Origin of the sequence: Nonomuraea sp. NPDC050153 (assembly GCF_044460125.1) — a bacterium.
Lineage (GTDB): Bacteria > Actinomycetota > Actinomycetes > Streptosporangiales > Streptosporangiaceae > Nonomuraea.
The window spans coordinates 1-57671 of sequence record NZ_JBITJQ010000003.1; the positions used below are offsets into that span (position 1 = coordinate 1).

Genomic DNA, 57671 nt, shown 5'->3' on the forward strand with positions numbered 1-57671 from the left:
CTCCATGACGGGCCGGGGCCTGCTACCGGGCGCTCCGATGCTTACCCGGACGGGACTTTCACCCGCAGGCCTGGACCAGCTTCCAGGACGCAACATGCCGCCATTCTATAGTGATCGCTATGCTATGGTTCTGTATCGATCGCTAAAGAAAGGGGGATCCCAGGATGAAGACCGCGCTCGTGACGGGAGCCAGCAGAGGGATCGGCCGCGCCATCGCGTTGCGCCTGGCCAGGGACGGCTTCCGGATGGCAGTCAACTACGCGGAAGACCGGACGGCGGCCGAGGAGGTCGTCCGCCTGATCGAGAAGGACGGCGGCAGCGCGTTCGCCGTCCGGGCCGACCTGGGCCGGCAGGGCCACGTGCTCGTGGAGCGGCTGAAGGACGACGAGATCGCGAATGCGGTGGCCTTCGTCGCCTCGCCGGAGGCGAGCTTCATCACCGGCAGCACCATCGACGCCACCGGCGGCGGGAACCTCTAGGAGCCTCTGATGCCCACAGTCACCCACAGCTCGGGCGCCGTCCACTTCCAGCGGGCGGGCAGCGGTCCCGGCCTCGTCATGGTGCACGGCTCCGGCGGCGACGCCGCCACCAATTACGCCCACCTCGTGCCGGGGTTCGCCGACCTGCGCACGGTGATCGTCCCCGACTACGCGGGCAGCGGCCAGACCGCCGACCCGGGCGGCGACCTCACGCTCGACCTGCTCGCCGGCCAGGTCGCGGCCACGTTCGAGGGCCCGTCGGACCTCGTCGGCTTCTCGCTGGGCGCGGCCGTGGCCGTGGCGGTCGCCGCCGAGTACCCGGAGCTGGTCAGGCGGCTGGTGCTGATCGCCGGCTGGACGCACGTGGAGGACTCCCGGCTGGAGCTCGGCCTGCGCACGTGGGCCAGGCTGGCGGAGACGGACCCGGAGAGTTTCGCCGCGTACGGGCCGCTGGTGGGGTTCGGCCCCGAGTACGTGAGCGCGGTCGGCGCGGAGACCCTCATGGCCGGCGAGCCGCCGCACGGCGTCCGCCGCCAGATCGAGCTGGACCTGCGCCTCGACATCAGGGACCTGCTGCCGAAGATCACCGCGCCCACGCTGGTCGTCGGCAACACCCGGGACTACCTGATCCCGGTCGAGCACCACCGCGCGCTGCACGCCGCCCTGCCCGGCAGCGAGTACGCCGAGCTGGACAGCGGCCACGTCGTCCTGCACGAGCGCCCGGCCGAAGTGACGACCCTCATCCGGGAGTTCATCACCCGTCACAGGTAGGACGGTCCCGTGACCCGGTGCCGGAACGTCCACCACACCCAGCCCTGGGCGGCCACCAGCAGCGGGATCAGCGTCAGGATCACCGGCACCAGCACGGAGCCGGAGGTGCCGGGCTCCAGCGGCAGCCGAAGCCCGGCCAGCACCCCCACCGCCACCAGCGCGGCGGCCGTCACCAGGTAGGTGCGGGCCTCGCCCGCCCCGCCTGACAGCACGGCCGCCCGCTCCCGCAGCGTGCCGCGCAGCCGCAGGGCCGCGAACGCCAGCCCGTGCGTGGCGAACAGCGCGGCCACCACCAGCACGGCCACCACCAGGGCGGGAGGCAGGCCGACCAGCACGTGGCTCAGCAGCGTCCCCCAGCTCAGCGCCAGCCCCCAGCTCCCGGCCACGATCGCGCCGTCCCAGAACGCCTGCCAGCGCGGCCCCGGCATCCGCCCGCGCAGCCACAGCCCCATGTCACGCACGACCCACGACAGGACCAGCGTCACGACGATCGTGTAGTTGCCGCTCAGCAGCTCGCCCTCCAGCTCGGGGAACAGCCCGGCCAGCACGCCCGCCGTGGCCACCAGCCACACCTCGTTCCCCAGGAAGAACGGCGCGATGGCGGCGATCACCTCGCGCCGCTCGGCCGCCGACCTGCCCAGGTACGGCAGCACCATGCCGACCCCGATGTCGGCCCCGGCCAGCACGAGGTAGCCGAGCGCGAAGAAGGCCAGAATGAAGATCTCCACGACTGCTCCTCAGAAGCTCGGCACGGGGGCGGCCGGGGCGCCGAGCGACTCGCCGCCGGGTCCGCGGCGGGCGTGCCTGGCCAGCAGCCAGTAGTTGATCGCGATCAGCACCGCGAACACCGTGGTGAAGGCGGTGACGGAGAAGCGCATCTGGGCCGCGGTCACCGGGGACATCGCGTCCGCCGTCCGCAGCAGCCCGAACACGGCCCACGGCTGGCGCCCCAGCTCCCGGAAGACCCAGCCGGCCAGCATCGTCACGAACGGGACCGGGATCATCAGGGTCAGCAGCCAGTGCCACGGCCGGAACCCGCGCACCACGGGCCGGATGAGCATCAGCACGCAGCTCAGTGCCGCGACCACGGTCATCACGACCCAGAGCGTCATCATCGTGACGCCCGCCGCGTGCACGGGACCGACGGGCGGCAGGTAGTCGCCGGGGCCGTGCGCCGCCACCATCTCGGCCTGCGCCTCGGCCAGCCGGTCCGGCCTGCCCACCCACGCCGCCGCCTTGGTCGGCTGCAGGGTCTCGAACCCGAGCCCGCCGAAGATCACGGTGAAGAGCAGCGCGGGCAGCGCCACGCCGACCCCGATGCGCAGCGACTTGCGGAAGAAGTCCTGCTCGGCGGTGCGCTTACGCAGGTGGTACGCGCTCACCCCGGCCAGGAAGAACCCGCCGGTGATCATCGCCCCGCCCATCACGTGCCCGAACGCGATCAGCGCGGCCGGATTGCCCACCATGGCCCCGAGGTCCGCCAGCCGCAACACGCCGCCGTCCAGCACGTGCCCGGCCGGGTGCTGCAGGAAGCCGTTCGCGACCATGATCCAGAACGCCGACGCGTACGCGGTCAGCGTCACGACCCAGATCAGCGCCAGGTGCGCCCACCGGTTCAGCCGGTCCCAGCCGAAGATCCACAGGCCCAGGAACGTGGACTCGACGAAGAACGCCACCAGCGTCTCGATGGCCAGCGCCGACCCGAAGACGTTGCCCGCGTACTCCGTGAGCCCGCTCCACGACAGCCCGAGCTGGAACTCCATGACCAGCCCGGTGACGATGCCCATGGCGTAGTTGATGATGTAGAGCTGGCCCCAGAACCGCGTCATCCGCAGGTGCACGGGGTCGCGGCTGAAGGTGGCCCGGGTCTGGACGACGGCGACCAGCGTCGCCAGGCCGAGCGTCAGGGCCACGAAGAGGAAGTGCGCGCCCGCCGTGAGCGCGAACTGCAGGCGGGCCAGGTCCACGGTGTCCATGCCCAGAGCGTCCTGGTGCGGCTCCGCCCGCCGCGTCATGCCCGCGCGGCAACCTGGCGTACATCCCGGGTCGCACGAGGTCTGCCGGGCTACGACTCAGGGAGTAACCCAGCCCGGGACGATCATGCCGGCCTCGTACGCGATGACCACGAGCTGGGCCCTGTCGCGTACCGACAGCTTGGTCATGATGCGGCTGACGTGCGTCTTCGCGGTGGCGGGGCTGAGCACGAGCCGGGCCGCGATCTCGTCGTTCGACAGGCCGCCGGCCACCAGCGTCATGACCTCGCGCTCGCGTTCGGTGAGCGCGTTCAGCTCGGGGCCGGGCTCGGGACGCTTGACCCGGCCGGCGAACTCGGCGATCAGCCGGCGCGTGATCGACGGCGCGATCAACGCGTCGCCCCTGGCCACGACCCGGACCGCGTGGATCAGCTCGGCCGGCTCGGTGTCCTTGACCAGGAAGCCGCTCGCGCCGGCGCGCAGCGCGGCGTAGACGTAGTCGTCCAGGTCGAACGTCGTCAGGATGATCACCTTGACGTCCTCCAGCCGGGGGTCGCCGGTGATCCGGCGGGTGGCCTCCAGGCCGTCGAGCTCCGGCATGCGGATGTCCATGAGCACCACGTCGGGGCGGTGCTCGCGGGCTCCGGCCACGGCCGCCCCGCCGTTGGCGGCCTCGGCGACGACCTCGAAGTCGTCCTCGTCGCTGAGTATGGACCGGAACCCGGCCCGTACCAGGGTCTGGTCGTCGGCGAGCAGTACGCGGATCATCAAGCCTCATTCCCGAGTGGCAGCCGGGCGACGACGCGGAAGCCGCCCTCGGGACGCGGGCCCGCCTCCAGGGTGCCGCCGAGCGCGGTGGCGCGCTCGCGCATGCCCTGCAGGCCGAAGCCACTGCCCCCGTCGTACGTGGCGCCCGGCCCGTCATCCTCCACGCGGATCACGATATTTCCGGACGTGTTGTTGATTGCGAGGGTGGCTTGCTTCGTGCCGGAGTGGCGGGACACGTTGGTCAGCGCCTCCCGTACGATCCGGGCGGCGGCCAGGTCCACCTCGGTCGGCACGGCGTCGAGCGGACCCGACAGATCCGTGCGCACCTCCAGCCCCGACAGCTCGACCAGCGCGTTCACCCGGGCCAGACTGTCGGCGGGCGCGGTCGGCGCGTCCTCGTCCACCTGGCGCAGCACGCCCAGCGTGGTCCGCAGCTCGCGCAGCGTCTCCTTGCTGGTGTCCTTGATCGTCCGCAGCGCCGTCTCGGCGTCCTCCGGCCGTTTCTTGAGCCCGTGCAGCGCCGCCGCGGCCTGTACGTTGATCATGGAGACGTTGTGCCCGAGCACGTCGTGCAGCTCTCGCGCGATGCGCAGCCGCTCCTCGCTGGCCCGCCGCCTGGCCTCCTCTTCCTTGCTGTGCTCGGCTTCGAGCGCGCGCTGCTCGACCGCCCGCAGGTAGAGGCGACGGCTGCGGGTCACGCTGCCGAACGCGATCGCCGCCACCTCCCACCCGGTGATCATGAGGAACAGGCTGTTCTCGACGTGCCGGACGCCGCGGCTCTCGCCGAGGCCCATGCCCAGCAGCGACGCGGCCCCGATGGCGATGGCCGCCGTGAGGTGGCCCTTCTCGGCCGCGGTGTAGAGGTTGACGAACGGCAGGATGACGAGGGGTCCGTCGAGCCCCGCGTACGGGTAGTAGGTGGCGACGCAGACCATCACCAGGATCAGCGCCGCGACGGGATAGCGCTCCCGCAGCAGCAGCCCGCAGCAGGCGATGACCGGCAGCGCCACGTCGAGGGCGTTGATCCGCGCCTGGCCCTTGGTCACGTACGTGAGGGCCATGCCGCCCAGCAGGCCCGCGATCACCACGAGTGACACGATCGTGCTGGTCGACGGCTTGCGCATGCTCCCATTCTGAGGGGTAATCGCCGGGGCGCATCTGGGTAGAGCAGGTAAATGAGCACAAAGGACGACCTGCGGGAGGTCGAGGAGGACCTGGTCCGGTTGAGAGCCGAGAACCAGGACCTCCGCAACCACATCCGCGACGTGGGCGCGACCGACCAGGTGGAGATCTCGGCGATGATCAGCCAGGCGGACGAGCAGGAGGAGCTGATCGCTCAGCTCGAAGGCCGCCGCGACTCGCTGCTCAAGCGCCTTGCGGCGGAAGGGGGCGCCTGAGCGCGGCGCCGACCTCGTGCAGGTGGCGCAGCGCCTGCCCGTACGACTCGATCAGCCCGGTCTGGAGATAGTCGACGCCGATCTCCGCGCAGTAACGCTCGACGATCGGCTGTGCCCTGCGCAGGTTGGGAGCCGGCATGTTGGGGAACAGGTGGTGCTCGATCTGGTAGTTGAGCTGGCCGAGCGCCACGTCCGCGAACAGGCCGCCGCGCACGTTCCTGGAGGTCAGCACCTGCTTGCGGAGGAAGTCCAGCTTGTCCTCCGCGGTCAGGATCGGCATGCCCTTGTGGTTGGGCGCGAACGTGCACCCCAGGTAGATCCCGAACACTCCCTGGTGTATGACCAGGAACAGCAGCGCCTTGCCGACCGGCAGGACGGCGAAGACCAGGCCGAAGTAGAGCACGAAGTGCGTGACGAGCAGCGTCAGCTCCAGCCCGCGCCGCTTGGCCTCCGGTTTGAGCAGGGCCTTCACGCTGGCGATGTGCAGGTGCCAGGCCTCCAGCGTCAGCAGCGGGAAGAACCAGAAAGCCTGATATTTCGCGACAAGTCGCGGTAGGCCGATGCTCTTGGCGACCTGCTCCTCGGACCAGACGATCACGGCGGGGGAGACGTCGGGGTCGTGGTCCTCGTGGTTGGGGTTGGCGTGGTGACGGTTGTGCTTGGTGGTCCACCAGCCCCAGCCGAGCCCGATGGCGAGGTTGCCGATGATCAGGCCGGCGACCTCGCTCGGCCGCCGCGTCCTGAAGACCTGCCGATGGCCGAGATCGTGGGCGAGGAACCCCAGCTGCGCGAAGACGACCGCCAGCGCGACGGCCACGAGGAGCTGCGACCACGAGTCGCCGAGCCAGAGGAACAGCCCCCAGCCGCCGAAGTAGACGGCGGCCATGATGGTCATCCTGATCGCGTAATAAAAGGGACGCCGGTCAAGGAGGCCGGCGTCCGTGATCTGACGAGCTAGTCGGGCGAAATCGCTGCCTCTGGTGTCGAGCCTGCCGGGACTGGCCACGGGTCTCCTTACAAGTGCGAGGTAGGTGACCCTAACCCTCGCGCATCGGGGCCGGATCCGGAAGCGTAGGCTTTCCTGAGTGATCTATGCCGATACCCCGCTTACCCCCGAAATCCGGGCAGTCGCGGCCCTGACGTGGGGCATCACCGGGAACGGCGAACGATTGCACGGTGGCGAGGAGTCCGCCGCGTACCAGCTTGACGGCCATGTTATCCGTGTCGGCCCGGTGGGTCGGCCCGTCGCCGAAACCGAGTGGTGTCACGCGATCGCCCGCCACGCCGCTGCCACGCTCCCGGAGGCCGTCGCACCCGTGCCGACGCCCGGCGGGGCGACGGTCGTCGTGGTGGCGGGCCGCCCGATCTCGTGCTGGCCGTACGTCGAGGGCGGCTGGCCGGACTCCGACGTCCCCGCCCAGCGCGCGGCGGGCGCCCGCCTGCTGGCCCGGCTGCACGCGTCGCTGGCCACGTTCCGGCCGCCCCCGCGCCCGGTGCCCGCCTTCCAGGAGTCCGGCCTGTACGGCGACCCGCCCCAGGACGCCCTCGAACTCGACGACCCCGCCCTCGACCGCTGGCTGGCGGAGTTCCACGCCCGGCACCCGCTGCGCCACCCCCTCCACGGCGACTACTACACCGGCAACACCCTCGCCAGGGACGGCGGCATCGTGGCGGTGCTCGACTGGGACGAGACCTTCGTCGGCGCTCCGGAGGTGGAGCTGGCCGCCGCGTCGCTCGAATGGGGGGACGACGAGCTGGGGCCGAGCGGGGAGTTCGTGGCGGCCTACCACGAGGCCGGGGGCACCGCGGGAGAGCTGGACGAGGAGGCGCTGGCCCAGCTCGTCCGGCACAAGCTGCGCAGGGAGTACGCGTACTTCCGGAAGGCGGCGCGCGCGGGGGTGCGGCACGACGAGGACGACCTCGAATACCACCGCGCCCGCGTGGCGCTCTTTCACGAGCTGCGCCCGTGACAGGGCCCGGCAGCGGCTGACAGAGATCTGGCAGTGGCCCGGAGCATCGTTCTCGGCATGACACACGTGCTGATCGTCGGCTCCGGGCCGACCGGACTGACCCTGGCCATCGAGCTGGCGCGCAGAGGCGTCGCCCTCCGCATCGTGGAGAGGTCGCCGGAGCCGCCCACGGGCGTGCGGGGCAAGGGCCTGCAACCCCGCACGCTGGAGGTCTTCGACGACCTCGGCGTGGTGGACGAGATCCTCGCCACCGGCCGCGAGTACCCGAGCCTGCGCAGCTACCAGGGCGACCAGGTGGTCTGGGAGGGGCGGATGGACGAGATCAGGGAGCCGTCCGCGGACGTGCCGTACCCCAACCTGATCATGCAGCCGCAGTGGCGCACCGAGCAGATCCTGCGCGACCGGCTGGCCGAGCTGGGGCACGAGGTCGAGTTCGGCGCCGAGGTGACCGGCTTCGAGCAGGACGAGGACGGCGTGACCGTCACCCTGGGCACCGGCGAGCGGGTTCGCTGCGCGTACCTGGTGGGCGCGGACGGCGGTCGCAGCGCCGTGCGCAAGCAGCTCGGGGTCGGATTCGCCGGCGACACGTTCGAGAGCGAGCGCATGCTGCTGGCCGACATCAGGACCGGCGACCTGGACCGCGAGTACTGGCACGCGTGGGGCTCGATGGCCGAGCAGAAGCTCTACTTCACGATCTGCCCGCTGCCGAACACCGACGTCTTCCAGCTCGTCGCCCCGTACACCGGTGACGACGACCTGATCGCGCTCGTCGCCGAGCACGCGCCGCACGTGCGGATCGAGGAGATCCTGTGGCGCTCCGAGTACCGCGTCAACATCCGCATGGCCGATCAGTTCAGGGTCGGCCGGGTGTTCCTGGCCGGCGACGCGGCCCACGTGCACACGCCGGCGGGCGGCCAGGGGCTCAACACCGGCGTGCAGGACGCCTACAACCTGGGCTGGAAGCTGGCCGTCGGCACCGAGGCGCTGCTCAGGACGTACGAGTACGAGCGCATGGCCGTGGCCGAGCACGTGCTGGGCCTCAGCACCCGCCTGTACCGGGAGCAGGACAGCAAGCGCGGCGACGACACCAACCAGCTCGGCCTGGCCTACCTCGGCAGCCCGCTGTCCGTCGGCGAGCGCGGCGGCGAACGGCTCGGCGCGCTCTTCGCCGAGCAGCGCGGCACCGGCTTCCTGCTGCTGGCCGACACGGAGACGGAATACCCGTTCACGGTGCTCCCGCCGCTCGACGGCCAGGAGGGCGTCATCCTCGTCCGCCCCGACGGCTACATCGGCTATCACGGGGACGAGAGCGGCCTCAGCGCGTACCTCTCCGGGTTCGGCATCGCCGCGCCCCTGGCCGACGCCGAGCGGTAGCCGTGCTCGCCGAGTGCGGCCCGGCACCTGGCGGCCAGCTCGTTGACGTGGGGATCGGCGGACTCGTCGATCCCGCGTAGTGCCCGCGCCGCGCCGAGCAGCTCGGCCGCCGCCTCCGGCTCCAGGTGCTCGGCCACTCCTTCCAGCACGGTCGCCCGCGCGGTCCTGTCGGAGCACGTGGCCATCAGCTCCAGTGCCCGGCGCAGCGGCTCGCGGGGCTCGCGAACCCGGGCGAGCTCGACGTTCATGTACGCCCTGAACTGGGCCGACACCTCGACATCGAGCGCCAGCGCCGCCTCCAGCAGCCGGGCCGCCTCGTCCGGGTCGCCGGTGCGCCTGGCCAGCTCGGCCCTGGCGTGCATGACCCTGGCGATGGTCGCCCTGTCCTCGGACCGCACGGCCGACTCCCAGGCCCCTTCGAGTGCGCGGGCCGCTCCGGCGTGATCGCCCGCGCGCCCCTTGAGCTGGCCGACCCGGATCAGGAACGTCATCGGCCCGAGCGGCGTGCCGAGCCCGGAGAGCTCGGTGGCCAGCCGCTCCGGCTCCTCGGCCAGGGCGACCGCCGCGGCGAAGTCCCCGCGGTTCTCCGCGACCAGCGACAGCCAGAAGAGCCCGGTCCACTGCCCCCACCGGTCCCCGACGGCCCTGAAGCCTTCGACCGCCGGCTCCAGCAGATCCTCGGCCCCGGCCACCGCCCCGTACTCGAACCGCACGATGCCCGCACCGAGCAGCGCCGCCGACCTGGTCCACAGGTCAGGGTGGTCGCGCAGCCGCGCCGCCTGCCGCTCGGTGAGCCTCACCACGTCGGCGGGCGTGCCGACCCCGGCCAGCGCCCAGGAGTTCAGGGCGGCGGGGTGGTCGGACGTGAGCACCGCCTCGGTCGGCGGGGCTCCCGACAGCACCTGGCAGATCCCGTGCGCCAGCTCCCGCCCCGGCGGCGGCACGTCGCCCACCCTGCGCAGCACCGACACGGCCTGCTCGCTGATCTCGCGATGCCTGCCACGCATGATCCATGGCCAGAACCGCGGCAGGATCAGCCTGAGCGGGTCGTCGGAGTGGCGCAGCGCCGCGTCCAGGTTGCCCTGCTCGGCGTCCAGCACGGCCAGCCACTTGAGCTGGTCGCCGGTCCGCAGGCGGGGGTGGGCGATCTCGGCCAGCCCGGTGTAGTAGCGGGCGTGGGCCTGGACCAGCTCGGGGAGGTCGGCGGCGGCGTACTGCCTGATGGTCTCCAGCATCGTGTAGCGGTCGCCGACGACCGCGACGAGCGACTTGTCCACCAGCGAGGAGAGCAGGTCGAGGTCGCCGCCGCAGACCTGGGAGATCGCCTCGTACGTGGCGCCGCCCGAGAACACCGTCAGGCCCCGCAGCAGCTCCCGCTCGCGGTCGGAGAGCAGGTTCCAGCTCCAGTCGATGACCGCGCGCATGGTGCGGTGGCGCGGCTCCGACGTGCGCCCGCCGCGGAAGGTCAGCCGGTCGCCGAGCTGCTCCACCAGGACGGACAGCGGCATCGTACGCAGGCGCGCGGCGGTCAGCTCGATGGCCAGCGGGATGCCGTCCAGCTCGCGGCAGATCCGCGCCGCCGCCTCCCGCTCCACCCGCAGGTCGGGCCGGGCGGCCGCGGCGCGGTCCGCGAACAGCTCGGTCGCCTTCCCCTCGGGCAGCGGCAGCACGTGGTGCAGGGTCTCGCCGGGGATGTCGAGCGGCTCGCGGCTGGTGGCCAGGATCCGCAGGCCCGCCACCTCGGACAGCAGCGAGCGGGCCGTGGTGGCGGCCTCCTCGATCACGTGCTCGCAGTTGTCCAGCACGAGCAGGGGCGCGGTGCCGCGCAGGGTCCGGACCGCGTCGGTCGTCTTGAGCGCGCCCTCCAGAGCCGCTCGCACGTCGGTGGCGGTGGCCAGCTCGACCAGCCACACGCCGTCGGGCACGCGCAGGCTCGCGGCCACCTCGACGGCCAGCCGGGTCTTCCCCGCACCGCCCGGCCCGACGAGCGTGACCAGCCTGGCCTTGCCGAGCTGCCCCTTCAGCCGTGACATGTCCTCCGATCGGCCCACGAAGCTCGTGAGGCGGGCTGGCAGGTTGCTCTTGGGCTCGGCGTCCCGCAGCGCCTTCAGGTGGGCTTCCCGCAGCTCGGGGCCGGGGTCGACGCCCAGCTCGTCGGCCAGGGCCTCCTTGATCCGCTCGAAGAGCGCGAGCGCCTCGGCCCGCCGGCCCCGGGCGGTGAGGGCGCGCATGAGCAGGGCGTGGAACGGCTCCCGCAAAGGGTGGGCGGCGACCAGCTCCTCCAGCTCGGCCACCAGACCGGCGAGGAGGTCAGGGTCCTCGGCGGCGAGATCGGCGGCGATCCTGGCGGCCAGCGCGGTCAGGCGCAGCTCCTCCAGCCGGGCCGCGGGGGCCGTGGCGAAGGGCAGGCCGGACGCGTCCGCCAGCGCCGGGCCCCGCCACAGCGCCAGCGCCCGGTGCGCGTCACCCGCCCGTACGAGCTGCTCGAACGCCCACGCGTCCACCTCGGCCGACGGCACGTCCAGCGTGTATCCGGCGGGATGCGACGAGATCACGCCCGGCGCCTCCCTGCGCGCCCTGGACACCAGCGACTGCAGCGCCGCCATCGGATGCGCCGGCGCCTCGTCCGGCCACAGGTCGTCGATCAGCCTGTCCGTGGTCACGACCCGTCCGGGGTCGAGCGCCAGCCGCACCAGCAGCGCGCGCACCCGGGCGCCACCGATCTCGCATCCCGCCACCTGAAGCGGCCCCAGAATCCCGACCCGCATCCACCCTCCCGGCCCGACTCCACAGTACGCACCCCACACGCTCCCACCGCACGCCGGTTCCATCCGCTTGCGGACATCCCGCGCCGGCCGCGCGCCCGTTGTCGCCGGCACTTCGGCCGAGGTCTCCTGAGGAAGGGGGAAGGGGGCGGCTGGGCGTGCTTGGGCCGGGGTGTGCCGCTCCCACACAACAGGCCGGGTCAGGCGAACGCCTTGGCCTTCAGGGTGGGGAAGCGCTGGACCACCCGGAGGAAGGTCTTGAACCCCATCCGCCCCACCCGGCCGCCGCCGACGAACTGCTCGGCCGCGCGCAGCGAGTCGCGCACGGCGGCGAAGCCGTACTCGCGCATCCGGGCCTCGTAGCCCGCGATGGCCTCGATCGGGTCGCCGCCGCCGGTGAGGGCGCCGGTGAGGGCGGCGCAGAGCAGGCGCGCGTCGCGCAGCGCGGTGTTCGCGCCGATGCCGCGCATCGGCGTCATGCTGTGGATGGCGTCGCCGAGCAGGGTGATGTTCGTGGCGGGCCAGGCGTCGATCGGGATCGAGGTACGGATCGGCAGCAGCGTGACCGTGTCGGGGTCGGACATGCCGACCACCCTGCGCAGGTCGGGATGCCACGACTCGATGCTCCGCGCCACCGTGGTCTTGAGTTGCTCGCCCGACATTTCGGAAATGTCGGCGGGGAAGTGGGCGCCGGACGCGCCGAACGCCCACAGTACGTAGCTGCTGCTGTTGTCCATCAGCGCGCCCTCCTGCTCCGTCACCCCGAACCCGCCGTGCGCCACCCCGTCACCCAGGTCGTGCGGCGCGGTGAAGAACCCCATGCCGCTGGGCGGGATGACGCTGTTCGGCCCGTCGAGCAGCCGCCGCGCCACGAGCTTCCTGGTCTCGCCGGTGATCGGGAACTTGCCGGCCACCGTCGTGATCCCGGTGTCCACCCGCTCGGCGTGCGGCAGGTACTGCTTGCGCACCCGGGAGTTCCCGCCGTCGGCGGCGACCACGATGTCCGCGGTCGCGCTCGTGCCGTCCGCGAAGAACAGCTTGACCCGCCCCTCGGGGAGCCGCTCGTACCTCTCGTACGTCTTCCCGAACCGTACGACGTCGTCGAGCCCCGACAGCAGCACCTGCCTGAGCGTGATGCGGCTGGCCGAGTGGTGGTCGTCGGCCGGGTCGGCCGCCTCGGGCGCCTCGATCAGCGCGAGCTGCCTCAGTTGCTCGGTGAGGAAGCCGAAGTCCTGCCCGCTGTGCCGCCCGGTCGTGTCGAGGAACGCCTGCCACAGGGGCGCGGGCAGGCAGTCGTGCAGCGCGCGGGCGCCGTTCGGGTCGATGTGCACGCGGTAGCCCTGCAGCCGGTCGGCCGGGGTCCTGTCCCGCTCGTAGACGGTCACGTCGAGCCCCGCCCTGCGCAGCCCCTGGGCCAGGCAGAGCCCGCCGATCCCGCCACCGATGATCGCGATGTTCCGTGTCATGACCCCGACTATCATCCATATGGATGATTCTGTCAACCATCCGGATGGATGATAAACTGCGGATCATGAGACGAGCACCCGAGGAGAGGCAGCGCGACCCCGAGCGCACGAAGGCCCGCATCCTGCAGGCGGCGCTGGAGGAGTTCGCGGCGAAGGGGTTCGCGGGGGCGCGGGTCAGTGAGATCGCCACGAGGGCCGGGGTCAACAAGCAGCTGATCTCCTACTATTTCGGCGGAAAGGAGGGCCTCTACCAGGCCCTCACCGCGCGCTGGCAGGTCGAGGAGAGCGGGTTCGCCGACCGCTCGGCCTCGCTGGGCGCGCTCGCCGCCGAATACGTGCGGGCCAACGCCTCGCGCCGCGACTACGGGCGGCTGATGCTCTGGCAGAGCCTCACCGACGACGGGCCGCCCGACCCGGCGTTCGTCGAGGACGTACGCCGGGATCTGGAGCTCCTGCGCGAGCGCCAGCGGGACGGGGAGCTCCCCGCGGACCTCGACCCGGCGGCGGTGCTGGTGGCGCTGTTCTCGATGGCGGCGGCCGGCATCGCGTTCCCGCAGCTCGTCCGGGCGGTCTGGGACCAGGACCCGGCGTCGCCGGAGTTCGCCGAGCACTACGCGCGGGAGGTCGCCAAGCTCATGGGCCACCTGCGGGGTTCGTGACGATCAAGGGCCCGGACGGTGGTTTCCTTGTACGTATGCCTGATCTCGTGGTGGACGGCGGCGACAAGCTCTGCGTTCAACTGCTCATCGAACTACGCGGTCACGTGCGCGAAGCCGGTCCAGGAGCGGTGATCCACCTCATCGCCACCGATCCCGCCGCGCCCGTCGACCTGCCCGCCTGGTGTCACCTGACCGGGCACGCGTACCTGGGGCCGGTGCCGGGGGCGGAGCGGCCGACGTACGCGCTGCGCGTGGCAGGCGCCGCCAAGGAGACCGAGGACGCCAAACCCTGGCACGTGGCTTAAGCGGTTAATTCCCTTACCGAATGGGGTGGCCTAGAGTATGAGGGTTATCCGGTTCAGAGAGGGAGCCCGTGAAGCGACCCACGATCGCCGACATCGCCGGCCGGGCGGGAGTGTCCAAAGTGGCGGTCTCCTACGCGCTCAACGGGCAGCCGGGCGTGTCGGACGCGACGCGGGCCAGGATCGTCGCCATCGCCGAGGAGATCGGCTGGCGGCCCAACAGCGCGGCGCGGGCGCTCAACGGCGCCAGGGCCAACTGCGTGGGCCTCGCGCTCTGCCGTCCCGCGCGCATCCTGGGCGTCGAGCCGTTCTTCATGGAGCTGATCAGCGGCATCGAGGGCGTGCTCGCCGACCGCTCGTACGCGCTGCTGCTCCAGGTCGTCACCAGCCATGAGCAGGAGAGCGAGGTCTACCGGCGCTGGTGGGGCGAGAGCCGCATCGACGGCGTGTTCCTCGTGGACCTGCACTATTCGGACTCCAGGGTGGTCGAGCTGGAGCGGCTGGGGATGCCGGTCGTCGTCATCGGTCACCCCACCGAGTCGGGCTCGTTGTCGGCCGTCTGGTCCGACGACGGCGAGGCCGTGCGCGAGACCGTCGGCTACCTGGTGGCGCTGGGCCACCGCCGCGTCGCGCGGGTGGCGGGGCTGCCGGAGCTGGTCCACACGACCGTTCGCGACCAGGCGTTCGAGCAGGCGTGCGAGGGCGTGGCCGAGCACGTCACCGTGCACACCGACTACACCGGCGAGCAGGGCGCCAGAGCCACCAGGCGGCTGCTCAGCTCGCCCGACCGGCCCACGGCGATCATCTACGACAACGACATCATGGCCGTGGCGGGCATGTCGGCGGCCCAGGAGATGCGGGTCGAGGTGCCGCGCGACCTGTCCATCGTGGCCTGGGACGACTCGCCGCTGTCACAGGTCGTCCGGCCGCCGCTGACCGCGCTCACCCGCGACATCCCCGCGTACGGGGCACATGCCGCCCAGCGGCTGCTGGCGCTGATCGCGGGCGAGACCGTGCCCCCGTACGAGGACCAGGCGGCGGTGCTCACGCCGCGCGGCAGCACCGGCCCCGCTCACTCCCCGTAGCGGCGCTCTCGGCGCGTGCCGCGGGCAGGGCGGGCGGCTGGCAGACCGCGCGTCCCGACCCGCGGCACGTGCCGTCCCCTCCTTCGCGGCACGTCCCCGAGTCGTCTTCGCGTCCCCTCGCTGGGACGGCTCCATCATGAAGGAGTCAGGAGAAGGGCGCCTGAGTACCCCTATACCTAAACGAGACGAGAAATCAGACGAACCGTGACCAGAGTCCCGATCGGGGCGGTCTGCGACCGCCGCTTGGGCGTAATGACTGGCCGGACGGGTAGGCGACCCGCTGAGGGGGTACATATGGTCGAGCCGGGCCCATGGATCGAGGGGTACGTACGAGCCTGGAACTCCAACGATCCCGACGACATCTCCGCGCTGTTCACGGACGACGCCGTCTACTACACCGAGCCCTACAGCCCGCCCTGGCACGGGCGTGACGACATCGTCGCGCAATGGCTCGGGCGGCAGGACAAGCCTGGTGAGGCCACGTTCGAGTGGCATCCGGTGAGCGTGGCCGACGACGTGAGCGTTATCCAGGGGGTCACGACATATCCCGACAAAACGTACAGTAATCTGTGGGTGATCAGGTTTGTGCCCGACGGCCGGTGTCGTGAATTCACCGAATGGTGGATGCGACATGATGCCAAATGATGCAATGGGCCGAGCCGTCTTCATCCGAGGAGATCCGTTGAGAGACAACCTCGACCTCGCCGCAAGCGCCCAGGAACTGGCGGACGCCGCACCGACGGGATCGATCGACCACGCCGCAGCCTCGTCCGTGGCGATCACGCTCGCCACGACGCGCGACATCACCGACGCCAGGAAGACGCTGGACGGGGTGTCCCCGCAGGAGGTACGCGACGCGGCCGTGGCGCTCTTCGAGCGGCTGTCGACCGGCAACTGACGCCTGGACATCGGGCTCGGGCGCCGCACCGCCGCGCCCGAGCTTTCGCATGCCCACCCGCCTGGTGATCGGCGGGGAGGGTGACACCCGAGCGGGCGTGGGCGGCCCGAGCCGGGTGGTGGCCGAGCTGCGCGAGGCCCGAGGCCCGAGGTGGCCGGGTCAGGCGTCGAGGCGGGTCCGGACGGCGTGGCGGGCTCTGGACGGGGCCTCGGGGTCGAGGTGGAGCTGGAGGGCGTGGTTCAGCGCCATGACCGCGCCGAGCAGCTCGAACGCGAGCTGGTCCGGATCGGTCCCCGAGGCCAGCTCGCCGGCGTCCACCGCGCGCCGGGCCTCCTTGCACAGCCGTCCGCGCCAGGCGTCGAACCTGGCCTCGACCACGTCCCGCACCGGCCCCGGCCGCCCGTCGAACTCGTGTGCCGCGGCGACGAAGAAGCATCCGCCCGGGAAGACGCCGCGCTCCAGGTACGAGACCCACGCCTCGCACAGCGCGCGCAGGCGGGTCAGGCCGGGGGCGGCGGGCCGGGCGGGCTCCCAGACCTCGGCGCGGAAGATCTCGCCGGCCCGGTCGAGGACGGCGAGCTGCAGCGCCTCCTTGCAGCCGAAGTGCCCGAGCACGCCTGACTTGCTCATGCCCAGCTCAAGGGCGAGACGGCCGATGGTCAGCCCTTCGAGCCCCTCCGTGGAGGAGATGGCGACCGAGCGCTCCAGGATGGCCGCACGCGTGCCGAGGGCTTCGGCGGCGGATCTGCGGGGACTCATGCGGGTACTTTAGCGTCCGAACGTTCGGTTGCTATAGTCCGTCCTCATGACGGGATCACGACTTGTCGCCACAGGTCACTATCAACCGGCAAAAATCCTGACTAATGATGAGCTGGCGACCATGGTGGACACCAGCGACGAGTGGATTACCAGGCGGGTCGGCATCCGTACCCGGCACGTCGCCGAGCCGGACGAGAGCGTGGCCGACCTGGCCCGGCACGCCGCCGCGAAGGCCCTGGCGGCGAGCGGCCTGGACGCCGCCGACATCGACCTCCTCCTGATCGCCACCTGCACGCAGACCGAGCGCGCCCCGAACATCGCCTCCCGGGTCGCCGCCCGGCTCGGAGTGCCGAGCGCGGCCCTGATGGACGTCGGCGTGTCGTGCTCCGGCTTCACCCACGCCCTGGCCCTGGCCGACCACGCCATCCGCGCCGGCGCGGCCACGAACGCCCTGGTCGTCGGGGCGGACATGATGACGGCCGTCACCGACTGGACCGACCGGACCACGTGCGTGCTGACCGGCGACGGGGCGGGCGCGGCCGTGATCAGCGCGGCGCCGGAGGCGGAGATCGGCCCGGTGGTGTGGGGCTCCGCACCGGAGCTGGGCGCCGCCGTACGCATCGAGGGCACCCCGACCCGCTTCTCCCAGGACGGCCAGACCGTCTACCGCTGGGCCACCACCCAGCTCCCCGACATCGCCAGGAGGGCGTGCGAGCGCGGCGGCGTACGTCCCGAGGACCTGGCGGCGGTGGTCTTCCACCAGGCGAACCTGCGCATCATCGAACCCCTCGCGGCCAAGCTCGGCGCGGTCAACGCGATCGTGGCGCGCGACGTGGTCGAGTCGGGGAACACCTCGGCCGCGAGCGTGCCGCTGGCGCTGTCCAAGCTGCTGGAGCGGGGCGAGGTCCGGCGCGGGGCGCCGATGCTGCTGTTCGGGTTCGGGGGGAACCTGTCGTACGCGGGCATGATCGTGCGCTGCCCCTGACGCGCCCGGCTCAGGACAGGCCCGGCGGGGAGGTGGAGTCGCGGATCACGAGCTGGCAGGGCATCTTGTGCACCCCTGGCGTCGCCTTCCCGTCGATGGCCGCGAACAGGTGCTGGGCCGCGGTGCGCCCCAGCAGCTCCAGGTTCATGTCCACGGTGGTCAGGGTGGGCCGGGTCTCCGTGGACAGCACCTCCCAGTTGTCGTAGCCGACCACCGCGATGTCCTCGGGCACCCGCCGCCCGCGTTCCCTGGCCGTCTCCATGAAACCGGCCGCGATCTGGTCGCTGCCGCAGAACACCGCGTCGATCTCCGGCTCGGACATCAGCAGCATCTCGGCCGCGTGCCGCCCCCAGCGCTGCGACCACGGGCCCGACAGCGTCTGCCCGGCCTGCGGCAGCCCCGCCTCCTCAAGCGCCTGGCGCAGGCCCTCCTCGCGGTCGCGCGACGCCTTGTAGTGCGTGGGCCCCGTGATGTGCGCGATCCTGCGCCGGCCCAGCGCCAGCAGGTGCTTGACGGCCATGGTGGCGGCGCCGACGTCGTCCGGCACGAACGACACGTCCGAAGGGTCCTCCGAGGGGCCGTAGGCGTACACGACCGGCACCGGCAGGTCCTTGCTCACCGACGGCCGCGGGCTCGTGCTCTCGCCCACCACGATCAGCCCGTCCACCCGGCGCGACAGCAGCGCCCGTACGTGATGCTGCTCCCTGATCGCGTCGCCGCGCGCGTCGCAGAGCAGCACGGCCATCTCGCCGGCCCCGAACGCGTCCTCCGCCCCGAGCAGCACCGGGATGCCGAACCGGCCGACGCTGTCGGAGGTCAGCAGGCCGACCGTGCGCGTCTGTCCGGAGATCAGCCCCCTGGCCAGGGCGTTCGGCTGGAAGGAGAGCTCCGCCGCGGCGGCGAGCACGCGCTCGCGCGTCGCCGCCCGCACGTCCTGGCGCCCGTTGAGTGCTTTGGACGCCGTGGCGATCGAGACCCCCGCCAGCGAGGCCACATCGGAGATGGTCGCTCGCTTACTCGCCATGTTTCGAAACCCTTTTCGTCACCTGTGAACTGCATAGAACCCTAGCACCCATTGACATGGACTCTTGTTTCTTCTACGTTTCCGAAAACCTTTAAGTCCAGGAGCACAACATGAGACGAAGGCTGGCCGGGATCTCCCTCCTCGGTGTGTTAGCGCTCACAGCGGCGGCCTGCGGCAGCGGCGGCGGTGGTGGCGGGGGCAGCACGCCGTCGGCGGAGAGTCCCGTGACGATCACCATGTGGACCCGTGCGGCCACCCAGACGCAGAGCGAGCGGCTGGTCAAGGCCTACAACGACAGTCACAAGAACATCCAGGTCAAGCTCACCGTCATCCCGACCGACAACTACCAGCCGCGCATCGCCGCGGCGGCGGGCGCCAAGCAGCTCCCCGACGTTTTCGCCGCCGACGTCATCTTCGTCCCGAACTACACCTCCCAGGGCCTGTTCATGGACATCACGGACAGGATCGCGAAGCTGCCGTTCAAGGACGGCCTGGCCCCCTCGCACATGAAGCTCGGCACGCTCGACGGGAAGCAGTACACGCTCCCGCACACGCTGGACCTGTCGGTCTGGTTCTGGAACAAGGACCTCTACCAGAAGGCCGGGCTCGACCCGGAGCAGGGGCCGAAGTCGCTGAAGGAGTTCGCCCAGCAGGCGACCACGATCCAGGACAAGCTCGGCAAGGACGGCAAGGTCCACGGCACCTTCTTCGGCGGCAACTGCGGCGGCTGCTATGTCTTCACGTTCTGGCCCTCCGTCTGGGCCGCCGGCGGACAGGTCATGAACGCCGAGGGCACCCAGTCGCTCAACGAGCAGCCCGCGATGACCGACGTGTTCAAGATCTGGCGCGACCTGTACGAGAAGAAGGTCACCGGGCCGACCGCCAAGGAGGAGCAGGGCCCGACCTGGACCGGCTTCTTCCCCAAGGGCGAGATCGGCGTCATGCCGATGCCCTCCACCACGCTCGGCCTCATGCCCAAGGACATGAAGATCGGCGTCGCCCCGATCGCCGGCCCCGACGGCGGCGAGTCCACGTTCGTGGGCGGCGACTCCGTCGGCATCTCCGCCACCTCCAAGAACCCCGACGCGGCCTGGGACTTCCTGTCCTGGACGGTCGGCGACGAGGCCCAGGTCGAGATCATGGCCAAGAACAAGGACGTGCTCGCGCGTACCGACCTGGCCAGCAACAAGTACTCCGCGGAGGACCCGCGCGTGGTGCTGATCAACTCGCTGGTGGCCAAGGGCCAGACGCCGTACGCGCTGCGCTTCGGCCAGACCTTCAACGACCCGCAGGGGCCGTGGCTGCGCCTGGCCCGCGAGGCCGTGTTCGGTGACGCCGCGAAGGTCCCCCAGCTCAACGCCGAGATCACGAAGTCACTGCAGCAATGACCTTGACGATGACGCGATCCGGGCGGAAGGCGTCCCACTCGGCGCCGTCCGCCCGGTGGCGGAGCAGGAAGGTCCAGGGCTGGCTCTACGCGGCTCCGACGGCCGTCATCGTGGGCGTGCTCTTCGTCGCGCCCCTCGTGCTGGTCGTCTGGATGTCGCTGAACCGCTGGCCCCTGCTGGGGCAGGCCACGTTCAACGCCCCCGACAACTACCTCAAGATCGCCGACAATCCGCTCTTCGTCGACGCGGTTCTCTTCACGCTGAAGTACACGGCCATCACGACCGTCCTGCTGTCGGCGGTGGCGCTCGGTCTCGCCCTGCTGGTGCAGGACCGCAAACCGGGCATCGCCTTCTTCAGGACCGCGTTCTTCCTGCCCGGCGCCGTGGGCTTCGCCGCCGCGGGCCTGCTGTTCTACGGGATGCTGAACAACGACTTCGGCCCCGTCGACCCGTTGCTCCGGGCGCTGCACATCACCAGCGAGCCGGTCAAGTGGATCGGCACGCCGAACATGGCGCTGTTCTCCACGATCACGCTGGTGCTGTGGCGCTTCGCCGGGTTCAACATGCTCATCCTGCTGACCGGCCTGCAGGCCATCCCGACCGAGGTGTACGAGGCCGCCAGGAGCGACGGCGCGAACCGCTGGCAGATCTTCACCAAGATCACCCTCCCGCTGCTGCGCCCGACGCTGGCGCTCATGCTGATCCTCAGCGTCACGGGCTCACTGCTGGCCTTCGACCAGTTCTTCGTCTTCACCAACGGCGGCCCCGACAACAGCACGGTCTCGATGGTCATGGTCGTCTACCGCGACGCGTTCTTCCGCTTCGACCTCGGCGGCGCGGCGGCGCTCTCGGTCGTCCTGCTGGTAGCCCTCGTCGGGCTCAACACGCTGATGATGCGGAGGCTGCGATGAGCCGTTACCTCACGCTGTCCGCCCTGGCGGTGCTGTTCCTGTTCCCCCTGGTGTGGAGCGGCTACGCCTCCCTGGAGGAGCCGTCGAACTACCTGGAGATGGCCCGCTTCGGCGAGGGGCTCGGCACGTACGCGACCAACAGCGTGCTGGTGTCGGTGATGACGGTGGCGGGCACGCTGGTGGTCTCCGCGCTCGGCGGCTACGGCTTCGCCCGCTTCGACTTCCCCGGCAAGAACCTGCTGTTCCTGGCCACGCTGGCGATCCTCATGGTGCCGTACGCGACGATCCTGATCCCGCTCTACGTGCTGCTCGGCTACCTCGGCCTGCAGAACTCCCTGGTCGGGCTCTCGCTGGTGTTCGTCATGTTCCAGCTGCCGTTCGCGCTGTTCATGATGCGCAACGCGTTCGAGGCGCTGCCGCGCGAGCTGGAGGAGGCCGCGCTGGTGGACGGCTGCGGCACGTTCAGGGCGTTCGCCAGGATCCTGCTGCACGCCGTGCGGCCCGCGCTGATCACGGTGGGCCTGTTCGCGTTCCTCGCCTCGTGGAACGACTTCTTCGCCCCGCTCATCCTGCTCAACGACGGATCCTCCTTCACCCTGCCGGTGGCCGTGGTCAGCATGACGCAGCAGACGTTCGGCGCGATCGACTACGGCATGCTCCAGGCCGGGGTCATGGTCATGGCCTTCCCCTGTCTCATCCTCTTCATCGTGTTGCAGCGCCACTACGTGCGCGGATTCATGTCAGGAGCTCTGCGTGGCTAACCCTGTCCTGCCCTCATCGGGTGCCCTGTCCCCCCTCGGCCTCGACGCGGTACGGCTGCTCCCCGGCTTCTGGGGCGACCGGGCCGCGCTCAACCGCGAGGTCACGATCGCCCACTGCCAGGAGTGGGAAGAGCGAGAAGGCTGGATCGGCAACTTCCGGGGCGAGCGCCCCCGCCGGGGGCGGGAGTTCAGCGACTCCGAGATCTACAAGCTGCTGGAGGCCATGGCCTGGGCCGACCACCCGGCGCTGCCCGAGCTGGCCGAGACCGTGGCGCAGGCCCAGGAGGGCGACGGCTACCTCAACACCCGCTGGTCCGGCAGCCGCTACAGCGACTTCGAGTGGGGCCACGAGCTCTACTGCTACGGGCACCTGATCCAGGCCGGGGTCGCCCGGCTGCGCATGCACGGCGAGGACCAGCTCACCCAGGTGGCCGTCAGGGCCGCCGACCACGTGTGCCGCCGGTTCATGGAGGGCACCCAGACCTGCGGCCACCCGGTGATCGAGATGGCCCTCGTCGAGCTCTACCGGGCGACCGGCACCGAGCGCTACCTGGAGATGGCCCGCCGCTTCGTCGAGCGCCGCGGCCTGCCCGCGCTCGCCGACATCCCCTTCGGCCGCATCTACTACCAGGACGACATTCCGGTCAGGCAGGCCCAGGTGTTCCGCGGGCACGCGGTGCGCGCGCTCTATCTCGCCTCCGGCGTGGTGGACGTGGCGATCGAGACCGGTGACCAGGAGCTGCTGAAGGCGATCGAGTCCCAGTGGGAGCGCACGGTGGCCCGGCGTACCCACCTGACCGGCGGCATGGGCTCGAGGCATGCCGACGAGTCGTACGGTGAGGACTACGAGCTGCCGCCGGACCGGGCCTACAACGAGACCTGCGCGAGCATCGCCTCCGTCATGCTGGCGCACCGGCTGCTGCTGGCCACCGGCGACGCCCGCTACGCCGACCTGGCCGAGCGCACCCTGTACAACATGCTCGCCACGGGGGTGGCGCTGGACGGCAAGTCGTTCTTCTACGCCAACCCGCTGCAGGTCCGGGTGCCGGCGACGCCGCTCGAAGGCGTCAACCACGCAGCCGAGGGCGGGCTGCGCTCGCCCTGGTTCGACGTGTCCTGCTGCCCGAACAACATCGCCCGCACGCTGGCCTCGCTGGCCGCCTACGTCGCGACCGCGTCGGCCGACGGCATCCAGATCCACCACCACACGCCGTCGGAGATCCGGCACGACGGCCTGGCGGTACGCGTGGAGACCGGCTACCCGTGGACCGGCTCGGTGAGCGTGCGGGTGCTGGAGGACGGCGAGGGCCGGATCGGGCTGCGCGTCCCCGCCTGGGCCAGGGAGGCCACGCTCGCCCGCGTCCCGGTGTCCTCGCCGGAGGCGCCGCTGGCGGAGAGCCCGGCGGTGCGCCCGGTCGACCCCGGCTACGCCTACGTCGAGGGGCCGTGGCGGGCCGGTGACGAGATCCGGCTGGAGCTGCCGATGGCGCCCAGGTGGACGTTCCCCGACCGGCGGATCGACGCGCTGCGGGGGAGCGCGGCGGTGGAGCGGGGGCCGCTCGTCTACTGCGCCGAGTCGGTGGCCGACGAGCCGCCGCTGGGCGACGTGACCGCGCGGGTCCGGCCGCCCGTGGAGCGCGAGGCGGACGGCGTGGTGGAACTGGAGGTGGAGGCGTCGCTGGGGTCTGGCGACGGCGGCGGCTGGCCGTACGCGCCCGCCTCCGACGGGCAGCCGGGCGGCACGGACGTCAGGCTCCGGCTCGTGCCCTACCACCGGTGGGGCAACCGCGGCCCCGCGACCATGCGTGTCTGGCTACCGATCTAGGAGAGGCAAGTGCGTAAACCGTTGGTGTGCTTGGCTGTGTTAGCGCTCACAGCTTCGCTTGCCGCGTCACCGTCGTACGCCGCCCAGGACGACCTGGGGATGCCGGTGTTCACGGGCGCCGATCCGGTGCCCGCCGAGCCCGTGGCGTACCACCCCCGCAAGATGATGGAGGAGATCTACAGGAAGGAGAAGGGCGGCGACTCGTACTGGATCGACCGCATGCTGGCCCGCCCCGGCAACGATCCGGCGGGCCCGTGGTTGATGACGCGCGGGCGGGCGCTGTTCATGAAGGAGCACGATCCCTCGGTCATCGGCTTCGGTGGGTTCGTGGCGTATTGGGAGAGTATCGACAACCGCGGCGCGTACGAGGTCTCGCTGGGCTCCGAGCTCGCCGAGGACGTCTCCAAGCGCCTGCAGATGCCCAGCCACTGGACCGGGCAGTACGGCGGGGACGGCCTGTCGGTCGGGGTCAAGAAGTTCATCACCCACGAGAACGTGGCCGTGACGACGCTGGAGATCACCAACGCGGGCTCCGCGGCGCGCACCGTGCCGATCACCGTGACCTCGCCCTACACCAGGACCCCCGACGGCGACCGGGAGCTGACCGGGACCGTCTGGGCCAAGAACAAGCTGACCACGATCTTCCCCCGGCTCAGCGGTGACGGCCTGAAGGTCTCCGACGGCACGCTCAAGGGCTCGGTGACGGTCGCGCCGGGCAAGACCGTGCGGACCAAGGTGCAGATGGGCTTCGTCACCGACGAGCTGCCCGGGTCGCGCGCCGAGTACGACGGCTACAAGGGCCGCTCGCCGGAGCAGGCGCTGCGGCGCCAGCTCCAGGACTACAACGCCTGGTGGGCCGAGAACCTGCCCTACATCGACGTGCCCGACGAGAACATCAAGAAGTTCGTGTACTACCGCTGGTGGCTCATGCGCTTCAACTTCCTCGACGCCGACATCCCCGGGAACGACTTCCAGTTCCCCACGTCGGTCGAGGGCGCTCTGGGCTACAACAACGCGATCGTGCTGACCGTGCCGATGTTCGTGCAGGACCTGAAGTACCTGCGGGACCCGATCTACTCGTACGGGCCGTGGGTGTCGGCGGGCGAGGTCTCGCGCAACTCGAAGTACACCGACAACCCGGGCGACCCCGAGAACTGGTCGAACAGCTACACGCAGTACATCTCGGCCTCGGCCCTGGAGAGCTACCAGCTCCACGGCGGCCAGCCGTCCATCCTGCGCAACCTGGCCCGCTACGCCGAGAAGGACGTGTACGGGCAGCTCGACGCCTACGACTCCAACAAGAACGGCGTCATCGAGTACGACTGGGAGGCCATGACCGGGAACGACGCCGACGCGGTCTCGTTCCACTACTACGACCGGGCGAACGAACGGCTCGAAGGCGCGTACGTGTACGCCAACGCGACGGCGGCGGCGCAGGCGTACGAGCTGGCGGGTGACGCGGTTAAGGCGGCGGAGATGCGCGGCGTGGCCGACAAGGTCAAGAACGGCATCCTCACGCTGCTCTGGGACGAGCAGAACAAGCTGTTCAAGCACCGCGACCTCCAGACGGGCAACCTGATCCCGTGGAAGGAGTCGAACAACTACATCCCGTACGCCACCGGGCTCGTGCCGGCGGACGACCCGAAGTACCGGGAGGCGCTGCGCCTGTGGACCGACCCGGCGGAATATCCGATCTTCCCGGCGTACACCGCCAACCAGAAGGACAAGGCGGAGGCCGCGGCGGCGGGGAACCCCGGCTCCAACAACTTCTCGCAGATCAACTCCACCAGGAACTTCGCGCTGTTCTCCAAGGCGCTGCGGCAGTACAGCTCTCCGTACATCACCGCAGACCAGTACAAGCAGCTCCTGTACTGGAACGCCTGGTCGCAGTACGTCGGCGGCGACACCCGCTACCCCGACGCCAACGAGTTCTGGGCCGACTGGAACCCTTCGACCAAGAGCATCGGCTACCGCTCCTGGATCCACCACACGATCCTGGGCAGCAGCAACTGGACCGTCATCGAGGACGTCATGGGCCTGCGCCCGCGTTCGGACGGCAAGGTCGAGCTCTGGCCGGTGGACATCGGCTGGGACCACTTCAGCGTCAACGGCGTCAACTACCGGGGCAGTGACCTGACCATCGTCTGGGACAAGCCGGGCGACGGCACCAGGCACTACGCCGGGGTGCCCGAGGGGTACTCGATCCTGATCGACGGCAAGCGCAAGGTCACCCTGTCGGGGCTGGCGCACGCCGTCTGGGACCCGGCGACGGGCAAGGTCGAGGGCGGTCAGGTGGTGTACGCCGAGAAGGCCGCCTCCATGAAGGCCCCCGCCCAGGTCGAGCTCAAGGGCGACCGCGTCGAGGACCTGTTCCAGAAGGCCGGCGTGGACCTGCGCTCCACCCGCCCGAACCTGGTCAGGTCGGCCACCACCTCCCACGGCGACCCGGCCGGGGCGGTGGACGGCTTCACGATCAACGAGCCGTACTGGGGCAGCAAGGGCTCCGGCGAGCCTCAGGACTGGCTGGCGGTCGACCTCGGCTCGGCCCAGAAGGTCGACCAGGTCAAGCTGTACTTCTACAACGACCGCAAGGCGGGCGGCTACCGGGAGCCCGCCTTCTACACCCTGCAGTACCAGGACGGCGACACCTGGAAGGACATCCCGGGCCTGGCCAGGAAGCCGGCCCACCCGCGGGCGAACCTCAACGTGGTCCGCTTCCCGGCCGTCACGGCGCAGAAGCTGCGGGTCCTGGTCACCCACCAGCCCGGCTACGCGACGGGCCTGAAGGAGGTGCAGGCGTACCGGACGGGCGCCGACGCCGGCTCGGTCGTCAACAAGGCGCCGTCCGTGGTGGTCGTGCCCGATCCCACGTTCAGCCGCCCGGGCCAGGCCAGGTTCGACGCGGTGGTCAAGGACGACGCGCTGCCGTCGGGCAGGCTCACCACCCAGTGGGCCAAGGTCGACGGGCCCGGCGAGGCGTTCTTCACCAACCCGACCGGCACCGGCACGGTGGTCTCGTTCTCCGAGCCGGGCGCGTACCGGCTGAGGCTCACCGCCACGGACGGCGCCAAGAGCGGCTCCGCGACCGTGAACGTCACCGCGACGCCGCAGGCGGCGCAGGTGAACGTGGCGCCCAAGGCCACGCCCACGGCCTCCTACACCTCGCCGTGGGAGAAGGTCGCCGCGGTCAACGACGGCATCGACCCGCCGCGCTCCAACGATGGCGCCAACCCGCGCTGGGGCACCTGGCCGCAGCAGGGCACGCAGTGGGTGCAGCTCGACTGGCCGGCGCCGGTGCGGGTGAACAAGAGCGACGTGTACTTCTTCGACGACGGCGGCGGCGTGCGCGTCCCCGCCTCGTGGAAGATCCAGTACTGGGACGGCGACTCGTTCGAGGACGTCACCGGCGTCGCCTCCTACCCGAAGGCGGTGGACGCCTACAACACGGTCGCGTTCGACACCGTGACGACCTCGAAGCTGCGCGTCCAGCTGGAGGCCGGAGGGGCGTCGGTCGGCCTGCTGGAGGCCAAGGTGTACGAGGTCCCGCCGGACTCCGTGCGCCCCGTGCACGTCCCCACCCTGGCCGGCACGCTGCCGAAGCTGCCCGCCACCGTGGAGACCCTCTACGCGGACGGCACCCGCGGCTCGGCCGCCGTCACCTGGCAGCAGGTGACGCCCGACCAGGTCAAGGCCGGCGGCACCAGCTTCACGGTCGTCGGCCTGGCCGAGGGCGTGCGCCGGCCCGTCCAGGCCATCGTGTACGTCCGCACGACCGCGGCGGTGACGATCACCTCGATCGCCGAGGAGGCCGCCGCCACCCGGGCCGGGGTCGCCCCGTCGCTGCCCGGGACCGTCGTGGCGACGTACAACGACGGGTCGAAGGACAGCTCGGTCGAGGTCACCTGGGAGGCGATCAGCCCTGACAAGTACGCCCAGCCGGGCACGTTCACGGTGAGCGGTCAGGTGGCGGGCACGACCGTCGCCGCCAAGGCCACGGTCACCGTCGGATAGCACGGAAGCTCCCTGCCCTGGCTCAGCGGCATCGCGGGTCAGGGCAGGGCTCCGCTCAGGGCAGGGCTCCGCGATAACGTCCCGGAAACGGCGGACTGATTCATCCTGATTAAGGGGTCATAATCCTCTTCAACGGGAGGTGTGCCGGGGGATCGGAGAGGCGGAGCGCGGATGGCTGGGGGAGTCGCCGGGGTCGCCGATGACGCGGCACGAGGCGCGAGAGCCGTCTCCGTGGTCATGGCGGTGGCGTCGCCGGTGCTCACCGTCGTCGCGCTGCTGATCTGGGCCGGGCTGCCCGGCGCGTGGACGCCCGAGCGGACCGTGTCCCCGCAGACGGCCGCCGCGCTGACGTTCCCCGCGGTCGGCGCGTTCCTCATCTTCCACCGCCCCCGCCTCAACCTGGCGTGGCTGATGTGCGCGGGCGGCCTCGCCGCCGCGATCAGCGACCTCGCGCAGGCGATGATGTTCCGCGCCGCCTCCGACGGCGACCTCCTCCTCGCGGGCCACCTGCGCCTGCCGGGCCAGCTCGGCTGGGCGGTGTGCGGCGTGACGCTCACCATGGTGCTGCCTCTGTACTCGCCCGACGGCCGCCTGCCCGCCCCGCGCTGGCGGCTCGCCCTGGCGCTGGGCGTCGCCTCCATCACGGCCGACTTCCTGCGCGCCGTGTCCCGCGTGCCGCCGCCCCAGGAGGGCTATCCGTACCCCCAGGTCATCCCGAACCCGCTGCAGATCCCCGCGCTGGCCCCGTACACGGAGACGGTCTCGGCGGTCGCCTGGACGGGCATCTACGTCTCCATGGCGCTGTCGGCGCTGTCGCTGGCGGTGCGGTTGCGGCACGCGGACTCCGTCACCAGGCGGCAGATCGGCTGGCCGCTGCTGGCGTTCGCCGGCTACATCGTGTTCCTGGTCGTGGCCGCGTTCATGCCCGGTTTCACGTGGATCGCGTTCGGCTGGGCGGCGCTCATCCCGGTCGCGATGGCGTTCTCGGTGATGCGTTACCGGCTCTACGGGATCGACACGGTGATCAGCCGGGCGTTCGTGGCCGCCGGGGTGGTGGCCGTGGTCAGCGCCGTCTACTTCGGTGCCGGCGCGCTGTCCGGCCTGCTCGTCTCCGGCTACGGCCAGGTGGCCGGGATCGCCGCCGCGCTGTTCGCGGGCGCGTTCTTCCAGCCGCTGCGGCGGGCGCTGCAGCGGGCCGTGGACCGGCTCCTGTACGGTGCCGTCGGCGACCCCGGCGTGCTGGCCGGGCGGCTGACCCAGGCGGTCCTGCGCGGTGACCCGGCCAAGGCGCTGACCTCGGTGGTGAGCGTGCTGCGCGACGGCCTGGCGGTCGAGGGCGTGGCCGTGGAGGTGGCCGACGGCGAGCCCCGCTACGTGGAGAACGGCCGGGTGGGCCAGGACGCCCGCGAGGTGCCGCTGGTCTGGCACGGGGAGCGGGTCGGCCGCCTGCTCGTCGGCCCGCCGGGCGCGCGCCGCTTCCCCGCCGCGCACAACGAGCGGGTGCTCGCCACGCTCACCCCGTACGCCGCGGACGTGGCCCACGCGGTGCGGATGGCGGCGGACCTGCAACGTTCCAGGGAGCGCATCCTGACGACCAGGGAGGAGGAGCGCCGCCGCCTGCGCCGCGACCTGCACGACGGGCTCGGCCAGACGCTCTCCTCCATGGCGATGACCATCAACATGGCCAGGCTCAGCCTGAAGAACTCCCCGGAGGCCGCCGACGAGCTGCTGCGCGAGCTGCACACCGGCATGGGCGCGGTCACCGGGGACATCCGCGAGCTCGTGTACGGCCTGCGCCCGCCCGCGCTCGACGACCTGGGCCTGGTGCGCGCGATCCGCGACCTGGCCGGGCAGTCGTCGCCGCCGGCCGAGGTCGAGGTGCAGGGCGATCTTTCCGAGCTGCCGGCGGCCGTCGAGGTGGCGGTCTACCGGATCGTCCAGGAGGCGCTCACCAACGTCCAGAGGCACGCCCAGGCGTCCACCTGCCGGATCGTCCTGCAGCGGGAGCGGTCGGTGCTGCGCGTCCTGATCGCCGACGACGGCAAGGGGCTGCCCGAGGAGCACCGCGCGGGCGTGGGACTGGGGTCGATGCGCGAGCGGGCGGCCGAGCTGGGCGGGATCTGCGTGGTCGGCGGCGAGCCCGGGGCCGGGACGCGGGTGGAGGTCATGCTGCCCCTCCTGACCGCGCCTCCGGACGAGCTGGAGGGTGTGCTCAGCCCTTCCTGAACGGCGCTTGGGCTGCGCTTTTGCGGGCAGATTGCGCTTGAGCGGACAAATCTAGCCGCAGGGAGGCGCGAGATGCGTTCATCCATCCCTTTGGGCCGCATCGGGGGCGTGAAGGTGGGGCTCAACATCAGCGTGCTGGTGATCGTCGCGATCCTGGTGTTCGGGCTGGCCTTCGGACGTTTCCCCGCGGTCTTCCCCGGCTACCCGAGGGCCGCGTACCTGCTGGTCGGGCTGGTGGCGGCGGTGCTGTTCATGGCCTCGCTGCTCGCGCACGAGCTGGCACACGCGATCATGGCCCGGCGCGAGGGCGTCGAGGTGTCGCGGATCACGCTCTGGCTGCTGGGTGGGGTGGCCGAGCTGCGCGGTGAGCCGCGCTCGCCCGGCGCGGATCTGAAGATCGCCGTGGTGGGGCCCGCGACGAGCCTGCTCTGCGGAGTGGTGTTCGGCGCGCTGGCCGTGCTGATCTCCGCAGCGACGCTGGTCGGCGGCATGTTCGCATACCTGGCCGGGGTGAACGTGCTTCTGGCCGTGTTCAACCTGGTCCCGGCCGCCCCGCTGGACGGCGGGCGGGTGCTGCGGGCGATCCTGTGGGCGCGGTGGCGTGACCGGTCGCGGGCGGCGATCGCCGCCGCCCTGGCCGGGCGCTGGTTCGGCTACGTGCTCATCGCGGTGGGTTTCCTGCAAGTGGTCGTCGGGCGCGGCTTCGACGGGCTGTGGCTGGCGCTGATCGGCCTCTTCCTGGTGAACGCCGCCAGCGCCGAGGAGCAGCAGACCCGGCTCGGCACCGCCCTGCACGGGGTCCGGGTCGCGGACGCGATGTCGGGGCACCCCGTGGTCGCCGCGCCGGACGAGACCGTGTCCGGGCTCATCGACCGGGTCGTGATGCGGCACCGGCTGTCCACGTACCCGCTGGTCGCGCCGGACGGGACCTTCGCCGGCCTGGTGACGCTCAACCGCATCCGCCGGGTCGAGCCGGACCTGCGGGCGACGACCAGGCTCGCCGACATCGCCTGCCCGCCGGACGAGGTGCCGCAGGCCCGGCCCGAGGAGCCGCTGACCGACCTGCTGGCCAGGATGGAGGGGGCCGCCGACGGGCGGGCGGTCGTGCTCGACCCGGCCGGGCGGTTGATCGGCCTGCTGACGCCTACCGACATCAGCCGGACGATCCAGACGGCGGACCTGCGCTCGACGCTGTCGGGGCCGCGCGGCGCCGACCTCGCCCCGCCCTACCACGGCCACCACCGCGACGCTGCTTAGGGAGACCGTAAGGAATCCTTAAACGCTGTTCGCCAGGCTGAAGCCACAGAAAGACGGCAGGGCCGGAAAGGCCTTCACGGCGAGATGGAGTGGCGAAAATGGCGAGCAAACTGGTGGTCTCGACCTTCCTGTCCCTGGACGGCGTCATGCAGGGTCCCGGCGGGCGCGGCGAGGACGACTCCAACGACTTCCCGCACGGCGGCTGGCTGCCGCCGTACGTGGACGAGGGGTTCGGCCGGATCATGGGCGAGCAGTTCGAGCGCGCGGACGGCATGCTGCTGGGCCGCAGGTCGTACGACATCCTCTCGTCGCACTGGCCCAACGTGCCCGACGAGGAGGGCGGCGCCAAGATCAACAGCATGGCGAAGTACGTCACCACGAGGACGCCGATGACGGCCGCGTGGCGTAACACGCAGGTCCTGGTGGGCGAGGCGGCCGAGACCGTGGCCGAGCTCAAGAAGAACACCGACGGCGAGATCATCGTCCAGGGCAGCAGCGACCTCCTCCGCACGCTGCAGCGGGCCGAGCTGATCGACGAGTACCGCCTGCTGGTCTTCCCCGTCGTCCTCGGCGAGGGCAAGCGGCTCTTCGCCGAGGGGACCGCCCCGGCCGGGCTGAGGCTCACCGGATCGACGGCGACCGACGCCGGCGTCGTGTACGTCACCTACGAGTGGGCCGGCAGGCCCTCCTACGGCCTGGTCGAATAGGCCTGGGGCCTTGCAATCGCTTGATGCGGCTTTTGACGGGTTTTGATATTTTCCTGATGGGTGTGCCGGGAAGTCTGGTCGGCGATCGTGCCGCCGTTCCCGGAGTCGCCCTCTCATGCTCATCGAAGCCCCATGACCGCCACCGCCTGGGTGGCGGTGGCCGCCTTCCTCTTCGCGTACACGCTGATCGCCACCGAGAAGGTGCACCGGGTCGCGGCGGCGCTCGGCGGGGCGGGGGTCATGCTGCTGATCCACGCCACCGACGGGGGCGCGGCGTTCTTCGACGAGCACACCGGGATCGACTGGAACGTGATCTTCCTGCTGCTCGGCATGATGGTCATCGTCGGCGTCCTGAAGCAGACCGGCATATTCGAATATCTGGCGATCTGGTCGGCCAAGCGGGCGCGGGGGCAGCCCTTCCGGCTCATGGCGCTGCTGATCGTGATCACCGCCTGCGCCTCCGCGCTGCTGGACAACGTCACCACCGTGCTGCTGATCGCCCCCGTGACGTTCCTGGTGTGCGAGCGGCTGGCGCTGCCCGTGGCTCCCTACCTGATCGCCGAGGCCATGGCGTCGAACATCGGCGGCGCGTCCACGCTGGTCGGCGACCCGCCGAACATCATCATCGCCAGCCGCGGCGGCCTGACGTTCAACGACTTCCTCGTGCACATGGCGCCCCTGATCGTCGTGCTGGTGGTGGTGTTCGTCGGGCTGTGCCGGTGGTTGTTCAGGGCGTCGTTCAGCTACGACCCCGACCGGGCCGCGGAGATCATGTCGTTGAACGAGCGGGAGGCCATCGCCGACCGGCGGCTCCTGTGGCAGTCGCTCGCCGTGCTGGCCCTGGTGATGGCCGCGTTCGTGCTGCATCCCGTGCTGCACTACGAGCCGTCGGTCGTGGCGCTGCTGGGCGCCGGGGTGCTGGTGGCGGCCACCAAGGTGACGACCGAGGAGGCCATCCGCGAGGTCGAGTGGCCGACGCTGGTGTTCTTCTCGGGGCTGTTCGTCATGGTGGGGGCGCTGGTCGAGACCGGGGTCATCGGCCAGATCTCGAAGGCCGCCGCCGAGGTCACCGACGGCCGGATCGGCCTGACCACGATGCTGCTGCTGTGGGTCTCGGCCGGGCTGTCCGCCGTCGTGGACAACATCCCGTACGTCGCCACCATGAGCCCCATCGTGGCCGACCTCGTCCAGGCCAACGGGGGGAACGGGCCCGCCGAGGTGTTGTGGTGGGCGCTGGCCGTCGGGGCCGACCTGGGCGGCAACGCCACGGCCGTGGGGGCGGCGGCCAACGTCGTCGTCATCGGCATCGCCGCCCGCAACGGCACCCCGATCAGCTTCTGGCAGTTCACCAAGTACGGGCTGGTCGTGACGCTCGTGACCGTGGCGCTGTCGGTGCCCTACCTGTGGCTGCGCTACCTCACCTGACCGGCAGCACGTCCACGCCGTGCTCGTCGTCGCCCCGCGGCCCGAAGATGTGGCACTGCTTCAGAGAGGCAGCAGCTTATCGAGCGTGATCGGCAGGTCCGTGACGCGTTTGCCCGTGGCGTGGCGCACCGCGTTCGCCACGGCCGCGCCCACGCCCGTGATGCTGACCTCGCCCACGCCGATCAGGCCCAGCGGCATCGTCGGGTCCGGCTCGTCCAGGCAGTGCACGTCGATGCGCGGGACGTCGGCGTGCACGGGCACGTGGTAGTCGGCCAGGCTCGCGTTGACGATCCGCCCGGTGCGCGGGTCGACCAGCGTCTCCTCCGACAGCGCCAGGCCGATGCCCATCACGATGCCCCCGCGCAGCTGGCTGGCCACCGTCTTCGCGTTGATAACGGTGCCGACGTCGAACACGCCCACCCAGCGCGAGACCCGTACCTCGCCCGTGTCCCGATCCACCCGCACCTCGCAGAACTGCGCCCCGGACGCGGCCTTCACCCACCGGCTGCGGTCGCGCACGGTCTTCGCCATGAACCGCAGCATGCCGCCCCCGGCCGTGGCCTCCAGGTGGTCGCGGCCCGCCCGGGTGAGGATCGCCGCATATGTCTCGCCGTTGGCATCCTGGAAGAGCCCGCCGTCACGGGCCTCCGGAGCGGTCACGCCGCGCAACGGGGAGTCCGGCGACTTCCGCGCCAGGTCGAGCGCGGCCCGACGCAGCTTGCGGCAGGCCTCCATCACACTCGCCGCCGCGCTCGCCGTCTGCCCGGAACCGCCCGCCATCGGGCCGTCGGGCAGCTCCGAGTCGCCGACCTCGACGCGTACCGACTCCAGCGGCACCCCCAGCTCGTCCGCGGCGATCTGCGCCTGCGCGGTCGCCGCGCCCACGCCGATCTCGTGCAGGCCGCACCGCACCACGACCCCGCCGTCCGCGCCCAGCCGCACGGTGACGTTCGCCGGGAGCTGGAACGCCGGGTGGTACGCCGACGCTACCCCCATGCCGACCAGCCACCGCCCGTCGCGCATCGAGCCGGGCCGCGGATCGCGCTCGCGCCACCCGAACCGCTCCGCCCCCACCTCGTACGCCTCGCGCAACATGCGGTGCGCGAACCGCTTGCCGTCCATCGGGTTACGCGCAGGCTCGTTGCGCATCCGCAGCTCGATCGGGTCCATGCCCAGCTCGCAGGCCAGCTCGTCCACGGCCGATTCCAGGGCGAAGGTGCCGATGGACTCGCCCGGGGCCCGCATGAACGTGTTCGAGACCAGGTCGAGCTGGACGAGGCTCTGGCGCAGGCGGATGTTCGGGGAGTCGTACAGGTGCCGGGAGGCCGAGGTGATCTGCTCGCCCCCGCCGCCGACGCGGCCCGTCCTGGCGACGCTGGTGTGGATCAGCGCGGTCAGCCGTCCGTCGGAGTCCGCGCCCAGCGCGACCCGCTGGGTGCTCGGGGTCCGGCCGCCGACCGTGTGGTAGACGCCGGCCCGGGTGAGCACCAGCCGCACCGGGCGCTTGGTGGCCCGGGCGGCCAGCACGGCGAGCAGCGTGCCCGCCCACACCGAGCCCTTGCCCCCGAACCCGCCGCCCACGTAAGGGGACAGCACGCGGATGTTCCGCTGGGGAACGCCGAACCGCTGCGCGAGATGGCTGCGCAGCCACGCGATGCTCTGCGTGCCCTCGTGCACGGTCAGGCGGTCGCCGTCCCACACGGCGGTCGTCGCGTGCGGCTCGATCGCGTTGTGGTTGTGCGGCGGCGTGGTGAAGCGCAGGTCCACCGAGACCGGCGCGGACGCCAGCGCCGCCTCCGCGTCCCCCTTGTCCGCCGCCGCCGGCATCAGCGCGTTGCCCTTCTGCGGGGTGGCGTTCGGCACCTCGGCCGCGAAGTCCACCACGGCGGGCAGCTCCTCGTACGTGATCCGCACCAGGCCCGCCGCGTGCCGCGCGGCCTCGGACGACTCGGCCACCACGACCGCCACGGGCTGGCCGTTCCAGTGCACCTCGTCCGTGGCCAGATAGTTGACCGACGTCCCGATGACCATCGTGCTGGGGTTCAGCAGGCTCCGGGAGGGCGGGGGCTTCATGGCGGGGGCGTTCTCGTGGGTGAGGACCTCGATCACGCCCTTCACCGCGCGTGCCGCGTCCGCGTCGATGGCGGTGATGCGGCCCCGGGCGATCGTGGAGTGGACGAGCGCGGCGTGGGCGAGGTCCGGGTACGGGTGCTCGGCCGCGAAACGGGCCTGGCCGGTGGTCTTGGCCCGGCCGTCGAGCCGGTCGACGGGGCGGCCGACGTACTTGATGCTCATGCCGGCTCCCTCAGCGTCTTGATGCTCATGCCAGCTCCCTCGGCGTCTTGGTTCTCATGCCGGCTCCCTCGGCGTCTTGGTTCTCAAGCCAGCTCCCTCAGCGTCGCCACGATCGTGGTCCTGGCCAGCTCCACCTTGAACGCGTTGCCCGGCTGGACGGTCGCGGGCGCCAGCTCGGCCTCGGCCGCGCGGCCGAACGCCTCCTCGGTCGCCGGGCCGCCGACCAGGACCCGCTCCGCCTCATGGGCCCGCCATGGCTTGGTCGCGACGCCGCCCAGCGCCAGGCGGGCCGCCGTCACGGTGCCGTCCCGCACTTCCAGTGCCGCCGCCACCGAGACCAGGGCGAACGCGTACGACGCCCGGTCCCGCACCTTGCGGTAACGGGAGTTGGCCGCGACCGGCGCGGGCGGCAGCTCGACCGCCGTGACCAGCTCGTCGCCGGCCAGCGCGGTCTCGACCTGCGGCGTGTCACCCGGCAGCAGGTGGAAGTCCCCCAGGGGGATCCGCCGCGTGCCGCGCACGCTCCGCACCTCGACCGTGGCGTCCAGGGCGGCCAGCGCCACGCACATGTCGGACGGATGCGTGGCGATGCAGCTCCCGCTCACGCCCAGGACCGCGTGCCCGCGGGTGAACCCGCCGAGCGCGTCGCAGCCGCTGCCCGGCTCGCGCTTGTTGCAGGCGTGCGCCTGGTCGTAGAAGTACGGGCAGCGGGTGCGCTGCAGCAGGTTGCCGCCGACGGTGGCCATGTTGCGCAGCTGGGGCGAGGCGCCGGCGAGCACGGCCTGCGACAGGACCGGGTAGCGGGCGCGCACGCGGCGGTCGGCGGCCAGCGCGCTGTTGCGTACCAGCGCGCCGATCCGCAGGCCGCCGCCCGGCAGCTCGTCCACTTCGTCCAGCGGCAGGCCGGTGAGGTCGACCACCTTTTCCGGACGTTCGATGCCCTCGCGCATGAGGTCGACCAGATTCGTGCCCCCGCCCAGGAACTTCGCGGCGGGGCCGGCGGCCTCCAGGGCCTCGGCGACGTCGAGCGGCTTCACGTACGCGAACGGTCTCATGGCGCCTCCTGGGCGGCGACGTCCCTGATGGCGTCGAGGATGCCGTTGTAGGCACCGCACCGGCACAGGTTCCCGCTCATGCGCTCCCTGATCTCGTCGTCGGTCAGCTCGATGCGCTCCGTCGTGGGGGTCACGACACTGGGCATGCCGGCCGCGTGCTCGGCCAGCATCGCGACAGCCGAGCAGATCTGGCCCGAGGTGCAGTAACCACACTGGAACCCGTCATGGCGGACGAACGCCTCCTGCAACGGGTGCGTGCCCTCCTCGCCCTTCGCGATCCCCTCGATCGTGGTGATCTCCTTGTCCGCGTACTGCACGGCCAGGGCCAGGCACGCGTTGATCCGCACGCCGTCCGCGAGAACCGTGCAGGCGCCGCACGCGCCCTGGTCGCAGCCCTTTTTCGGACCGGTCAGCCCGAGGTGGTCGCGTAGCGCGTCGAGCAGGCTGACCCATGGCTCGATGTCGAGGGACCGGGCCACGCCGTTCACCCGCATCTGTATCTCGGTCACACGCGTACTCCCCTCCGTAGGATGCCGACGCTAACAGAACAGTGTTTCCTTAACAAGAGAACGTCGTACTCTAAACGCTGGTCACCTATGCTGGAGCGCGACATGAAGCGGGCATTCGTCCGGGCCAGGCGACCGGAGCACAAGCAACAGCGGCGCGAGGCGATCCTCGCCGCCGCCCGAGATCTCGCCGTCGCCTCAGGTGTCCGGAATGTCAGCCTGGGCGCGGTCGCGGAGGCCGTCGGGCTGGCGAAGTCCAACATCATGCGCTATTTCGGGACTCGCGAGGAGATCTACCTCATCCTGGCCGCCGAGGAGTGGCGCCAGTGGGCAGAGGCCGTCACCACCCGCCTCGAAGCCGCGCCGGACGATGGCACGGCGACCGTCACCGCGCGCCTCGAAGCGTCATCGGACGATGTCGTGGCGGCCCTCGCGGAAACGCTCGCGGACCGGCCGCTCCTGTGCGACCTCCTCAGCGAGACCGCGACGACCCTGGAGCAGAACGTGTCCGTCGAGGCGGCCCGCACGTTCAAACACGCCATCCTGGCCGTCGTCGCAGACCTGGGCTCGCAGGTCGCCCGGGCCACGGGTTTGACGGTCGGCGAAGGGAGGGAACTGGTTTCGGTCGCCACCGCCTTCGCCGGGATCCTCTATCCCATCGCGCACCCCTCGCCCACGCTCGCCGAACTGTACGCCCAGGACCCCGACATCGCCGCGAACTGCCCCGACTTCCTCCCCACCCTCACCCGCGCGCTCAAGGCACTCCTCGCCGGCCTCCCGGCGATCAGGGAGAGCTGAGCTCCAGCAGTGGATGGTCTGCGCCCGACTGTGGCAGGCCGTTGGCTGCGCAAATGTCAGTTCAGGCTCTCTGAACTGTCGGTCGTCGTTATCATGCATGTCGGTCAGATGGGCCGGGAAATGTCGGTCCACTATCTGTAGGATGTCGCTCTCGCTGGTAGAAGGGGCTGCGATGGATCTTATCGCCCGACGTATCGCTGATTATGCAGTGGAATTCCTGGACGCGTTCAGAGTTGTGATCATCAACGGGCCTCGCCAGTCCGGAAAGACCACTTTGCTTCGTCAGCTGGAGGCTTGTCGTGGCGGCACGTACCTGACCTTGGACGATGGCACACTCCGTGCCGCCGCACGCGCTGACCCGGAAGTATTCGTCTCTGATGGGCCGAGGCCGATGATGATCGACGAGATCCAGCGAGGTGGCGACGATCTGGTGCTGGCTATCAAGGCGTCAGTTGACCGTTCACTGGGGCGCGGGCAATTCGTCCTTGCTGGTTCGACCAGGTTTCTGGCGACCCCGTCACTCAGCGAGTCCCTGGCCGGACGAGCGGGCATCATCGAAGTCTGGCCGTTCGCGCAGCAGGAGCTGGCTGGGGGCGACACATCCTTTCTCACGAGGGCGTTCGAGGAGCCGGAGTCCTTCAGGACGACGGTGCAGAGTTCCTGCGGCAGGGCGGACTACTTCAACCTCATCGCCAGGGGCTTCTACCCGGAAGTCATAACCATGCGATCTGAGATTGCGCGGGCCGAGTGGTACGACTCCTACGTGCAATCGATCATCGACACGGATATTCGCGAGATGGCGAAGATCGATGAGCCCAGCAATCTGGGACAGTTGCTGAGGCTCGCCGCAGCCTCCACTGCTCAAGAGCTCAACGTCGTTAAGACCGGCAGCGACCTCGGACTACACCGCACGACGGTCAGCCGCTACCTTGGCCTGCTGGAAACGGTGTTCCTGGTGCAGTCGCTGCCTGCATGGTCGCGCAATCTCAACGCCAGAGCCGTGCGGCGCCCCAAGTTGCACATCACCGACACCGGGCTGGCCGCGCACCTGCTGTCGGTGGACGCCGAAGGGCTGGGGGCGCGCGTGGCACCCGCTCGTGGGGCGCTCGTGGAGACTTTTATCGCCAACGAACTGGCCAAGCAGGCGACGTGGTCCCCCTTCCGGCTGAATCTGTTCCACTGGCGCGTCAGCCAGGGGGCAGAGGTCGACCTGGTGGTCGAGCGAACCAACGGCCGTGTGATCGGAGTGGAAGCGAAGGCCACGGACGCCGTCGACCTCAGGGACTTCAAAGGCCTGATCACCCTCAGAGACTCTCTCGGGGACCAGTTCGTCCACGGGTTCGTGCTCTACACCGGGAGGCGATCACTCGCCTTTGGCGATCGACTGACCGCGCTGCCGATCAGCGCGCTGTGGGACCGTTAGCGAGCGCGGCTCACATGCCGAGGTCCGATCAGACATCGACATCGGAGAAGTCCCCTATCGTGAGGGGATGTTGACGGTCGGTATCGATCTCGCCGCGGAGGCGGTGCGGACCGCAGTGGCCTGGCTCGACTGGTCGGCCGGCCGTGCGCGGCTCGTCAGGGTGGTGACCGGGGCGGACGACGGGATGATCGTCGAGGCGATCATGGCCGCGGGCAAGGCGGGGATCGACTGCCCGCTCGGCTGGCCCGACCGGTTCGTCGACTTCGTCACCGCCCACCGCACCGGTCACGTCCAGGTGCCGCCGGGACTGGCAGGCCGAGCCTGGCGCCGCGATCTGGCGCTGCGGGTCACCGACCAGGTTGTGCACGAGCAGACCGGCCTGACCCCGCTGAGCGTGTCGGCCGACCGCATCGGCCACGCCACCATGCGCTGCGCCGCCCTGCTGGCCGAGTTGGCCCGCCGGGACCACCCGGTCGACCGCCGCGGCACCGGAGCCGTCGTGGAGGTCTATCCGGCGGCCTGCCTGAAGCGGTGGGGCCTGCCGCACCGCGGATACAAGCGCACCGCCAACCTCGCCGAGCTCGGCCACCTCGTCGACCGGCTCCAGGAGGCGGCACCGTGGCTGGACCTGGGCGACCACGAGCCGCTCTGCCGAGCCTCGGACCACGCCACCGACGCCGTCGTATCGGCCCTCGCCGCCCGCGCCGCCGCCCTCGGCCTGGTCACCGTACCGACGGGAGAGCAGGCGGGCCCGGCGGGTACGGAAGGCTGGATCGCCCTACCCACCACACCCCTGGCCCGCCTCATCACGGACGGCTGAGAAACGAGCCGAAGGCCTCATAGAAGACGCAAGTGGGCTTTGGTCGATGCCTGCCCAACTGGTACGTCGGGTGGCGTATTGATGGATCGCCGGGTAGGGGGCGTCATAGATCGCCTCGAAGCGATCTCGCTGGGTCACACAGCAGGCCGCAGGTCGTTCCAGTGGTATCCACAGTTCTCGGGAGGAGGACCCTCGAACGTATGAAGAGGATCAATTTCTAGGTCACACAACCGCTGATCCTGCGAATGCGCGTGGTAGGCCACGGCCCTATTCATGGCACTCGTCACGTCAGGCGCCTCCACGACCCACGTGTAGGGTGCCTCTCCGTCGAATCGTTCCGTACCGGCAACGGTCACCGTGAAGGTCTTCATCGCCCGTGACTCCCTCCTGCAGCGAAGATCGATGTCGCGGTCTGGCGTCTGGCGTCATCAAGGCGCTCGACGCCGGCGTTCATGAGGGGCGTCGGTCCTTGGTGATGGAATCGCCGGTCAGCGACGCTCTCTAATCGATGCCCTCCGCACCGTGCTCGGCGTCACCACGCCTGACCTGTCACGATCTGCAACCACAGATCCCGAGCTGCGCGGGCGGACACCCAGGCGCTCTCCATGATGACCCCGGGGGCTTCGTCGGTGAGGCGCCGGATGAACCAAAGCCCGGCTGCGGTGCACAGCTCGAACATCGGGTACGTGCAGGCGCAGGTGTGCTCGCGGATCCGCAACCGATCGGCACGTGGCAGGCTTCGGGTCCAGTCCACCCGTACGGCCTGCGCCTGCCTGGCCGCGACATGCAGGCCGTGATAGTCGAAGTGCGACGCCGGACCGCTCACGATCTCACCATCATCCGGGTCTGGTCTTCGAGCAGTGATACGAACGTCGTCACATCGTCCGCGCTCACCGTCTGCCGCAGGCCCTTGTCGATGTCGGCGTTACGGAGGTGGACACCGCGCCGGGTCGCGTAGAACACGCCCGCATCGCTCCGGAAGAGCGACCAGGCGGGGAACGCGGCGCGCAATGCGTTGAGCTCGTCGCCGGATGTGCTTCTCTTCCTTGTATCGCAGAGGGGGGAGACTTGGTTGGAGTTGTCCCTAGCAGGCTTGCTCATGCGCGTGACCTCCGCTTCTTCCGAAGAAGCCGTCTCGACGGCTCTATTGCCGCCGTCATCGTACTCTACGTCCACATGGTTCACCATGGTGAGCTAGAGTTAACCATGGGTATCTTCGGTTCTGCAGGGTTATCTACCGTTCGCTCGTGATCGAGTGGCGTCTCAACCAGCCCAAGTGGGTCCAGGTGGCGAACATCATCAAGGAGCGGATCAGCTCGGGCGACTACCCGGTTGATACGCCCGTCCCCAGCGAGCACCAGATCGTGCAAGAGTTCGGCATCGCTCGCGGCACGGCTCGCAAGGTTCTGCAGCGACTTCAGGAGGAGGGCGTCATCTACGCCGTCCGAGGTCTCGGCTCCTTCGTCTCGCCTCCCAACGGTACCGATTCGTGAGACTCAGGCGAGCCCATACGCCGCCTGATCGAGGCGGCTTCCTCCTCGGTCACCTCACTCGGCGCACGGTCAGCATCTGGCGCATCTCGGCCATGATCGCCTGCCCCAGAGGCCCGAGGCCGAGCACTGAACTGGGTGAGCGGGGCGTCGAGTTGCTTGGCAGCCGGCCCGGTCCAGACCTTGCCGGTACGGAACCTCGGGCATGACCGGTCGACGTCGATCGGCTCGATCATCGGACCGGCCGCGCGAACGGTGTTTGGAGCGCCTCATGCAGCGGGCTGCGCACCATCGTGGCCATCGGCTCAGGCCTTCGTCTTCTTGGGGTTAGGGGCGTCAAGAATCAGCGTCGGCGCGTTGTCGGCGCTGCTGATCTGACCGTAATAACCAACCGTGCCAGGATCGATTTCCGGTAGATGCCGAGCCCATTGACTGATCTCGAACTCGGTCTCTTCTTCCGATCCAGCGGGAGACAGCGATTCACATCCAGCCGGTACGTCACCGGCCTCGAGCTGGACCTACACGCTCCGCGCGGTCCGTATCCTGCTGACCTCGGCCACTACACTCAAACGTTGGTGGCGAGCACAGTCAAAAGCACCGCCATGCGCTGACCTACCAGCGCTAATCGACGTCATTCACGCAGGCCATGGCCTATGTCCCTACCAACCGCCTTGATCCAACGAACTACTGCTAGCGTGCAGATAACGGTATAAGTTCTCAGCGATCGCCTTCGCGAGGTCAACGGGTACGGCATTGCCGATTTGGCGGGCGATCTGGATCTTGCTGCCGACCCACTTGTAGTGGTCTGGAAAGCCCTGGAGGAGGGCGGCTTCGAGGTGAGTGATCGGGCGGTCGGCCTTGGGGTGAAGGTAGCGGCCCTTCTCGGGCTTGTAGAACTCGGTGCGGATCGTCACCGAGGGCCGGTCCCACCAGAGGCGCCCCATGACGTCGCCGGAGCCGCTCCGGTGGTTGATCCAGTTCGGGGTCGACAGCTCTTCCGGCAGGGAGTGGCGGTTTCCGCCTTCTGGGATCGCCTCGTAGCGCTTGCGTGAGCGTTCCGTTGGATTGCGCCCGATGTGGAGGTCAGTGGTGCGGAAGGTGCCGGGCAGGGTCTTGCCGAGGAGGTCGCAGGTCCGATCGGGGAGTTCGGTGGTCTGGGTTTCCGGGTGGGTCATGCTGAAGACCGTGCTGGAGGGGGTCCAGTCCTTCATGTGGGGGAAAAGCGCGCCCTCGTCGTCCTTCTTATCCGGCTTCCGATGGGTCGATCGAGGGTGCTCAAGAGGCTTGCCAGAAGGATGGGACTCGGTGAGATCTCGGTGTGTGGCCAGGACGATCACACGTCTGCGGGTCTGGGGCACTCCGTAGTCGGCCGCGTTGAGGAGCTTCGTCCGCAAGACGTAGTCCCGAAGCTTGCCATCCTGGCCGGTGGAGGCTTTGAGCAACTCGTACTCGCGCGATCGCAAAAACCGGTCCACGTTCTCGATAACAAAGATCTTGGGCTGGAGTGCGAGGACCACCCGGACGTACTCCTTCCAGAGCTTGTTCCGCGGGTCGTTCGGATCCTCCTTGCCCAGTCCGGAGAAGCCCTGGCAGGGAGGGCCACCGAGGATCACATCCACGGTGGAACCCACGTTCTTGGGGTCCCATGTGGCAATGTCCCCGGCGTAGATGTGGCCGGTTCCGCCGGCTTCTTCGGCGAAGTTCGCCGCATAGGTGGAAGCCGCCGCGATGTCCGATTCCACCGCGCCGACAGTACAGAAAGCGCCTGGCTTGAACGCGTGGAATCCTTGACTGAGACCCCCACACCCCGCAAAGAGGTCAACGATGTTGATGGGGCTGGTGGTGCGGGAGGTCATGAGCTTCACCTTACCGAGGCCGGCGGGGTCAGCGCTGCCACGATTCGATGGCCCACGGCCTCGGCGAGTGGGGGAGGGAATGCCTGGGCGACCTGTTTATAACGCGCGGTCTTGCCCCCGGTGACGATCCAATCGTCCGGTAATCCCTGAAGCTTCATCACCTGCTCGACGGTCAACTTGGGCACGCCGTCCCGGCCGAGGTCCGGGTCAAAGAAGAAGTCCTCACCAGGGACGTCATCTCCCAGGCTGTGGGCGTTCACGGCCAGTTCCATCCACTGCCGCTTGGTCCGGGTGGGGCCGAGGTCGGCTCCGCCGTGATTCTTCGATCCGCCCACGATCGTCGGTGCGATGCGGTTGGCCAACAATGCCCAGGCATCCGCGAAGGGCCAGCCCTTGCTCGCCATGGAGTCCCGGAGAACCTCTCCGACCGTGGCGCCGGCCTGCTGAGTCGGCGAAGGCCACTCGAAGCGAGCGAAGTCGTCTGGCCGCATGGCCACCACCAAGCAGCTACGCCTGGTCTGCGGCACGCCGAAGTTTTGGGCATCCAGAACATTCCATTCCCAGGAGTAATCGAGGTGCTTCAGCTCCGCCTCGACCTCCTCGCGCACCTTTACGAACTTCGGCGACAGCAGTGATGGCGTTGTCTCCAGCAGGATCGCGCGAGGCTGCAGCTCTATCGCCAGATAGACCGCCGCCGTCAGCAGGTCGCGTTCGTCTCTGGTGCCTTCCTGCTTGCCGGCTATGGAGTATGGAGTCGACGGGACACCGCCGGACAAAAGATCGACGGTCGAGATCCGATAGTCAGCTCCGACGAAGTCCTTGAAGTCCATTTCCAAGACGTTCCAACCCGGACGGTTGGCGCGCAGCGTTCGACAGGGGTGCGGATCATTGTCGATCACGACAACTGGATCGAATCCCGCCCGTTCCAGGCCGAGAGCTTGTCCACCGACCCCGGCACCGATCTCCAGGCTGGTGAACCGTCCGCCCATGCGTACGCCTCCTTGATCCAGGTTGCCGAGAATATGTGATCCCGCCTGTGAATCAAACGCCCCAGAACTATTCCGGCATGTCTTTGGTGCTCGGGATTTCGGTGAAGAGTTGCTTGAAGAGCGTGGCCAGGGTGTCCACCGACGCGGACCGGGCCCGCCCATCCGGAGGGCCGATCGGCAAAGAGTCATAAGGCACCAGGACACCCGTCAACTCCTCGATCCAGTCACGATAGGCGTCCATGTCTCTGGGGGCGTCCGGCGCGCGCGCCTCATAGGACAGTGTGCTGCCTGCGGTATTCACCGCCTGGGCCAGCGCGTTGACCTGCCGCCCGGTACGGATGACGTCTGTGGTGAGCAGTCGAATGATGGCTTGAGCGGTCGGCCGGTGGAGGATGACGTCGAGCCTCAGCACCGTGTTCAATACATCCTGATTACCGCAGGCCACTACGACCGGCGCATAATCCGGTCCATCTCGGAACAGTTCGGCCGCCCACCACAACCGGGCAAAGGCCTGTGAATGGAACGGGCCGGAAAACCGAGTCCGGGACACCGTTGGAGGATTCCCGCGACTCAGGTGCCGCCAGTAGACATAATCCGGTGCGAGCCCTAGGGTCAGATAGTTCCAGATCCGGGAGTCCGAGGCCTCGCGACGGGTCAATCGCAACGTCGAGTGCAGGACCGGTGCCAGCCATGTGTCGGCCGAGGTCCGCTCGGCCGGCGTGAAGCGCTTCATCGCTTCGTCGAGAAGCTGTCGTACCGGCTCTGCCTCCCACCGGGCAGGTTCGGACATCTGGTCGATCGCGGCGGACGGCAGCGGCTCGCTGTTCTCCAGCACACCGGTGGTGAGGAACGTCGCGGCCGCCTCGTCAGGCAACAAGCTCAAAGTCGTGTTCACTCGTCCTCCGGTTCGATCTTCTGCAGTGATCGAATGAAGCCACCCAGGCTCCGCGGCATCCGCGCCTGTTTGGCAGCGGCATGCAGCACCCGCGTTTGGATCCCGCCCACGCCCCGGTTGACGATCTCCCGGAGCGCGTCGTCCAGCGAATGATCGGGGAAGAGATCGGGAAGCATGCGGCGGAGCACCAGACCACGCCAACCTTCCGGCCACTCGTGGCCGTCGACATGATGAGCCGCCTCGTTGAAGAGTACGGTCCACACGTCCACCGCGATCTGCGCCGCCAGCGCTTCGCGCATGGGCCGCTCCGCGGCTTTGGGACTTTCGAGCACGGCACGCAGCCCGTCAAATCCACTGTTGAGGTTCAGCATGGCCGCCTCGTCGGTAACGGTCACCGCCCAGGGGTCGGTCTTGCACCAGGTCAGTTGCGGATCGTTGGCGAAGTCGACCCAACGCGTCCGAATGGACTCCCTCTGTGTCGCCACCCGAGCGCGGAGATCCACGGTCCATGGTTGTGCGACGGTCGCGATTACCCGTCCAGGTACATCGTCCACTGTCGCCACAAGCTGACCGGAGACCTGGACGCGGCCGAAATGGTCATCACGATGGAGCTCGACCTCACCGGCCCACTCGCAGGGCTGTCCCATCATGAGCTTCACGGCCGAATGTGTGTTGGTACGCCGTTCCGACGCCGTGACGAGGAAGGCGAGGCTGAACCAAGGACCGGTGTCCAACTCGTGTCGCGGCGCACTCACCTGGAGCCTCAGCCGTACGAGATTCCAGTCCTCCCGATCGAGCAGATGCAGCGCAACCGTCCGATCCGGTTCGGAGATCATTCCGTATGGCAACGCCACATCGTCGAGCCGAACCTCGCGCACGGTCATGGTGACCTCGCCGGCCAGCACCGGATAGGGCATGATCTGCTTCATCGGCTGGCGTCCTTGGCTTGGGCCAGGTCAACCTCGGCGATCGCCAATTGACCGGCCACGGGGTGACTGGCCACATCGCTCACGCCCGTGAAGACCGCGGATCGTTCCCGGGCGACGCAGAGCAGTACATCGCCGCTCACCTCGCAGTTCGACTCGGCGGAGAGCTCGGACCAGCGCGCTTCGGGTTTGGGGCCGGATCGGGTGGCGAACCGTAGCAACGGGCGGAGCACCCAGGCATCTTCCCGCTCGGGAAGCCTGATCTCGACCCTGATCCGCCAAGCGCCATTTTCGTCTACCTCGCCAGTCGCGCTCTTGACGGTCGGATAGCCCTTGGTGCGGGGCAGCGGCGTGGGGTCGAGGTTGGTCAAGTCACGCAGGATGGTGGGGATGTCCTCCTGCTCGACGGGTTCGGCGGGTTTCACAGCGCCCCGAACCATGGCGAGGATCGTTTTCCGGAACTCCTTCAGTCTGGTGGTGGCGCCCCGCGCATAGGTCGAGGTCAGGTCTTCGGTGGGCTTCCAGTCGTTGTGTTCGGGCGGCTCGGCGGCCCGAAGAAACGCCTCGGCAGCCTCCTCTGCCTGCAGCCCTGCCCCAGTGGCGGTTCCGGCAAGTAGTACGGCCTGGAATAGGGGCGAGCCTAGGGACACTCCGGTGACCGGCCGATCCAACACGGTCATTCTGGTGCTGCGCATGCCGACCAGCCGATTGGGCTTCTGGTCGCCATCGGTCGCCGGCGTCACCAGCAGCACCGCGCGATGTTCGATCGGGCGGTCATCAGCCTCGATTTTGCGCGGTGGCACGGTCAACGGCACGGACAGTTCGATGACGTCATCGGCCTTGGTGAGCTGAGATACGGTGGTTCGATCAAGGAATGCCCGTACGGCACGGGCCCTCGCGGGCTCGTAGCGGTACGGGTCCACTCGCTCCTCGGCCACGACCACCTGCCCATCGCAGAGCGCCTCCACTGAGGCTTCCAGCATGGGGGCCTGGCCACGGCCCGCAACCATAGACGCCCAGAAGTCCGAGGCCAGACCACGTACGAGGATCGTGTGCATCTCTTCCAGAGTGGTTGCTTCACCGGACGGGTCGTGTGCGCCGACGATCAGGAAGCTCGTCCCAGGGTCGGTGCTGCCACGTGTGAGATACAGCTCTTCGACTGTGCGCTCACCGGCCCACCAGGATCGGGCGGCAGACTCACGCATGGGGTCGCGGCTGCCGAGCCAGGCCGGTCCGGCGTATTGGACGCCGTTCAGCTCGTGCCAGGGCAGATCGATGCGACCGATCATGCGGCGTTCGCGCAGGTCCTCATGCGATTCCGAGAGAGTGCTGTTCACGACGACCAGGCCGAATCGGCTGGCTCCCCAGATGGTGGCTTTTCCCAGGCCGAACGAGCCGCCAGCGGTGCCCTTCTTGTGGCTGTCGAGTTGCCTGCGGACTACGGCGGCGAACCGCCCGTCGTCGTACTCCGGGCCGGTCATGCCGTTGGCGTTGTAGTCGTCGATGCGAAGCAGGAGCAGCTTGCCGGTCTCCCGGAGCTCGCGGAGCCCATCGGCCAGCATGCGGCCGACCTTCTGCTTCGGGTCGCCGGCGGCCTCGATGTGGGGGACGACGTCGTCCCAGCGGAGGGCCTCCTGTAGTCGGCGCAGGCGTTCACCGGTGATCTCGTGCAGGGTGAAGCGCATCCGGACCGGGCGTGTTCGGTTCCAACGTTCGTCCAGGCTGTTCTGAGTCGCTTCCCTTGCCGTGATCGCCAAGGAAGAGTCGAAGGCGAAGGCAGCCGCGTTCCCCAGCTCTCGGCCACCATCAGTGTGCGCCAAGCGGTGGTGCCAACCGACGTAACCGTTGGACTCGGGCGTTTCGTCTCGTGTGGCTGAGGCGCCGGCAGCCAGATCGAGGATCTCCTCGATCGCCTGGATCTTGTCGATCCGCGGAGTTGCCCTGCCGGTGATCCAGGCCGATACCGCGGCGCGGGTCACGTCCAGCGCGGCGGCCAGATCCGACTGGCTCATGCCCTTGCGTCGTAACTGTCTTCCGAGCCAAGCCCCGAATGCCTCAGGGTCCCGGGTGATGCCGTCACCGTCCTGCGTCATCGCGGGGTTTCTCCAGGTGAGACGGGGGGCCGTTTGACGCTTCAGGCTAGCGTTAAACAAAAGTTGACGCCACCTTGCTGGCGTTGTCCCTGTGAAGTGCTCATGGGTTCCGCACTCCAGGAAGGTCGACTTGGTCGTATATGTGTACATTTCATGCGATAAGTCCTGAAATTTACCTCTTGCGTGTCGAGCGCTACTCATGCCAATATCAACTCACTCGAGGGACGAGTTGACGCGAAGACTCTTCTATGGGGCGAAGCGTATCCAAATCGTTCGACCGTCCCCTTTTGCTTGACTGGCATCGGATCGTATTTTAGTGTGCCCAGATAAGATCGTTATTGACTGGTGGCCCGAGCCTTCTTTGGCATATCTGAATTGGTCTCATGTCCGTGCTCCACCCCCATCAATTGGTATTCCATCGTTGGGAGACAATTGCTGTGAGCAACGAAGGGCCTTCCGTTCTCGAGGTCATCCTCCAGCAGGCCGCGCGGGTGCTCGAGACCTACAAAATCGACCCGGGGCTGATCCAGGAACACGCGAATGGCGAGCGCCGGATCAAGGAGGGCGGCTACGGCGACCGTCAGATCTATGAGCTTGTCCAGAACGGCGCCGACGAGCTGAGGAACGACCCCGGCGGCGAAATCTCCGTGATCCTCACCGGCACTCACCTGTACTGCGCGAATCAGGGAACCTCGATGACGCCCGAGGGCGCGGACACCATTCTGCGCATGGGAGTTTCGCGCAAGCGAGGCGGCCAGATCGGCCGGTTCGGCGTAGGCGTGAAGTCCGTCCTGAGCGTCACGGACGTTCCCGAATTCTTCAGCAGGGAGGACGATAGGAGCTTCGGATTCGACAGGGAATGGGCAGAGCTGGAGATCAAGCGAGTCCAGCCTGCAACCACGGAGACGCCCGTCCTCCGGATCGCCCGCCCGCTCGACCGGGATCGGGCCGCCGCCGCCGACCCGATCCTCAAGGAACTGCTCTCCTGGGGGACGACGGTCGTGCGGCTGCCGCTGAAGCCCGTCGCCGTGTCGCGATTGGCCAAGGACATAGACGACTTTCCGGCGGAGTTCTCCCTGTTCTCTCCGCATGTCGGGACGGTCACCCTGGAAAAGCGGCTGTCCGGGCAGGTCTCCAAGCGGCAGATCTTCCAGCAGGTCAACGGCGACCGCCGCACTCTCCAAAAGGTTCTGTCGGTCGCGGGCAGAGAAGAGCGGGAGGAGAACGACGAATGGCGGGTCTTCACCTGCGTCCACCGTCCGTCGGTCAAGGCTCTGGAAGAGGCCGGTGAGCTTCACGACCGCCCCGAAATCGACATTGCATGGGCGGTTCCCGACGTGGAAGGGCGTGCCCCCGGACGTGGACAGTTCTGGGCCTACTTCCCGACGAACTACACCACGACACTGCGCGGCATCATCAACGCTCCGTGGAAGACGAGCGAGGACCGGCAGAACCTGTACGCCGGCAATCGGTTCAACGAAGAGCTGATCGTCGCGGTCGCTGACCTTGTGGTCTCATCCTTCCCGCTCTTGGCGCGGGCTGAGGACCCCGGGGCGTACCTGGACTTCGTCCCAGCCCGTGGTTTTGAGGAGCCGCAGTGGGCGGCCAAGGCGCTTGTGGGAACGATTTGGGAGATCGCCGCCAACAGGCCGGTTTTCCCGGACCAGAACGGCAAGTTTGACACCCCGGCCAATGTTCGCCTGCATCCGGACGACCTGCGGCCGGAGTGGCTGCAGTGGTGGAGCGAACACGTCGGACGGCCGGCGAAGTGGATCCACCACTCTGTGGAGAAGGCTAAGTACCGGCACCGTCGAGATAGCGCCAACCGGATTCTGTCCCACACGACGACTCCGGTCGCCACGGTCAAGGAGTGGCTGGAGGCACTCGTCTCCGATGGTTCCCCCGAAGCGTCGGCACGGGCGGTGCTCATCGCCGCCGATATGAGGCGGCACAAACATCCCCAGGCGGAGGATGCTCTGCGGGCGAGGATTATTCTGACCGAGACGCTTGGCATGGTGACCCCCTCCACCCAGGTCTTTCGGCGGTCCGCTGCTGACGGGCTCGCCGACAACACGATCTACGTGGACGAACGCGTCTACGCGGGTGACGAGGTCATCGCTCGGGCACTGGACTCGCTCGGCATTCACGAGGCTGATCACGTCGGTCGATTCGCATCCGTGGTGGAACGCGGTTTTCTCGGCTACGTCGATCGTGACTGGGTCGCATTCTGGGAACTGGCACGGCTGGCGGGACCCGCTGGTGTCCGTGCCGCGTTCAACGGCCGCGGCATCAATACTGCTAAGGAACTCAAGGTCAAGACCCTGATGGGCGACTTCCGGCGGATCAGGGACTGTTTGCTCCCCGGCCGCGTGGTCCCCGGCGACGGTTCCCGCGACAAAAAGATCACGGTGGACATGCACTTCCACCGGGAGGACCGTGCGTTCCTCCCCGACCTCGGGCTGCTCGAAGGCCCCATCGCCAACGTGGACCCCGAAGGCGAGAGTTGGTTCGAGGATTACAAGGAGGCTTACTGGAAGCAGTATGTGGCCAAGCTTCCGGCTAACGAGCCCCGGCCCACCCTGGCCAAGATGCATTTCGACGGGACCAGCCCCGCGGGCCCGCTGCATCTGTTTCAGCCGCTCTCGCCCGAAGGACGTGCGGCCTTCCTCAAGACCATCCCGTCGGGCGGGGCAGTGGCGAACTGGACCATGCAACCCGGTAACAAGGGTGTGGCGAGTCGTAGGTCGATCGCATCACCGATTCGGTGGCTTGCGCGCAAATACGGCTACCTCCAGACGTCACGGGGCCTGCGAGCGATCGCGCGCTGTGTCGGTCCCGAGCTGATCGCCCATAAGGACGTCCTTGCGGTTGCCGACGTGTCGGCTGGCATCGCCTCGATGTTGGCACTGCCGCACGCGCTGGGTGATCTGCGGGAGTCGCTATGGGAGGAACTGGTCGAGGAGGCGTCCTCGTCAATCGAGGACGCCTTCCCCGGTAAGGTCTATGCCCTGATGTTCGAGGTCGCAGTGGACTTCCCCGAAGGGGCCACGACGCGGTGCCGGGTGGGCGACGAATGGCGTAGCGATGTCGAGGACAAGGACATCGCAGTTACCGCGGTTCGCTCCGAATACGACGCGCTCGTACGTGAGAGGGTGCCCGCCCTGCTGGTCCCAACCGATTCGCTCGCGGAGACGATGCGGGAAGCATGGGGCATGCTCGCGCCCTCGGACGCGATCCAGAAGGAGATCAGGTATGTCGGGCAGACCGAAGCCGTACTGCTCTTGGAGGAGTTCCCATACCTGAGGACGCTTCGACGCCCGCAAGTGGAGGGGTGGTCCACGGTTCGGTGCGATGAACTGGAAGAGATCATCAGGACTCCCAAGGGTATGCGGACTCAGTCGATCCCCGCGGCCGTGATGCCGCAGGAGCGCAAGGTCCTCGTTCGGATGCCGGCAGACGATCTGCAGGTCCTCAACGCGGTGGACCGAGTGCTGAAGCTCTCCCTCGGTCCGGCGAACTGCAAGGGGATTCTCGACCGGCGCGAGCTGGAACGCAACAACGAGCGCATCCAGCGGATACGCCAGACCGAGAGCGTGGCCGAGAAGCTGCTGCAACTCGCGGGGGCGGAGGCCCTGAAAAAGGGGCTTCCGGAGGGCCTGTTGGAGAGCGACCAGGTCGGAAAGGGTTCTGCTCTCGGCGAGCGGCGCATTGCCGAGTTGGCGCACAACGCTTATGGGACCGAAGTTCTGCGGATCTACCGCAAGGACATTGAGGTGGAGTTCTCGCAGCTCTCTGCGTCCTTCCGTGGCGACGCCACATCAGTGCGAATCGTCAACGACCTCCACTTCCCCGGCGAATACGCAGGGACCAAGGGAGAGACGCTGCCGCCGTTGGAGAAGGTCTCCGGGCCCACCGCCTTTCCACGACTCCACGACTACCAGGAGAGACTGGCGCAAAAGGCGGTCGAGCTGCTGACCAGGTACGACGCACCGCGCGCCATGCTGTGCCTGCCGACTGGCGCCGGTAAGACTCGTGTGGCCGCCGAAGCTGTCATCCGTGTTATCAAGGAACGTGGGCTGGGCGGCCGACCGGTACTTTGGATCGCACAGAGTGAGGAACTCTGCGAGCAGGCGGTCCAGAGCTGGTCCTTCGTCTGGTCCAAGGTCGGCCCGGCCGAACAGCTCGTCATCAACCGGCTCTGGTCCACCCGCGAAGCCGCTCCTAGCAGGGACACGGCTCAACTGGTCGTTGCCACTGACGCCAAGCTCGATGCCTGCCTGGGCACACCCGAATACGCTTGGCTCCGCGACCCTGCCCTCGTGATCATCGACGAGGCGCACGCCTCAATCACGCCGCGGTACACCGCTCTTCTCTCATCGATGGGCTTGACGTTCAGGGAGACGTCTCGTCCCTTGATCGGTCTGACAGCCACGCCGTTCCGCGGTTTCAATGAGACCGAGACCAATCGCCTGGTCGAGCGTTATGGCGGGAACCGCCTTGACGAAGGCATCTTCGCGAGCGGGGATCCTTACGCCGAACTACAGGAATTGGGTGTGCTGGCGAGGGTGGATCATCGGCAACTCGAGGGCACGACGCTCACTCTCTCGGAGGAAGACCTCAGACAGGCGACCGCCTTCGAAGGAGCGAGGCTGCCCGCTTCTGTGGAGGACAAGCTGGGGCGCGACATTGAGCGCAACCAGATGCTCATCCGGGAGATTCAGGCGTTGCCAGAGGGCAGTCCGATTTTGCTCTTCGCCACTTCCGTCAACCATGCCAAGCTCATGGCCGCTCAGCTCAACGACCTGCGTATCAGGTCGGCAGCAATCGACTCCAGCACTCCGGACGCCGACCGGCGCACCCTGATCGAGAAGTTTCGCCGGAAGCAGATCCGAGTGCTGGCCAACTACGGCGTGCTCGCCCAGGGCTTCGACGCTCCGGCCACCGAGGTGGTCATCGTGTCTCGACCGACCTATAGCCCGAACGTCTACCAGCAGATGATCGGCCGTGGTCTCCGCGGTCCGAAAAACGGCGGAAAAGAGACCTGCCTGATCCTCGACGTGGCCGACAACATCATCAACTACGACCGCCAGTTGGCCTTCACCCAGTTCGAGTACCTCTGGAGCAAGAAGTGAGCGGCGCCTACAGCGGCGCCCCTGCGCTCACCGCCGAGCAGCGCGCTGTCGTCGAGCAGCCGGCTGACGTCCTGACTCTTGTGACTGCTCAGGCGGGTGCGGGCAAGACCCACACTCTCGTGCGTCGGCTCGACCGGCTGGTGGCCGAGGAAGACCTGAGCGCCGGGGAGATCCTGGTGCTCACCTTTTCCCGCGCCGCCGTCCGCGAGCTCAGGAACCGCCTTTCTCAGTACGGCGAAGCCGCCCGGCATGTGCGGGCGCAGACCTTCGACTCCTGGGCGCTCGAGCTGCTCACACAGGTGGACGCTCAGGGCGACTGGGTTGGCAAGTCCTTCGACGCCCGAATCGAGGGCGCGCAGAAGGCGATCGACGAGGGTCTTGCCGACGAGCGGTACGAGCATGACCTCCGCCACGTCGTGATCGACGAGGTTCAGGACCTGGTCGGGGCTCGGCGAGACCTGGTGGAGGCTCTGCTGGACCGGTTCGACTGCGGATTCACCCTGGTGGGCGACCCGGCTCAGTCGATCTATGGCTTCACGATCAAGAACCCTGCGGAGCGCAGGGAAGAAACCAACAGGTTCTTCGAGTGGCTCCGTGGCACCTTCGGTGAAGAACTGACTGAGCTGAGCCTCACTGAGAACTTCCGGGTCCGGACTGACGATGCCAAGGTCGCGCTCGATTTCGGCTCCCGGCTCAGGGCGCTCTCGGAGTCCGGCAACGAGGATGGCAAGGCACACTACGACGAGCTCCGTAACGTCCTCACCGGTGTCATGGATTTCGGTGGGTTCGATGAACTCGCTGCCGATGCGCTCACCAGTTACGACGGCACCGCCGCGATCCTCTGCCGGACCAACGGCCAGGCGTTGGTGGTGTCCGAGCGGCTGCATTCGGTTGGCGTCCGACATCGGCTCCAGCGTTCGGCGCGCGACCGTATTGTTCCAGCGTGGCTGGGTCTCCTCATGGCCCGGTGCGATGCTTCGTCACTGAACCGAGAAAAGTTCGACCGACTGATCAGCGATCTGGCGTTAGCCGAGGGCTCGAATGCCGATCTCCTGTGGCGGCTGCTGCAGCGGACGGGTTCCGGCCACGGCTCGGACCGTCTCTTGAACCTGGCCCGGCTTCGCTCGGCACTGGCCGCTGGGCGGTTGCCGGATGAGGTGACCGCACAGCCGCCCGCGCAGCTGGTGGTCTCCTCCTTCCACCGTGCCAAGGGGCTGGAGTTCGACCGAGTCCTGGTCGTGGATCCCGGGCCGTTGCAGGTGGTCGCCGCCAACAAGCGCAAGCACGTCGAAAAGGACGCGGCTGAAGAAGTCCGGCTCCTTTATGTGGCCATGACCAGGCCACGGGATGAGCTCTACCGGCTCTCAACCATGGATATGCGCAACGTCCGAATCGACGGTGGCACGGACAGGTGGGCACGCTACTTCTTCCAACACTGGCGGCGCGACGGTCTGGAACTGAGGAGTGGAGACGTCGCTACCGAATACCCGGCCGGTACGGTCGACTTGGATGCCGATGCCGCGGACGTACAGCACTATCTGGCGACAGCTGTGCAGCCCGGTGACGCGGTCGAGCTGGAGCGCCTTTATCCGGACCCGATCGGCAGGCTGGAGAGCCCGCCGTACTTGATCAAGCATCAGGGACGGTTGATCGGCACGGCTTCCGAGACGTTCCGGTCTGATCTCTACAAGTTCCTCAAGCGAGGTCCGAACTTCATTCCGAACGCCTTCCCGGCTGTGATCTCAGGTGTTCGCATCGACATCGTGGAGACCGTTGCCGGGAGCGAAGCCGCCGGTATCCGCGCCGGACTCAACCAACACGGTGTCTGGCTCGCGCCGCGTCTGGTCGGTCTGTCCATCTTCACCTGGGACAAGAAGGAGCTCGATGTCCAAGCACAGTGAGCACTACGCCTTCCGATACGACCTCGTCGAGCGTCTCCGCCTTGACATGATCGGCCCGGTGGGCGGTCCGGACGAAATCCTTAAGGACTCGCCTGTCACGTCATATGCCGCGGGTGTTCTCTATCCCCAGCGTCGCGACATCGCTGAGGCGGCCGAGGAGGCCACTGAACGTGACGCCGACCTCGCCCCGGAAACCCGCGTCAAGGACGACGTCCCCGACACCGGAGTCTCCCTGGCTAACGACCAGGCGCCGTCGTCCATGGGGCTGACCTTCGGGGTGGATCCGGAGGTCTCTCCGACCATCACGGTGACGGTGACGGTTGCTGTCTACGAACCGATCGACATCGCCGGGCGGCCGGTCAAGGCCCAGCGCGCCGAGCGCCGTACCACCGAAGAGCAGGAACTGCGTTGGCGGCGGCAGGGGTTTGAACTCGCGCCCTTCACAGTAGACGTGCGAACTCCCGATCACATTTGCGAGTCTCTCGCGCCGGGTGTCGAACTTCGCGTTCGGGTGCGCAAGCCTAAAGATGGGTCTGTCTCCATCACGGTCGCCCTGCTCAACGTGAACGAGGTCGAGAGGTTCGGCATCCGGGATGCCTACTGTCTTTTCCAGCCGGCGATCCGCGTTGCCGGCGCGGAAGGCACGAAACCCTTCGTGGAGCGACCCGTTCCGCTCGGTGCGGACGAGGCGGAGATCAAGACGAACCGGTTGCTCTACCGCCACGCTCCAAACTTCGCCGTAGGGCACGGCTGCGCGGCCAACTGGGACTGGACGCCGCTAGCTCCTCGCGATGAGGCACTGTTCAAGGGAGCCCCAGCTACAGCTGCCGCGATCTGGAGCGAGTTCGTCCCGACGAAGGAAGTGCTGCTCACCGACTCCAACCCGGAGATCGACGACTCCGCACTCCGAATGATCGATCTGGCGCTCAAGTCCGACGAGCAGATCCTGACCGGGCTCCGCGGTCTGGTGAATGGCTACCGGGCCTGGATCGCGGAGCGGGCTGAGGAGTCGCGACTACTCGGCGACACCGATTACGCCGAGGCAGCCAGGGAGCAGATCCGGCAGTGCGAGCTGGCCTGCGATCGGATGGACTCAGGTATTGAGGTACTCCGGCGTGAGCCGCTAGTCATGGCCGCCTTCCGACACGCCAACGAAGCCATGGCCGTTCAACGGGCCCGGACGAGCTGGATCAAGGGAAAGAAACAGGGAGAACCGAAGGTAGAGCTGGGCAAATGGCGCCCGTTCCAGATCGCCTTCCTACTGCTCTGCCTCGATGGCATCGTCGATCCCGATCACGATGACCGGCGGTTAGCCGATCTTCTCTGGTTCCCCACCGGTGGTGGTAAGACCGAGGCATACCTGGGCATCATTGCATTCACCGTCTTCCTGCGTCGACTACGCAAACGCGAGAGTGGCGGCGGGGTCACCGCGATCATGCGGTATACCCTTCGTCTGCTTACCCTTCAGCAGTTCGAGCGTGCCGCCGCACTGATTTGCGCCATGGAGGTTATCCGTCGTCGAACGCGCAAGGACTTGGGCGAGGAGTCCATCTCCATCGGCATGTGGGTGGGCGCCGCGGCCACACCCAACAAGCTCAAGGACGCCGCCGTCAGTTTGAAGAAGCTCCGGGACGGTGGCGAACTGCACACGGAGAATCCGGTCCAGCTCCGTTTCTGCCCGTGGTGTGGCACCGCTATGGGACCGGACGAGTACGAGGTGGACGTCGCAAGCTCCAAGATGCGCATTTTCTGTGCCGATGGGAACTGCGAGTTTCACAATGAGCTTCCGGTCCACGTGGTAGACGAGAAGATCTACGTAATCCGTCCGACGTTGATTATTGCGACCGTGGACAAGTTCGCGCAGATCGCCTGGCGCCCCGAAGTTGCAGCGCTCTTCAACCGGGATCGCGATGGTACGGCCCCGCCGGAGCTGATCGTCCAGGACGAGCTTCACCTCATCTCGGGTCCACTGGGTAGCCTCACCGGGCTCTACGAAACCGCGATCGACGTTGCCGCGGACCAGCCCAAGGTGATCGCCTCGACTGCGACCATTCGCCGGGCCAGGAAGCAGGGCAAGCGCCTGTTCAACCGGGAGGTGGCGCAGTTCCCGCCCGCTGGCCTGGACGCCCGTGACTCCTGGTTCGCGGTGGAAACCTCGGCCAGGGAAAAGGCGTCACGCCTCTACGTGGGGTTGCTCGCCCCCAACACCAGTCAGGCGACCCTGTTGGTCCGCTCGTACGCCGCCCTTCTACATCACGCGGCCCATATCGACGGCCCCGACTCGGTGCGGGATGCCTACTGGACTC

At 68.7% G+C, this 57671-nt stretch carries 46 protein-coding genes (1 of these 46 running past the window's edge); 27 read left to right on the forward strand and 19 right to left on the reverse strand.

The window, feature by feature from the left end; translation table 11 throughout:
* The first annotated feature begins 164 nt into the window (after nucleotides 1–164).
* Together ACIBQ1_RS08290 and ACIBQ1_RS08295 are read left to right on the forward strand one after the other, a co-directional pair.
* Nucleotides 165–479, forward strand: a complete 315-nt coding sequence (locus tag ACIBQ1_RS08290) for an SDR family oxidoreductase (RefSeq protein ID WP_397275566.1) — start codon at nucleotides 165–167, stop codon at nucleotides 477–479.
* 9 nt (nucleotides 480–488) lie between these two features.
* Nucleotides 489–1250 carry an alpha/beta fold hydrolase gene (locus ACIBQ1_RS08295; protein ID WP_397275567.1) on the forward strand — a complete coding sequence of 254 codons (762 nt, stop codon included), beginning with the start codon at nucleotides 489–491 and terminating at the stop codon, nucleotides 1248–1250.
* Here ACIBQ1_RS08295 and ACIBQ1_RS08300 read toward each other — a convergent pair.
* From ACIBQ1_RS08300 to ACIBQ1_RS08315, 4 genes are read right to left on the reverse strand one after another with little or no spacing between them, the layout of a single operon-like run.
* The gene (locus tag ACIBQ1_RS08300) at nucleotides 1241–1978 is read right to left on the reverse strand and encodes a cytochrome d ubiquinol oxidase subunit II (protein WP_397275569.1); all 738 of its coding nucleotides are present in this window, start codon (nucleotides 1976–1978) and stop codon (nucleotides 1241–1243) included. The genes ACIBQ1_RS08295 and ACIBQ1_RS08300 overlap by 10 nt on opposite strands.
* Nucleotides 1979–1987: 9 nt before the next feature.
* Nucleotides 1988–3265 (reverse strand): cytochrome ubiquinol oxidase subunit I, encoded by a 1278-nt coding sequence (locus ACIBQ1_RS08305; RefSeq protein ID WP_397275571.1) that lies wholly within the window; start codon nucleotides 3263–3265, stop codon nucleotides 1988–1990.
* Between the two features lie 57 nt (nucleotides 3266–3322).
* The gene (locus ACIBQ1_RS08310) at nucleotides 3323–3991 is read right to left on the reverse strand and encodes a response regulator (RefSeq protein ID WP_397275572.1); all 669 of its coding nucleotides are present in this window, start codon (nucleotides 3989–3991) and stop codon (nucleotides 3323–3325) included.
* Nucleotides 3991–5115: a sensor histidine kinase gene (locus tag ACIBQ1_RS08315; protein ID WP_397275574.1), complete on the reverse strand. Its 1125-nt coding sequence runs from the start codon at nucleotides 5113–5115 to the stop codon at nucleotides 3991–3993. The genes ACIBQ1_RS08310 and ACIBQ1_RS08315 overlap by 1 nt, the downstream gene beginning before the upstream one ends.
* 51 nt (nucleotides 5116–5166) lie before the next feature.
* On the opposite strand from ACIBQ1_RS08315, the gene ACIBQ1_RS08320 reads away from it, so the two are divergent.
* Complete coding sequence (locus tag ACIBQ1_RS08320; RefSeq protein ID WP_397275576.1) at nucleotides 5167–5388, forward strand: hypothetical protein; 222 nt, start codon at nucleotides 5167–5169, stop codon at nucleotides 5386–5388.
* On the opposite strand, the gene ACIBQ1_RS08325 is transcribed toward ACIBQ1_RS08320, so the two are convergent.
* A complete protein-coding gene (locus ACIBQ1_RS08325; protein ID WP_397275577.1) occupies nucleotides 5357–6283 on the reverse strand; it encodes a fatty acid desaturase family protein in 927 nt (308 codons plus the stop codon). The genes ACIBQ1_RS08320 and ACIBQ1_RS08325 overlap by 32 nt on opposite strands.
* Nucleotides 6284–6473: 190 nt before the next feature.
* On the opposite strand from ACIBQ1_RS08325, the gene ACIBQ1_RS08330 reads away from it, so the two are divergent.
* Nucleotides 6474–7358, forward strand: coding sequence for a phosphotransferase enzyme family protein (locus ACIBQ1_RS08330; RefSeq protein ID WP_397275578.1), 885 nt, complete (start codon nucleotides 6474–6476; stop codon nucleotides 7356–7358).
* A 57-nt stretch (nucleotides 7359–7415) separates the two neighbouring features.
* Complete coding sequence (locus ACIBQ1_RS08335; protein WP_397275580.1) at nucleotides 7416–8732, forward strand: FAD-dependent monooxygenase; 1317 nt, start codon at nucleotides 7416–7418, stop codon at nucleotides 8730–8732.
* On the opposite strand, the gene ACIBQ1_RS08340 is transcribed toward ACIBQ1_RS08335, so the two are convergent.
* Together ACIBQ1_RS08340 and ACIBQ1_RS08345 are read right to left on the reverse strand one after the other, a co-directional pair.
* The gene (locus tag ACIBQ1_RS08340; RefSeq protein ID WP_397275582.1) at nucleotides 8654–11500 is read right to left on the reverse strand and encodes a BTAD domain-containing putative transcriptional regulator; all 2847 of its coding nucleotides are present in this window, start codon (nucleotides 11498–11500) and stop codon (nucleotides 8654–8656) included. The two genes, ACIBQ1_RS08335 and ACIBQ1_RS08340, sit on opposite strands and share 79 nt — an antisense overlap.
* A 197-nt stretch (nucleotides 11501–11697) precedes the next feature.
* Nucleotides 11698–12963, reverse strand: a complete 1266-nt coding sequence (locus ACIBQ1_RS08345; protein WP_397275583.1) for an FAD-dependent oxidoreductase — start codon at nucleotides 12961–12963, stop codon at nucleotides 11698–11700.
* A gap of 65 nt (nucleotides 12964–13028) precedes the next feature.
* Here ACIBQ1_RS08345 and ACIBQ1_RS08350 point away from each other — a divergent pair, with 65 nt between their 5' ends.
* The 5 genes from ACIBQ1_RS08350 (at nucleotide 13029) to ACIBQ1_RS08370 (ending at nucleotide 15907) form a co-directional block, all read left to right on the forward strand.
* On the forward strand, nucleotides 13029–13622 hold the full coding sequence (locus ACIBQ1_RS08350; protein WP_397275585.1) for a TetR/AcrR family transcriptional regulator: 594 nt from the start codon (nucleotides 13029–13031) through the stop codon (nucleotides 13620–13622).
* 35 nt (nucleotides 13623–13657) lie between these two features.
* Nucleotides 13658–13927, forward strand: a complete 270-nt coding sequence (locus ACIBQ1_RS08355) for a sulfurtransferase TusA family protein (RefSeq protein ID WP_355377083.1) — start codon at nucleotides 13658–13660, stop codon at nucleotides 13925–13927.
* Nucleotides 13928–13995: 68 nt separating this feature from the next.
* Nucleotides 13996–15009 (forward strand): LacI family DNA-binding transcriptional regulator, encoded by a 1014-nt coding sequence (locus ACIBQ1_RS08360; protein ID WP_397275587.1) that lies wholly within the window; start codon nucleotides 13996–13998, stop codon nucleotides 15007–15009.
* Between the two features lie 294 nt (nucleotides 15010–15303).
* Entirely contained in the window at nucleotides 15304–15654 is a 351-nt protein-coding gene (locus tag ACIBQ1_RS08365) for a nuclear transport factor 2 family protein (protein WP_397275589.1), read from the forward strand.
* 37 nt (nucleotides 15655–15691) lie between these two features.
* Nucleotides 15692–15907, forward strand: coding sequence for a hypothetical protein (locus ACIBQ1_RS08370; RefSeq protein ID WP_397275591.1), 216 nt, complete (start codon nucleotides 15692–15694; stop codon nucleotides 15905–15907).
* Nucleotides 15908–16066: 159 nt separating this feature from the next.
* Here the strand turns inward: ACIBQ1_RS08370 and ACIBQ1_RS08375 are convergent, their stop codons facing one another.
* The gene (locus ACIBQ1_RS08375; protein ID WP_397275593.1) at nucleotides 16067–16666 is read right to left on the reverse strand and encodes a TetR/AcrR family transcriptional regulator; all 600 of its coding nucleotides are present in this window, start codon (nucleotides 16664–16666) and stop codon (nucleotides 16067–16069) included.
* 46 nt (nucleotides 16667–16712) lie between these two features.
* Between ACIBQ1_RS08375 and ACIBQ1_RS08380 the strand changes: the two genes are divergently transcribed.
* Nucleotides 16713–17651, forward strand: coding sequence for a beta-ketoacyl-ACP synthase III (locus ACIBQ1_RS08380; protein ID WP_397275595.1), 939 nt, complete (start codon nucleotides 16713–16715; stop codon nucleotides 17649–17651).
* Between the two features lie 10 nt (nucleotides 17652–17661).
* On the opposite strand, the gene ACIBQ1_RS08385 is transcribed toward ACIBQ1_RS08380, so the two are convergent.
* Nucleotides 17662–18675, reverse strand: coding sequence for a LacI family DNA-binding transcriptional regulator (locus ACIBQ1_RS08385; protein WP_397275597.1), 1014 nt, complete (start codon nucleotides 18673–18675; stop codon nucleotides 17662–17664).
* A 110-nt stretch (nucleotides 18676–18785) separates the two neighbouring features.
* Here ACIBQ1_RS08385 and ACIBQ1_RS08390 point away from each other — a divergent pair, with 110 nt between their 5' ends.
* The 9 genes from ACIBQ1_RS08390 (at nucleotide 18786) to ACIBQ1_RS08430 (ending at nucleotide 33186) form a co-directional block, all read left to right on the forward strand.
* Entirely contained in the window at nucleotides 18786–20063 is a 1278-nt protein-coding gene (locus ACIBQ1_RS08390) for an ABC transporter substrate-binding protein (RefSeq protein WP_397275599.1), read from the forward strand.
* 8 nt (nucleotides 20064–20071) lie between these two features.
* On the forward strand, nucleotides 20072–20974 hold the full coding sequence (locus ACIBQ1_RS08395; protein WP_397275601.1) for a carbohydrate ABC transporter permease: 903 nt from the start codon (nucleotides 20072–20074) through the stop codon (nucleotides 20972–20974).
* On the forward strand, nucleotides 20971–21735 hold the full coding sequence (locus tag ACIBQ1_RS08400; RefSeq protein ID WP_397275603.1) for a carbohydrate ABC transporter permease: 765 nt from the start codon (nucleotides 20971–20973) through the stop codon (nucleotides 21733–21735). The genes ACIBQ1_RS08395 and ACIBQ1_RS08400 overlap by 4 nt, the downstream gene beginning before the upstream one ends.
* Complete coding sequence (locus ACIBQ1_RS08405; protein WP_397275605.1) at nucleotides 21728–23560, forward strand: glycoside hydrolase family 127 protein; 1833 nt, start codon at nucleotides 21728–21730, stop codon at nucleotides 23558–23560. The genes ACIBQ1_RS08400 and ACIBQ1_RS08405 overlap by 8 nt, the downstream gene beginning before the upstream one ends.
* A gap of 36 nt (nucleotides 23561–23596) precedes the next feature.
* Entirely contained in the window at nucleotides 23597–27571 is a 3975-nt protein-coding gene (locus tag ACIBQ1_RS08410) for a discoidin domain-containing protein (RefSeq protein WP_397275607.1), read from the forward strand.
* 171 nt (nucleotides 27572–27742) lie between these two features.
* Nucleotides 27743–29797: a sensor histidine kinase gene (locus ACIBQ1_RS08415; RefSeq protein ID WP_397275608.1), complete on the forward strand. Its 2055-nt coding sequence runs from the start codon at nucleotides 27743–27745 to the stop codon at nucleotides 29795–29797.
* Nucleotides 29798–29869: 72 nt separating this feature from the next.
* Entirely contained in the window at nucleotides 29870–31054 is a 1185-nt protein-coding gene (locus ACIBQ1_RS08420) for a site-2 protease family protein (RefSeq protein ID WP_397275610.1), read from the forward strand.
* Between the two features lie 98 nt (nucleotides 31055–31152).
* Nucleotides 31153–31761 (forward strand): dihydrofolate reductase family protein, encoded by a 609-nt coding sequence (locus ACIBQ1_RS08425; RefSeq protein WP_397275612.1) that lies wholly within the window; start codon nucleotides 31153–31155, stop codon nucleotides 31759–31761.
* Between the two features lie 132 nt (nucleotides 31762–31893).
* The gene (locus ACIBQ1_RS08430) at nucleotides 31894–33186 is read left to right on the forward strand and encodes an ArsB/NhaD family transporter (protein ID WP_397275614.1); all 1293 of its coding nucleotides are present in this window, start codon (nucleotides 31894–31896) and stop codon (nucleotides 33184–33186) included.
* Nucleotides 33187–33246: 60 nt separating this feature from the next.
* Here ACIBQ1_RS08430 and ACIBQ1_RS08435 read toward each other — a convergent pair whose 3' ends face one another.
* The 3 genes from ACIBQ1_RS08435 to ACIBQ1_RS08445 all read right to left on the reverse strand — a co-directional run bounded on the left by ACIBQ1_RS08435 (nucleotide 33247) and on the right by ACIBQ1_RS08445 (nucleotide 37030).
* Nucleotides 33247–35481, reverse strand: coding sequence for a xanthine dehydrogenase family protein molybdopterin-binding subunit (locus ACIBQ1_RS08435; protein ID WP_397275615.1), 2235 nt, complete (start codon nucleotides 35479–35481; stop codon nucleotides 33247–33249).
* Nucleotides 35482–35564: 83 nt separating this feature from the next.
* Entirely contained in the window at nucleotides 35565–36536 is a 972-nt protein-coding gene (locus ACIBQ1_RS08440; RefSeq protein WP_397275617.1) for an FAD binding domain-containing protein, read from the reverse strand.
* Complete coding sequence (locus ACIBQ1_RS08445) at nucleotides 36533–37030, reverse strand: (2Fe-2S)-binding protein (protein ID WP_397276732.1); 498 nt, start codon at nucleotides 37028–37030, stop codon at nucleotides 36533–36535. The genes ACIBQ1_RS08440 and ACIBQ1_RS08445 overlap by 4 nt, the downstream gene beginning before the upstream one ends.
* 117 nt (nucleotides 37031–37147) lie before the next feature.
* Between ACIBQ1_RS08445 and ACIBQ1_RS08450 the strand changes: the two genes are divergently transcribed.
* The 3 genes from ACIBQ1_RS08450 to ACIBQ1_RS08460 all read left to right on the forward strand — a co-directional run bounded on the left by ACIBQ1_RS08450 (nucleotide 37148) and on the right by ACIBQ1_RS08460 (nucleotide 40083).
* On the forward strand, nucleotides 37148–37840 hold the full coding sequence (locus ACIBQ1_RS08450) for a TetR/AcrR family transcriptional regulator (protein WP_397275619.1): 693 nt from the start codon (nucleotides 37148–37150) through the stop codon (nucleotides 37838–37840).
* A 142-nt stretch (nucleotides 37841–37982) separates the two neighbouring features.
* The gene (locus ACIBQ1_RS08455; protein ID WP_397275620.1) at nucleotides 37983–39263 is read left to right on the forward strand and encodes an ATP-binding protein; all 1281 of its coding nucleotides are present in this window, start codon (nucleotides 37983–37985) and stop codon (nucleotides 39261–39263) included.
* A 67-nt stretch (nucleotides 39264–39330) separates the two neighbouring features.
* Nucleotides 39331–40083, forward strand: a complete 753-nt coding sequence (locus ACIBQ1_RS08460) for a DUF429 domain-containing protein (protein ID WP_397275622.1) — start codon at nucleotides 39331–39333, stop codon at nucleotides 40081–40083.
* Nucleotides 40084–40615: 532 nt separating this feature from the next.
* Here ACIBQ1_RS08460 and ACIBQ1_RS08465 read toward each other — a convergent pair.
* Nucleotides 40616–40909 carry a hypothetical protein gene (locus ACIBQ1_RS08465; protein ID WP_397275624.1) on the reverse strand — a complete coding sequence of 98 codons (294 nt, stop codon included), beginning with the start codon at nucleotides 40907–40909 and terminating at the stop codon, nucleotides 40616–40618.
* Nucleotides 40906–41259, reverse strand: coding sequence for a hypothetical protein (locus ACIBQ1_RS08470; protein WP_397275626.1), 354 nt, complete (start codon nucleotides 41257–41259; stop codon nucleotides 40906–40908). Before ACIBQ1_RS08470 ends, ACIBQ1_RS08465 begins: the two co-directional genes overlap by 4 nt.
* Before the next feature lie 71 nt (nucleotides 41260–41330).
* Between ACIBQ1_RS08470 and ACIBQ1_RS08475 the strand changes: the two genes are divergently transcribed.
* Nucleotides 41331–41576 (forward strand): GntR family transcriptional regulator, encoded by a 246-nt coding sequence (locus ACIBQ1_RS08475; RefSeq protein ID WP_397275627.1) that lies wholly within the window; start codon nucleotides 41331–41333, stop codon nucleotides 41574–41576.
* Nucleotides 41577–42232: 656 nt separating this feature from the next.
* On the opposite strand, the gene ACIBQ1_RS08480 is transcribed toward ACIBQ1_RS08475, so the two are convergent.
* The 5 genes from ACIBQ1_RS08480 to ACIBQ1_RS08500 form a co-directional block, all read right to left on the reverse strand.
* Entirely contained in the window at nucleotides 42233–43429 is a 1197-nt protein-coding gene (locus ACIBQ1_RS08480; RefSeq protein WP_397275629.1) for a DNA cytosine methyltransferase, read from the reverse strand.
* 5 nt (nucleotides 43430–43434) lie between these two features.
* Nucleotides 43435–44418: a DNA cytosine methyltransferase gene (locus tag ACIBQ1_RS08485; RefSeq protein ID WP_397275630.1), complete on the reverse strand. Its 984-nt coding sequence runs from the start codon at nucleotides 44416–44418 to the stop codon at nucleotides 43435–43437.
* A 67-nt stretch (nucleotides 44419–44485) separates the two neighbouring features.
* On the reverse strand, nucleotides 44486–45313 hold the full coding sequence (locus tag ACIBQ1_RS08490) for a DUF6339 family protein (protein ID WP_397275632.1): 828 nt from the start codon (nucleotides 45311–45313) through the stop codon (nucleotides 44486–44488).
* Nucleotides 45310–46242: a hypothetical protein gene (locus ACIBQ1_RS08495; protein WP_397275634.1), complete on the reverse strand. Its 933-nt coding sequence runs from the start codon at nucleotides 46240–46242 to the stop codon at nucleotides 45310–45312. Before ACIBQ1_RS08495 ends, ACIBQ1_RS08490 begins: the two co-directional genes overlap by 4 nt.
* Nucleotides 46239–48332, reverse strand: coding sequence for a helix-turn-helix domain-containing protein (locus tag ACIBQ1_RS08500; RefSeq protein WP_397275635.1), 2094 nt, complete (start codon nucleotides 48330–48332; stop codon nucleotides 46239–46241). The genes ACIBQ1_RS08495 and ACIBQ1_RS08500 overlap by 4 nt, the downstream gene beginning before the upstream one ends.
* A gap of 437 nt (nucleotides 48333–48769) precedes the next feature.
* Here ACIBQ1_RS08500 and ACIBQ1_RS08505 point away from each other — a divergent pair, with 437 nt between their 5' ends.
* The 3 genes in view from ACIBQ1_RS08505 to ACIBQ1_RS08515 are tightly spaced (each overlapping or abutting the next) and all read left to right on the forward strand, a layout consistent with a single transcriptional unit that may run on beyond the window.
* Nucleotides 48770–53464, forward strand: coding sequence for a DEAD/DEAH box helicase (locus ACIBQ1_RS08505; protein WP_397275637.1), 4695 nt, complete (start codon nucleotides 48770–48772; stop codon nucleotides 53462–53464).
* Complete coding sequence (locus tag ACIBQ1_RS08510) at nucleotides 53461–55365, forward strand: UvrD-helicase domain-containing protein (protein ID WP_397275639.1); 1905 nt, start codon at nucleotides 53461–53463, stop codon at nucleotides 55363–55365. Before ACIBQ1_RS08505 ends, ACIBQ1_RS08510 begins: the two co-directional genes overlap by 4 nt.
* Nucleotides 55349–57671: the 5' portion of a helicase-related protein gene (locus tag ACIBQ1_RS08515; protein ID WP_397275641.1), read on the forward strand. 902 nt of this gene lie beyond the right edge of the window; only the first 2323 of its 3225 coding nucleotides appear in the window; its start codon is at nucleotides 55349–55351; its stop codon lies off the right edge, out of view. The genes ACIBQ1_RS08510 and ACIBQ1_RS08515 overlap by 17 nt, the downstream gene beginning before the upstream one ends.

Bases quoted from the DNA above. Each gene is read 5' to 3' on its own strand.
- ACIBQ1_RS08450 (WP_397275619.1), top strand. From the start codon at position 37,148: ATGAAGCGGGCATTCGTCCGGGCCAGGCGACCGGAGCACAAGCAACAG.
- ACIBQ1_RS08295 (WP_397275567.1), top strand. From the start codon at position 489: ATGCCCACAGTCACCCACAGCTCGGGCGCCGTCCACTTCCAGCGGGCG.
- ACIBQ1_RS08320 (WP_397275576.1), top strand. From the start codon at position 5,167: ATGAGCACAAAGGACGACCTGCGGGAGGTCGAGGAGGACCTGGTCCGG.
- ACIBQ1_RS08355 (WP_355377083.1), top strand. From the start codon at position 13,658: ATGCCTGATCTCGTGGTGGACGGCGGCGACAAGCTCTGCGTTCAACTG.
- ACIBQ1_RS08290 (WP_397275566.1), top strand. From the start codon at position 165: ATGAAGACCGCGCTCGTGACGGGAGCCAGCAGAGGGATCGGCCGCGCC.
- ACIBQ1_RS08440 (WP_397275617.1), bottom strand. From the start codon at position 36,536: ATGAGACCGTTCGCGTACGTGAAGCCGCTCGACGTCGCCGAGGCCCTG.
- ACIBQ1_RS08325 (WP_397275577.1), bottom strand. From the start codon at position 6,283: ATGACCATCATGGCCGCCGTCTACTTCGGCGGCTGGGGGCTGTTCCTC.
- ACIBQ1_RS08445 (WP_397276732.1), bottom strand. From the start codon at position 37,030: ATGCGGGTGAACGGCGTGGCCCGGTCCCTCGACATCGAGCCATGGGTC.
- ACIBQ1_RS08415 (WP_397275608.1), top strand. From the start codon at position 27,743: ATGGCTGGGGGAGTCGCCGGGGTCGCCGATGACGCGGCACGAGGCGCG.
- ACIBQ1_RS08315 (WP_397275574.1), bottom strand. From the start codon at position 5,115: ATGCGCAAGCCGTCGACCAGCACGATCGTGTCACTCGTGGTGATCGCG.
- ACIBQ1_RS08390 (WP_397275599.1), top strand. From the start codon at position 18,786: ATGAGACGAAGGCTGGCCGGGATCTCCCTCCTCGGTGTGTTAGCGCTC.
- ACIBQ1_RS08335 (WP_397275580.1), top strand. From the start codon at position 7,416: ATGACACACGTGCTGATCGTCGGCTCCGGGCCGACCGGACTGACCCTG.
- ACIBQ1_RS08380 (WP_397275595.1), top strand. From the start codon at position 16,713: ATGACGGGATCACGACTTGTCGCCACAGGTCACTATCAACCGGCAAAA.
- ACIBQ1_RS08340 (WP_397275582.1), bottom strand. From the start codon at position 11,500: ATGCGGGTCGGGATTCTGGGGCCGCTTCAGGTGGCGGGATGCGAGATC.
- ACIBQ1_RS08495 (WP_397275634.1), bottom strand. From the start codon at position 46,242: ATGAAGCAGATCATGCCCTATCCGGTGCTGGCCGGCGAGGTCACCATG.
- ACIBQ1_RS08420 (WP_397275610.1), top strand. From the start codon at position 29,870: ATGCGTTCATCCATCCCTTTGGGCCGCATCGGGGGCGTGAAGGTGGGG.
- ACIBQ1_RS08365 (WP_397275589.1), top strand. From the start codon at position 15,304: ATGGTCGAGCCGGGCCCATGGATCGAGGGGTACGTACGAGCCTGGAAC.
- ACIBQ1_RS08350 (WP_397275585.1), top strand. From the start codon at position 13,029: ATGAGACGAGCACCCGAGGAGAGGCAGCGCGACCCCGAGCGCACGAAG.
- ACIBQ1_RS08480 (WP_397275629.1), bottom strand. From the start codon at position 43,429: ATGACCTCCCGCACCACCAGCCCCATCAACATCGTTGACCTCTTTGCG.
- ACIBQ1_RS08375 (WP_397275593.1), bottom strand. From the start codon at position 16,666: ATGAGTCCCCGCAGATCCGCCGCCGAAGCCCTCGGCACGCGTGCGGCC.
- ACIBQ1_RS08310 (WP_397275572.1), bottom strand. From the start codon at position 3,991: ATGATCCGCGTACTGCTCGCCGACGACCAGACCCTGGTACGGGCCGGG.
- ACIBQ1_RS08400 (WP_397275603.1), top strand. From the start codon at position 20,971: ATGAGCCGTTACCTCACGCTGTCCGCCCTGGCGGTGCTGTTCCTGTTC.
- ACIBQ1_RS08500 (WP_397275635.1), bottom strand. From the start codon at position 48,332: ATGACGCAGGACGGTGACGGCATCACCCGGGACCCTGAGGCATTCGGG.
- ACIBQ1_RS08345 (WP_397275583.1), bottom strand. From the start codon at position 12,963: ATGACACGGAACATCGCGATCATCGGTGGCGGGATCGGCGGGCTCTGC.
- ACIBQ1_RS08430 (WP_397275614.1), top strand. From the start codon at position 31,894: ATGACCGCCACCGCCTGGGTGGCGGTGGCCGCCTTCCTCTTCGCGTAC.
- ACIBQ1_RS08455 (WP_397275620.1), top strand. From the start codon at position 37,983: ATGTCGCTCTCGCTGGTAGAAGGGGCTGCGATGGATCTTATCGCCCGA.
- ACIBQ1_RS08460 (WP_397275622.1), top strand. From the start codon at position 39,331: ATGTTGACGGTCGGTATCGATCTCGCCGCGGAGGCGGTGCGGACCGCA.
- ACIBQ1_RS08385 (WP_397275597.1), bottom strand. From the start codon at position 18,675: ATGGCGAGTAAGCGAGCGACCATCTCCGATGTGGCCTCGCTGGCGGGG.
- ACIBQ1_RS08435 (WP_397275615.1), bottom strand. From the start codon at position 35,481: ATGAGCATCAAGTACGTCGGCCGCCCCGTCGACCGGCTCGACGGCCGG.
- ACIBQ1_RS08485 (WP_397275630.1), bottom strand. From the start codon at position 44,418: ATGGGCGGACGGTTCACCAGCCTGGAGATCGGTGCCGGGGTCGGTGGA.
- ACIBQ1_RS08305 (WP_397275571.1), bottom strand. From the start codon at position 3,265: ATGACGCGGCGGGCGGAGCCGCACCAGGACGCTCTGGGCATGGACACC.
- ACIBQ1_RS08425 (WP_397275612.1), top strand. From the start codon at position 31,153: ATGGCGAGCAAACTGGTGGTCTCGACCTTCCTGTCCCTGGACGGCGTC.
- ACIBQ1_RS08395 (WP_397275601.1), top strand. From the start codon at position 20,072: ATGACGCGATCCGGGCGGAAGGCGTCCCACTCGGCGCCGTCCGCCCGG.